This is a genomic window from Pseudomonas sp. GL_103, assembly GCF_057835175.1.
Genome location: NZ_CM174420.1, coordinates 5,876,505 through 5,931,745, shown reverse-complemented (window position 1 = coordinate 5,931,745; position 55,241 = coordinate 5,876,505). Strand labels below are relative to the sequence as shown.

The following is a 55,241-nucleotide window of genomic DNA, read 5'->3' as shown; positions in this document are numbered from 1 at the left end:
TGTGCACGGTTTTACGCCACAGCGGCCCCCACAAGGTTTGCAAGTGCGGATTGCCGATGCCGAAGGCTGGGGTGAAGGACGGCGGTGAGGCCAGTGCGGGGTGCGGTTGCACAGTCATTCTCGGTGGAAGCGTTCATGAGTCTGCCCGAAGACGCGGCGGGACAGCGCCGCGACCGCGTCATCATGGCTGTCTAACTTGCCACAATCTCGCCAGGTACGCGACACATGGCATTGGTTGCGCTTTCACTCGGAGCTGGCAGCGGTTGTTGAGCTGTCTTAGGCCCCAGGATGACAACGCGCCATTGGTCGGCGTGGTAATGCCGGCTGAGTGCGTTTTTGATTGATGCAAGGTTCAGCTTCAAGGCCGCTTGCGTGGAAAAATCGAGGTCCAGCGGCAGATTGTGTACGCTGATGGCGTACAACCGTCTCAGAATCTGCATATTGGTAGCGCTGTTCAACGGCGCGCTACCGGCCAGCTTCTGTTGGATGTCGTCGAGTTCCTGTTGGGTCGGCCCTTGGGCGAGAAAGTCGCTGAACATTGTCTTGATATGGGACAGCACGGCATCGGCCTGCTCTGGTCGAGTCTGCAATTCAATGGTCAGCAACCCTTGTGCCTGAAGAACTGAAAGGTTCGCTTCAACGTCGTAGGTCAGGCCTCGGCGTTCACGAAGTTCATTCATCAGTCGGTTGTTGAAAATCCACTTGGCCATGTGAAGCGCGACATAGTCCGGACTGCTTCGCAGGACACTTGGCTGGGCAAGGTGCAGGTAAGCCTGGGTTGATGGTCGCTCTACACGCAGTAGATTCGGGGCGGCTGGACTTGTCACTGGCTTGATCGCGGCAGTGGCCGGCCCCAGGGGCAAGGCCGCGGATATCTGCGCACCGATGCGCTGGGCCTCTTCCTCGGTGAGGTCGCCGACCAGTGTGATCTGGGCATTGCCCGCGGCATAAGCCTCGCGATGAAAGTCTTGCGCCTGGGTGCGGGTGATGGAGGCAAGCCCGGCCCGGGTTCCGTGGAAGGACTGAGCATAACCGTGGTCGGGAAACAACTGGCCGAAATTGGCTTCTTGGGCTTGAACGGTATGGGACTGATCTTCACGGTCCAGAAAGTATTGCAATTGTGATTTCACCGCAGGTAGGGACTCTTCCGGCAACAGCGGCTTGCCGAGTACCTGGGCAAACAGTTCCAGGGCTGGAGTGCGCCGTGATTCGTCACTCAGGCTACGCAGGGAAAACCAGGTCCGGTCCTGGCTGATACCCATATCCATCTTTGCCCCCAGATTATCGAACGTCGCCCGTATGGCATTGGCGTCCTTGCCAGCCACACCGTCATTCAAAAGGCTATAGGTGACCGCAGCCAGGCCGGGTTGATGCGGAGTGTGGGCGCTGCCGGCGGCAAAGCTCACCAGGGCATCGAACATCGGCAGGCCGGGGGTGCGGATGAACAGGATCTTCGTTCCACTGAGGGTTTTGTAACCCTTGATCGGCAGTGTGCGGTGGGTCGCCGGAGTCTGTGGTTCATTGAGCGATTGCAGCGCTGGCTTCTGGGGCGCCGTGGTTGCAGTGGCAGTGGCCTGTGCACTCAACAGCATGCCGGCCAGGATCAATCCATTGATGAGGCCTTTGCGCTTATCCATTGTTTTTCTCCGGCAAGATTTTCGCGGTGCTCAGACGCTCGCGCGTCAGATAGGTCTTGGCGGCCTGTTGAATATCCAGGGGCGTGACCTTGTTCAGCTCATCCGTATCCTGATCGGCCAGCCGCCAGTCCAGGCCGATGGTTTCCAGCAGACCCAAGGTGTTGGCCTGCCCTTCCAGATCGTCCTGCGCATAAACCGTGTTAGCGATCACAAGGTTTTTCGCGCGCTCCAGTTCTGCTGCTTCCGGTGCCTTGTCTTTTAATTCATCGATGACTTTCCACAGACGGGCGAGGGCTTCGTCAGCGTCATTGAGCTTGTCCGGGTTGAGTTGTGTGGTGATGGTCAGCAACGAATCGCCGCGATTGAAGGCGTCATACTTTGAGTAAGCCTCAGTGAATATCGCCTCGCTCAGTTGCAGTTGCTGTTTGATCCGCGCGCTACTGGATCCGGCCAGTAACATATTAAGCAGGCGCAAAGCATGGGCGGTCCGACGATCCAGTGCCGTGGCCAGGCTGGGCGCGTTGAAGCTCATGATCAGGCGGGGGGACGCTACCGGCGCGTGCAGGGTCAGTGACCGTTCACCGGCAGAAGCCAATTCGACGGGTGCAGGCGCCACGGGTGTCGCACGTCGCTCAAGGTGGCCGAAGTGCTGCTGTGCCAGGGCCTTGATCCGCTCAGGTGCAACATCGCCAACGACCACCAGCGTCGCATTGTCTGGCGAATACCAGGCCTGATACCACTGCTGCAATTGTGCGGCGTTCATGCGTTGCAGATCGTGCATCCAGCCAATCGTCGGGGTGCGATAGCCGCTGGCCGGGTGGGCGATGCTGTTCAGTCGTTCATGAGCCGATGCGGTGATTTCATCATCAACGTACATCCGACGCTCCTCCTGAATGACCTTGAGCTCCGGTGTGAAGTCCTGTGCATCCAGCTTGGCCGTACTCATCAGGTCCGCCAGAATTTCGAAAGCAACGCCAGTGCGGCCGGAAGGCAGGGTCTGGTAAAAGACCGTGAAGTCAGTGCCGGTGGATGCGTTATGACGGGCGCCAAGTTTATCCAGTATCGCCATGAACTCTCCGGCGCAGGCCTTGCTGCTGCCTTTGTAGACCATATGCTCGAGGGCGTGGGACAGGCCCGACTGGCCGGGCGGCTCGTAGCTTGCACCGACCTTGATCCAGATCTGGGCGGTAACAATGGGCGAGCGATGGTCCTCGCGCACGACAACCTTGAGGCCGTTGTCCAGTACGAAGTCTTGCGTCGCAGGGGGTGTCGCCGCGCTGGCCATGAGCGGCAGACAGGCGATAAAGGGCAGCATAAATGTGCTGCGGGAGATGTTCATCCGTGTTCATCCTCAGTGGTTTGCAGTTAATTGCGCAAACCACTGTGGATGATCCGTAAGGACGTCAGGCGGTAACTATGTAGTGCACTTCACAACCGGTTTGGGGCAGTCGTCTCGCCGAAATGTCAGGCGCTGCGCTGCCACAACGAGTAATACACGCGTCCGGATTTCTGCTCCCGGTGCAGGCGCCAGTTCTCCGGCAGGCCCAGGGTCGACGGCGCCGACTCGCTTTCGGTGTACACCCAGGCGTCTTCGGCCAGCCATTGGCGCTCTTCGAGCAACTTGCAGACGGCGGGCAGCAGGTTCTGGTTGAACGGCGGATCGAGGAACACCAGGTCGTAGGCCGTTGCGGTCTGGGTTTCCAGATAGCGCAAGGCGTCGGCGGTCTGGACCTGGCCGTTGGTGCAGCGCAATGTGCCCAGGTGTTCCTTCAGGCTGGACACCGCGATGCTGCTGGCATCCAGCGCCTGGCCCATGGCCGCGCCGCGGGACAGGGCCTCGAGGAACAGTGCGCCACTGCCGGTGAACGGGTCGAGCACCTTGGCGCCCGGCACGTAAGGCGCGAGCCAGTTGAACAGGGTTTCACGCACGCGGTCCGGCGTCGGGCGCAGGCCCGGGGCGTCGGGGAAGCTCAGCTTTCGGCTGCGCCATTCGCCGCCGATGATGCGCAGCTGGTTCACGCCGTTGTGGACGTTCTTGGCGGGTTTTTTAGGATGGGCCATTAATGCTCCGGAACCCCGAGCGGCTGCTCGGAAGGTTTATCAGTAGGGGCCGGTAACGGCTTTTGCGGCACGGTCGGGCCAGCGCTGACGATGACCATCTTGTCCGTGCTCAGGTGTTTGTTCATGGCGGCTTTGACCTGCTCGACGGTCAAGGCCTGGGACTGCTGCATGAAGTCTTCCAGGTGACTCAACGGCAGGTTATAGAAGCCGATGGCGCCCAGTTGGCCGACGATATCGGCGTTGCTGGCGGTGGACAGCGGGAAGCTGCCGGCCAGTTCGCGCTTGGCATCGTCGAGCTCTTTTTCGGTCGGGCCGGTTTTAAGATAGTCGGCCAGCACATCCTGCACCAGTTTCAGGGTGCCCTCGCTCATCTCGGCGCGGGTTTGCAGGTTGATCATGAACGGGCCACGCGCCTGCATCGGGGTAAAACCCGAATACACGCCGTAAGTCAGGCCACGCTTCTCGCGCACTTCGCTCATCAAGCGGGTGCCGAAGCCGCCGCCACCGAGAATCTGGTTACCCATGGACAATGCTGCATAGTCCGGGTCGTCACGGTCGATGCCCAGTTGCGCGAGCGTCAGGGTGGTCTGCTTGGACGGGAACTCGATATGGCCGACGCCAGCCTTGGGCTCGACCGGTTGCGCGATTTTCGGCAGGGCCGGGCCTTTTGGCAGGGCACTGGAAACCTGGGCTGCAATCGCTTCGGCTTCCGCGCGGGACAGGTCGCCGACCAGTGCGATCACCACATTACCGGCAGCGTAGGCTTTTTCGTGGAAAGCACGCAGTTGAGCCACGGTGATTGCCGGTACGGTTTTCGCCGTGCCGTCGCTGGCGTGTGCGTACGGGTGATCACCGTACAAGCGGTTCATCAGTTCCAGGCTCGCCAGCTTGCCGGGGTTCTGTTTCTGGTATTCAAAACCGGCGAGCATCTGGTTCTTGATGCGGGCCAGCGAATCGGCAGGGAAGGACGGCTTGCCGATGACTTCAGCGAACAGCTTCAGGGCCGGTTCGCGCTTGTCCTTGGCACTCAAACTGCGCAGCGAAGCGATTGCCATGTCCTTATAAGCGCCGTTGCCGAAATCGGCGCCCAGGCCTTCGAAGCCCTGGGCAATGGCACCGACGTCTTTGCCAGCCACACCTTCGTTGAGCATGGCGTTGGTCAACACCGCCACGCCCGGTGCATCGCCGTCCTGGCTGCTGCCAGCAGCGAAGATCAGGCGCATGTCGAACATCGGCAGCTCATGGGCTTCGACAAACAGCACCTTGGTGCCTTCGGCGGTGTTCCAGGTCTGCACGTCCAGCTTGCGGTGTTCCGGTGCCTTGCCGTTGAGTTCGGTCAGCGACTGCAGTTTCTGGCTGGCCCTGGCCTTGTCCAGGGCTTCGCTGGCATTGGTTTCACCGGAGCGCGACAAATAGAACGCGGCGGAGCCGATAACGGCGACGGCGACCAGGCCGATCAGGGCCAGGCGGGAAGGTTTACGCTCACTCATGAGTCGTCTCCAGAGGCAGTACATGGGCGACGCTGAGACGTTCGCGGGTGAAATACAGCTTGGCGGCTTTCTGGATATCTTCCGGCGTGACGCTTTCCAGATCGGCCAGTTCGGTGTCCATCAGTTTCCACGACAGGCCGACAGTTTCCAGTTGGCCGATGGCCGTGGCCTGACTGGTGATCGAGTCGCGCTCGAAGACCAGGCCGGCGATGACTTGTGCACGTACGCGTTCCAGTTCTTCAGCGGTTGGCGCCGTGGTTTTCAGCTGGTCGAGCAGCTTCCACAAACCGGCTTGCGCCTGGGCGATGGTCTTGTGTTTCTGCGAGTTTGGCGATGCAGACAGGGTGAAGAGGCTGTCGCCACGGGTGTAGGCGTCGTAACTCGACGAGCCGCCGGACACCAGTTCTTCTCCGCGCTCCAGTTGCGTCGGGATGCGTCCGCTGTAGCCGCCGTCGAGCAATGCCGAGATCAGGCGCAGGGCATTGACCAGGCGTTTGTCGTCGGTGGTGGCGATGCTCGGCACGTTGAAGGCCAGCATCAGGCTAGGCAGTTGGGTCTGCACGTGCAGGGTGATCTGGCGCTCGCCCGGTTCGGCCAGTTCCAGCGGTTTTTTCGCGGCGGGTACATCGCGCTTGGCGATCGGGCCGAAATAGCGTTGGGCCAGGGTTTTGACTTCGTCCGGGGTGACATCGCCAACCACCACCAGCGTGGCGTTGTTGGGCACGTACCAGGTTTCGTACCAGTGGCGCAGCTCTTCGACTTTCATCCGCTCAAGGTCGGCCATCCAGCCGATGGTCGGGGTGTGATAGCCACTGGCCGGGTAGGCCATGGCCTTGAAGCGCTCGTAGGCCTTGGCCATCGGCTTGTCATCGGTGCGCAGGCGACGCTCTTCCTTGATGACCTCTATTTCCTTGGCGAACTCATCGGGCGGCAGGCGCAGGCTGGCCATGCGGTCGGCTTCCAGTTCGAAGGCCACGCCCAGGCGATCCCGGGCCAGCACCTGGTAGTACGCGGTGAAGTCGTCACTGGTGAATGCGTTCTCTTCGGCGCCGAGGTCGCGCAGGATCAGTGACGCTTCGCCGGGGCCGACTTTCTCGCTGCCCTTGAACATCATGTGCTCCAGAGCGTGGGACAGGCCGGTATTGCCCGGTGTCTCGTAGCTGGAGCCGACCTTGTACCAGACCTGGGAAACCACCACGGGCGCACGATGGTCTTCGCGCACGACCACCTTCAAGCCATTGTCTAGAGTGAATTCGTGGGTGGGTTGCGGGTCGGCAGCCAGGGCCGAAAGGGGCAGGCAAACTGTGCTGAGCAGCAGGCCTGCGGCGCGGCGGGCAAGAGCATTCATTCGTTTTCAAACCTTTGGGGCTGCCCGCTTGGTCTTAGCGTCAGCGGGCGAGAGGGTGCTAGGATACTGATCCGTTTTAGCGGCGGCCACGCCTATCAGGCCTTTATGCTTGATCAGGTTGAATGGGTTTGCGACGGAAGGTGGATATTTATCAACTGAGTTCCGCGTTTTCGCCGATTTTGCTGCTTTAGTCCAATGAGAAATCGATTCCGTGAGGTGCCATTGGGCACCTCGACAAAATGTTGCGCGTGAACAAGCTGGGTGAAACACAGTCTGTTCTGCATCGAATATTTATTTGCCGGGGCGCCATTGGCGCGTCGCTACCGTGAGATAGCCGTCCTCCATGTTTGGTTCCAACGACGACAAGAAGACCCCAGCTGCGGCTGGCGAGAAAAAAAGCCTGTTCGGATGGCTGCGCAAAAAGCCGCAGGAACCCGTCGTCGAACAGCCACAAGCCATTCCTGAACCAGCGTCGACGCCGGTCCCGGTAATAGAAGAAGCGCCCGCGCCGGTTGTTCTGCCGATTGCCGAGCCGGTAGTGCAATCGCAGGCTGAAACTGTTGTTGAGCCTGTCAGCGAAATTATCGAAGCGCCGCTGACCCCGATTGCCGAACCGTGGTTGACCCTGCCGGTAGCCGAAGAGCCGGTGGCATTGGTCGAAAATGACCTGGCCCCCCACGTGACCCCGCCGATTCCGGCCCCGGCAGCGTTTACGCCTGCACCGGCTCACGCGCCTGTGGTCGAAGCGATTGTTGAACCAGTCGTCGTGGTCGAGCCTGTTCCCGTTGTCAGCCAGCCAGAGGTTCCGGTATTCGTTGCTCCGGTTGCTCCGGTTGCTCCGGTTGCTCCGGTTGCTCCGGTTGCTCAAGCACCTGCACCCGCTCCGATTCCTGAGCCGATCGCGGCGCCCGTTGAAACCCCGGTAGAACCCGTACGCACCGAAGAAACCAAAGCCGGTTTCTTCGCCCGCCTCAAGCAGGGCCTGTCCAAGACCAGCGCCAGTATCGGCGAAGGCATGGCCAGCCTGTTCCTGGGCAAAAAGGTTATTGATGACGAGTTGCTCGAAGACCTCGAAACCCGATTGCTGACCGCCGACGTTGGTGTCGAAGCCACCTCGGTGATCATTCAGCGTCTGACACAGAAGGTTGCGCGCAAGGAGCTGGCCGATGCCGATGCCCTGTACAAATCCCTGCAAGCCGAGCTGGCGGCGATACTCAAGCCTGTCGAGCAGCCGCTGAAAATCACCTCGCAGAACAAGCCGTTCGTGATTCTGGTCGTCGGCGTCAACGGTGCCGGCAAGACCACTACCATCGGCAAACTGGCGAAGAAACTGCAGCTGGAAGGCAAGAAAGTCATGCTCGCTGCCGGCGACACCTTCCGCGCCGCGGCGGTGGAGCAATTGCAGGTCTGGGGTGAGCGCAACAAGATCCCGGTGATCGCGCAGCACACTGGCGCCGACTCGGCCTCGGTGATCTTCGATGCCGTGCAGGCCGCCAAGGCCCGTGGCATCGATGTGCTGATCGCCGACACCGCCGGCCGCCTGCACACCAAAGACAACCTGATGGAAGAACTGAAAAAGGTTCGCCGAGTGATTGGCAAGCTCGACGCCGACGCCCCTCATGAAGTGCTGTTGGTACTTGACGCCGGCACCGGCCAGAACGCCATCAACCAGGCCAAACAATTCAACCAGACCGTCGAACTGACTGGCCTGGCGCTGACCAAGCTCGACGGCACCGCGAAAGGCGGGGTGATTTTCGCCCTGGCCAAGCAATTCGGCCTGCCGATCCGCTACATCGGCGTCGGCGAAGGCATCGACGATTTGCGTACCTTTGAAGCAGAACCCTTTGTCCAGGCATTGTTTGCCGAGCGGGAGCGTTCATGATTCGTTTCGAACAGGTCGGTAAGCGCTACCCGAATGGTCACGTCGGCTTGCATGAGCTGAGCTTTCGAGTCCGTCGTGGCGAGTTCTTGTTTGTCACCGGCCATTCCGGTGCCGGTAAATCCACGCTGTTGCGCCTGTTGCTGGCGATGGAGCGCCCGACCAGCGGCAAGCTGCTGCTCGCCGGGCAAGACCTGAGCACCATCAGCAACGCGCAGATTCCTTTCCTGCGCCGGCAGATCGGCGTGGTGTTCCAGAATCACCAGTTGCTGTTCGATCGCACGGTGTTCAATAACGTCGCGTTGCCTTTGCAGATCCTGGGGCTGTCCAAGGCCGAGATCGCCAAGCGCGTGGACTCGGCACTGGAGCGCGTGGCGCTGTCGGATAAAACCGATCTGTACCCGGGCGACCTGTCCACCGGTCAGCAGCAGCGCGTCGGCATCGCCCGCGCCATCGTCCACCGTCCGGCCTTGCTGCTGGCGGATGAACCGACCGGTAACCTCGACCCGCGTCTGGCCGCCGAGATCATGGGTGTATTCGAAGATATCAATCGCCTGGGTACCAGCGTGCTGATCGCCAGTCACGACCTGGCCCTGATCGCCCGCATGCGTCATCGCATGCTGACGCTGCAACGCGGTCGATTGATCGGTGACGGGGAGGCCGCGGTATGAGTGCAACACGTAGCCCCAAGGTTTCCGAGCGTGTGGCCCCGAAGGCCGCCGATCCACAGCCGCAAAAGAAAAAACACGACGATGACGACGGGCCGGACTTTGCCACGTTGTTCCGCGCCTGGATCGAAAGCCATCGCGCCAGTCTGGTGGACAGCCTGCGCCGCCTGGGCAAGCAGCCCATTGGCAGTTTTTTCACCTGCATGGTGATGGCGGTGGCCCTGAGTTTGCCCATGGGGCTGTCACTTTTGCTAAGTAACGTCGAACGTCTGGGTGGTTCCTGGCAGCGCGCGGCACAGATTTCCCTGTATCTGGACCTTGAGGCCAAACCGGCCGAAGGCGAATCGCTGCGCGATCAGATCAAGGGCATGCCAGGCGTCGCCGATGCCGAATACGTTGGCCGCGAGCAGGCGCTGGAAGAGTTCCAGCAGCAGTCCGGGCTGGGCGAGGCACTCAAGGAACTGCCGGAGAACCCGCTGCCGGGCGTGGTCCTGGTAACGCCGACCGAGGTCGACAAGCCGGCCCTTGAAGCATTAAGACAAAAACTATCCGAGCTGCCGAAGGTACAACAGGCGCAACTTGATTTAGTCTGGGTCGAGCGTCTGGCAGCCATCCTCAAGCTGGGTGACCGTTTTGTCTTCGGTCTGACCGTGCTTCTGGTTTCTGCATTACTTTTGGTGATAGGCAATACCATTCGTCTTCATATTGAAAACCGCCGCACAGAGATAGAAGTGATTAAACTGGTCGGCGGCACGGACAGCTATGTACGCAGGCCCTTTCTGTATATGGGCGCGCTTTATGGCTTCGGTGCGGGGATTCTGTCCTGGGGGGTACTGGCGTTCGGCCTTGATTGGCTGAACGATGCGGTGGTAGGGCTGGCCGGTTTGTACGGCAGTGATTTTGCGCTGGCTGGAGTGCCAGTTGCCGACGGTCTGTCTCTCTTGCTTGGCGCGGTGCTGTTGGGGTATATCGGTGCATGGATTGCAGTCGCACGCCACCTGAGGGAGCTTGCGCCTAAGTAGTATCATTTTGCTCGTATTGACCTTTCAGCGTTTTTGGGTTTTAGGGAACTTGTCTTTCGGTTTCCGGTCAATTTTCGCAGTGCTGAACTGCACGAGTTTGTAAGTCGGAGGTTTTTTCGTATGACCAATTCTTTGCAACCTGCATATGCTCTGGTCCCGGGTGCGAACCTGGAGGCCTATGTGCACACCGTCAACAGCATTCCATTGCTGTCGCCGGAGCAGGAGCGTGAACTGGCCGAGAGTCTCTATTATGAGCAGGATTTGGGGGCGGCTCGGCAGATGGTGCTCGCCCACCTGCGTTTTGTCGTACATATCGCCCGTAGCTATTCCGGCTACGGCCTGGCCCAGGCTGACCTGATCCAGGAAGGCAACGTCGGCCTGATGAAGGCCGTGAAGCGCTTCAACCCGGAAATGGGCGTGCGCCTGGTGTCCTTTGCCGTGCACTGGATCAAGGCGGAAATCCACGAGTTCATCCTGCGCAACTGGCGCATCGTGAAAGTCGCGACCACCAAGGCCCAGCGCAAGTTGTTCTTCAACCTGCGCAGCCAGAAGAAGCGTCTGGCCTGGCTGAACAACGAGGAAGTCCACCGTGTGGCGGAAAGCCTGGGTGTAGAGCCTCGGGAAGTGCGCGAGATGGAAAGTCGTCTAACCGGCCATGACATGGCCTTCGACCCGGCTGCCGAAGCGGACGACGACAGTGCTTTCCAGTCGCCGGCCAACTATCTGGAAGACCACCGGTACGACCCGGCCCGTCAACTGGAAGATGCCGACTGGAGCGACAACTCCAACCACAACCTGCACGAAGCGCTGGAAGTGCTGGACGACCGCAGCCGTGACATCCTCTACCAGCGCTGGCTGGCGGAAGAAAAATCCACGCTGCACGACCTGGCGCAGAAGTACAACGTGTCGGCCGAGCGTATTCGCCAACTCGAGAAGAGCGCGATGAACAAGCTCAAGGTGTCGATCGCTGCGTAACTGGCGAGCAGGCATTAAAAAAGCGCCCCGTTCATTGATCCTGTGGGAGCGAGCTTGCTCGCGATGAGGTCCGAACATTCAATATAAAAGTTGAATGTCAGGCCGTCATCGCGAGCAAGCCCGCTCCCACAGTGGTTTTCAGGGTCTGAAAAATTGGGATCAGTTATTGGGCCCAAGGCGCCCGGCGCGAATCGTTCAGCCCGACCAGATAGCTGTCCCCACCCAGTTGGCTCATCTGCCGCCGAATCCACCCTGCACGCCGCGAAACGTAGGAAGTTGGATGGCTGGCGCTCCAGACCCGCGGGTTGGGTAGCACGGCAGCGAGCAGGCTCGACTGCTGGCGGCTGAGGCCTTTAGCACTCACGCCAAAGTGATGCCGGGCCGCCGCTTCAGCGCCAAACACGCCGTCATCCCACTCGACGCTGTTGAGGTACACCTCAAGAATCCGCTGCTTGGGCCAGAACACTTCGATCAGTCCGGTGAACCAGGCCTCCAGGCCTTTGCGCAACCAGCTGCGGCCAGACCACAGGAACAGGTTTTTCGAAACCTGCTGGCTCAGGGTGCTGGCGCCACGGATCGAACCGCCGCGCTCGTTATGGGCAAACGCCGCCTGAATCGCGCCGATATCGAAGCCCCAGTGTTCCGGGAATTTCTGGTCTTCGCCGGCAATCACCGCGACTTTCAGGTCATCGGAGATCTCGTCCCAGGGTTTCCAGGTCCGTTGCAGGTCGATGGGTTCGCCGTCAAACCAGGATTCGATCTTGCGCTCGACCATCAGCGTCGTCCCCGGTGGCGGCACCACGCGAAAGATCAGCACCAGCAATACGCTGCCACCCATGAACCAGAGCACGGCCTTGGAGAAATGACGGAAATAGATACGCAGCATAGAGATGGCTTGGCCGAACCCGTTGAGCGGGCCATTATACAGACCCTTTGGATCGAAACTGACTGGAGTTCTGCATGCTGCGTGGCTTTCTGATGCTGGCCGCTTTTTTCGGCTTCACCGGTGTCGGCCTCGGGGCCTTTGCCGCCCATGGCCTGAAGAGCCGCCTGAGCGCCGAGTACCTGGTGATCTTCCACACCGGCGTCACCTATCAACTGGTGCACGCCCTGGCATTGCTCGGTGTCGCAGCGCTGGCCACGCAAATTCCCGGTCGACTCGCCACCTGGGCCGCTGCGTCGTTTGCCATCGGTATCCTGCTGTTCTCCGGCAGCCTGTATGTATTGACGCTGACGGGCATCAGCAAGCTCGGCATCATCACCCCGTTCGGTGGCCTGGCCTTCCTGGTGGGCTGGTTTTGCCTCGGACTTGCCGCCTGGCGCCTGAGCTGACTTAACGGTCCATTTCATGACGAATGGCTTGGGTCGGCCTGACTGATCGGGCTAGAATGCCAGCCCCTAAAAATGATGGCGGCATCCGGCATGCGCATTCAGTTGAACGGCGAATCCTTTGAACTGCCCGACGGTGAAACCGTTGCGGCCCTGCTGACCCGTCTGGACCTGACCGGACGCCGGGTGGCGGTCGAACTCAATCTGGATATCGTCCCGCGCAGTCAGCACGCAGACACCGCGTTGAACGACGGCGACAACGTCGAAGTGGTGCACGCCATCGGCGGCGGCTAGCAGCCTCGGCCGAGTGGCCACAGAATTCTGCAAGTACCTCACCCCTACAGAGGATTTCCCATGAGCATCGTTCGCAGCGACAAGCCTTTCGTCCTGGCCGGTCGTACTTACCAGTCGCGTTTGCTGGTCGGTACCGGCAAGTACCGTGACATGGAAGAAACCCGCCTGGCCATCGAAGCCTCGGGTGCCGAGATCGTCACCTTCGCCGTGCGCCGCACCAACCTTGGCCAGATCGAGGGCGAGCCGAACCTGCTCGAAGTGCTGTCGCCGGATCGCTACACCTTCCTGCCCAACACTGCCGGTTGCTACGACGCCATCGAAGCCGTGCGCACTTGCCGTCTGGCCCGTGAACTGCTCGATGGTCACAACCTGGTGAAGCTGGAAGTGCTGGCCGACCAGAAAACCCTGTTTCCCAACGTGATCGAAACCCTCAAGGCCGCCGAAACGCTGGTCAAGGAAGGCTTCGACGTGATGGTCTACACCAGTGATGATCCGATCATCGCCCGTCAGTTGGCGGAAATCGGCTGTATCGCGGTGATGCCGCTGGCCGGTCTGATCGGCTCCGGCCTGGGAATCTGCAACCCATATAACCTGCAGATCATCCTCGAAGAAGCCAAGATTCCAGTATTGGTGGATGCCGGTGTCGGTACTGCTTCCGACGCCACCATCGCCATGGAACTGGGTTGTGATGCGGTGCTGATGAACTCGGCCATCGCCCATGCCCAACAGCCGGTCATGATGGCTGAAGCCATGAAACATGCGATCGTCGCAGGTCGCCTGGCCTACCTCGCCGGCCGCATGCCGAAAAAACTCTATGCCAGCGCCTCTTCGCCGCTGGATGGTCTGATCAAGTAAGAGCCATTGATGACTGAATCGAACGACACGCCAATCCAGACGGAAGAAGGCGACGAGCGCCAACACCGCCGCATCAAGAGTTTCGTGATGCGCGCCGGGCGCATGACCGAAGGCCAGCAAAAGGGCCTGGAGCAGGGCACTCCGCTGTTCGTGCTGCCGCTGGCCGACGCGCCGGTGGATTTCGACCAGGTGTTCGGTCGCTCGGCACCGCGCTCGCTGGAAATCGGTTTCGGCATGGGCCATTCGCTGCTGGAAATGGCAGCGGCTGCGCCGGATCAGGATTTCATTGGCGTCGAGGTTCACCGTCCAGGTGTCGGTGCGCTGCTCAATGGTGTGCTGACGCAAGGCCTGACCAACCTGCGGGTCTACGATTGCGATGCGATCGAAGTGCTCAACCGCTGCGTGGCCGATAACAGCCTCGATCGCCTGATGCTGTTTTTCCCGGACCCGTGGCACAAGAGCCGTCACCACAAGCGCCGTATCGTTCAGGCGTCCTTCGCTGAGCTGGTGCGCAGCAAGTTGAAGGTCGGTGGCATTCTGCACATGGCCACTGACTGGGAACCGTACGCCGAGTACATGCTGGAAGTGATGAGCGTCGCGCCGGGTTACCGCAACCTCGCCGAAGACGGCAAGTGCGTACCGCGCCCGGCCGAGCGGCCGATCACCAAGTTCGAGCGTCGTGGCGAACGACTTGGGCATGGCGTGTGGGATTTGAAGTTCGAGAAGCAGTCCTAAACTTCACTCAATACAAACTGTGGGAGCGGGCTTGCTCGCGAAGGCGTCGTGTCAGTCGACATTAATGTTGTCTGATACACCGCTTTCGCGAGCAAGCCCGCTCCCACAGTTGTTTTAGGGTGTGGCTTAAATCAGCGGCGGTCGGCGACCACGCCAATCAACACCAGAACCACCAGCAACACCGGCGCCAGGCTGTAGTTGTTGAACTGGCTCAAGCCGCGCACGACCCAGGGCGTGGCGTAGATCAGCGCCGCGCCGCTGCCGATCAGGCACAGCAGGGACATCAGTGGCACGCGCAAGGCGCCGGCGATGCTGCCCAGACGCTGCTCGACCCAGACTTTGAAATCCGCACCAAACAGCACCAGCAGGCAGCCCACCAGGGCCAGGGCGATTTCCGAGAGGTTGCTGCGGCTCCAGCGAGACACGGTGGCAAGCAGGTCGAGTACCAAATCCATTCGATTTCCTTATGTCAGAAATTTCTGCAGCAAGTCGTTGAGGAAGAGTTGTCCGCGCATCGTGGCTACCAGACGTGACGGTTCGACCTGCAACAGGCCGCTTTGTTCGGCTTCACGGCGGCCTTCAGCAAGGCTTTCCAGCGTCATGCCGGTACGTTCCGGGTACAGTCGCGATTCGACGCCTTCAGTCAGGCGCAGCGCATTCATCAGGAATTCGAACGGCATTTCATCGTTGCCCAGCGCTTTCTCGCCGGCCTGGAAGCTCTTCGCCGGATTCAGGTAATCCTTCGGCAGGCGGGTCTTCCAGGTGCGAATGATGCGCCCGTCCGGGTGGCTGAGCTTGCCATGGGCGCCGGCGCCGATGCCGATGAAGTCGCCAAAACTCCAGTAATTGAGGTTGTGGCGCGCCGGGCGACCGGGCAGGGCATAGGCCGAGACTTCATATTGCGCGTAACCGTGTTCGGCCAGCAGCGCTTGCCCGGCTTCCTGGATGTCCCACAGCGTGTCGTCTTCCGGTAGCGTCGGCGGCTGGTTCCAGAACACGGTGTTCGGTTCCAGGGTCAGTTGATACCACGACAGGTGTGTCGGCTTCAGGGCGATGGCCGTGCGCAGGTCCGCCAAGGCGTCGTCCAGGGACTGATTCGGCAAGCCATGCATCAAGTCCAGGTTGAAGTTGTCGAACCCGGCCTGCCGCGCCATGCCGGCGGCGCGTACGGCTTCGTCGCCGTTGTGGATGCGGCCCAAAGCCTGGAGCTTTTCTTGCTGGAAGCTCTGGATGCCGATCGACAGGCGATTGATCCCCAGTTTCCGGTACGCCACGAACTTGTCTTGCTCGAACGTCCCCGGATTGGCTTCCAGCGTGATTTCGATGTCGCTGGCAAACGGGATGCGCTGTTCGACGCCTTTGAGCAAGCGACCCAGCGAATCAGCACTGAACAGGCTCGGCGTGCCTCCACCGAAGAAGATCGAGCTCAGCTCACGACCATAGACGGCGTGCAGGTCCTGATCGAGATCGGCCAGCAATGCGTCGACGTACTCTTCTTCCGGCAGCGCGGGGCTGGCGGTGTGGGAATTGAAGTCGCAATAAGGGCATTTGCGCACGCACCACGGGATATGGATATACAGCGCCAGCGGCGGCAGCACAGGCAGGGCTGCCCGAGGCGATTGAGCGTCGCCGCCGAAGATCAGCGGCGACGCGGATGATTCACGGGTCATTTCAAGCCCAGACGCTGGCGCAGCAGATCCATTGCACGGGCGCGGTGGCTGATCTGGTTCTTGTCGCCAGGACTCAGCTCGGCGCTGGAGCAATTGCGCTCCGGTACCCAGAACAGCGGGTCGTAGCCAAAACCGTGTTCGCCGCTGGCCTGGGTCAGGATTCGCCCGTGCCACAAACCTTCGCAGATGATCGGCAAGGGATCATCGGCGTGGCGCACCAGTGCCAGCACGCACACGAACTGCGCGCCACGTTCGGCTTCAGGCACGTCTTTCAACACGTCGAGCAGCTTGGCGTTGTTCGCCGCATCGCCCTTGCCGTCTGCATAACGCGCCGAGTAGATGCCTGGCGCACCGCCAAGGAAATCCACCGCCAGCCCGGAATCGTCGGCCAGCGCCGGCAGGCCGGAAATGCGCGCGGCATTTCGGGCCTTGAGGATGGCGTTTTCGACGAATGACAAACCAGTCTCTTCGGGCTCGACGCTGCTGAACTCGCCGATCGAGCGCAGATGCACCGACTCGCCGAGCATGGCCTGGAGTTCCTTGAGTTTGCCGGCGTTATGGCTGGCCAGTACGAGTTGCGTGAAGTTGATCATTGGCCAGGGAAGAGCTCTTGGTTGAAATTGATGGTGTTGATCTTGTCGCCGGTCTGCACCTTGATGTTGAAGGTGCGGATTTCCTGCTGTGGTACCGGGTATTGGGCGATGTAGTAGATCGCTCCTTGCTCGGTGACCTGTTTGAAGTTCAGTGTGTAGCTTTGGCTGGTCAGGTCTTTGACGGTGCCGCTGACCTCGGCCATCATCGGCGTGCCGGCCTTGATCACCGAAATGTTGATAACGCCCTGATCCTTGCTGCGCGTCAGCTGGGCGGCCTTGGCAACGTCCGGTAGCAGGTAGGTGGAGTTGAAGGTGTTGTAGTGCACCGTCACGTCACCGAAGGTTTCCTTGCGTTCGCTCTTGATGGCGTCGGCGGCCATGGCGGTGACGCTCAGGCAGGCAGTGAGTAGAAACAACGCTAGACGACCCATGATCGTTCTCCTTGAAATAGTGTGGATCAGACTGCGACCTTGTGGTCGGAAAGTCCCGGGCTGCTGACCCGGTAGATACCGATCTCACCTAACAGATTAGGCCATAGCTTACTGGCCCACCCGTGCCGATGCTGTTGATCCACGGCAAGCCGATCAATGACCTTCGCCTCACGTTCGCGACACAAGGCTTCAAAGTCCGCGAAGGTGCAGAAGTGAATGTTCGGCGTGTTGTACCAGGTGTACGGCAGGAACTCGGAAACCGGCATGCGGCCCTTGCTCGCCAGGTACCAGCGGCAGCGCCAGTGACCGAAATTCGGGAAGGTGATAATGCATTGACGGCCGACGCGCAGCATTTCCTCGAGGATCCTGTCCGGGTAGTGCACCGCTTGCAGCGCCTGGGTCATGACCACGATGTCGAAACTGTTGCTGGCAAAGTTGCCCAGGCCCTTGTCCAGGTCCTGTTCTATGACGTTGATGCCCTTGGCCACGCACTCGGCGATGTTGTCGGCGTCGTTTTCCAGGCCATAACCGGTGACTTGTTTGTTATCGCGCAGCCAGGTCAGCAGTTCGCCATCGCCGCACCCGAGGTCGAGCACGCGGCTGCCGGCGGGGATCCATTCCTGGATGATTTCCAGATCAGCTCTCATGGCTTTCTCACAACGTAATGCGGTTCATGTAATTGCCGAATGCCTGCAGGTAGCGCGGGATCGGAATCAGGAAGGCGTCGTGGCCTTGCGGTGCGTCGATCTCGAGGTAGCAGACGTCCTTGCGCGCGGCCATCAGCGCATCCACCAGTTCCCGCGAGCGGGCAGGGGAGAAGCGCCAGTCGGTGGTGAACGACATCACGCAAAACTTGGCTTTGGCACCTTCAAAGGTTTTCGCCAGGTTATCGTCGAAGTTCGCTGCCGGATCGAAGTAATCGAGCGCTTTGGTCATCAACAGGTACGTGTTGGCGTCGAAGCGCCCGGAGAACTCTTCGCCCTGATAGCGCAGGTAGCTTTCAACCTGGAACTCGACGCTGTGGAAGTCGTAGTTGAGCTTCTCGCTCTTGAGCCCGCGGCCGAATTTCTCGCCCATGGAGTCGTCGGACAGGTAGGTGATGTGCCCGACCATCCGCGCCAGCATCAGGCCGCGCTTGGGGATCACGTTGTGTTCCTGGAACGAACCGCCGTGGAATTCCGGATCGGTGAGAATCGCCTGGCGCGCCACTTCGTTGAACGCGATGTTCTGTGCCGACAGCTTGGGCGCCGAGGCGATGGCCAGGCAGTGACGGATGCGGTCAGGGTAAGTGATGCTCCATTGCATCGCCTGCATGCCGCCGAGGCTGCCGCCGATCACGGCTGCGAACTGAGCGATGCCGAGACGATCCGCCAAACGCGCCTGACTGTGCACCCAGTCTTCCACGGTCAACACCGGGAAGTCGGCGCCGAACGGCTTGCCGGTGTCCGGGTTGATGCTGCTCGGGCCGGTGGAGCCGTTGCAGCCGCCGAGGTTGTTCAGGCTGACCACGAAGAACTTGCTGGTGTCGATCGGCTTGCCGGGACCGATGCAGCTGTCCCACCAACCGGGTTTGCGGTCGTCGGCGCTGTGGTAGCCGGCGGCGTGGTGGTGACCGGACAGGGCGTGGCAGATCAGCACGGCGTTGCTCGCCGTGGCGTTGAGCGTGCCGTAGGTTTCGTAAATCAGGTCATAGGCCGGGAGCGAACGGCCGCAGGCCAACGCCAGGGGTTCGCTGAAGTGCGCCACTTGCGGCGTCACCAGACCAACAGAATCGGGGGGAAAGGCAGCTGGCATCGACCCTGCTCTCATTGAAATGAGGCGTAAGTCTAAAGACCGCTGGGGTTAGCGGCAAGCAAAGGCCGGGCCTGATTTCATTCGATACAACCGAGGTGCGCCATTCGCGAGCAAGCCCGCTCCCACAGGGGAACGCATTCCAATGTGGGAGCGGGCTTGCTCGCGAATGAGGCGACGCGGTGGATCAGGCTGGACGCACTAGATCAGGCAAATCCGGCAACTTCTTCGGCGAACAGATCCGCACCCGTTTCTGCCGGTTCAGCTCGCCACTGATCAGGCTGACCTGGCTCTTGGACACGCCAAAGGCCTTGGCCAGAAACGCCATCAGATACGCATTGGCCTTGCCCTCGACCGGCGCCGCGGTCAGGCGGATCTTCAGGCGATCGCCGTGCAGCCCGCAGAAATCATCGCTACGGGCTGCCGGCTGCAGGTGACACTCCAGAATCAGGTCGTCTCCGTCCCAGCGAAACCAGCTCACCGGATCAGATCAGCACGCGGAGGATTTCCGGCATCATGGTCATGGCGGCGAGGTTGTTGATCACCAGCATGTCGATCAGCTTGAGTGCCAGGAACGCAAAGATCGGCGACAGATCCAGGCCGCCCAGGTTCGGCAGGAACTTGCGGAACGGCGCCAGGGCCGGTTCGCAGATTTCGTTCACCAGTTCGGCGCCCGGGTTATGGCTGCGCGGGGCGACCCAGGACAGGATTACGCTGATGATCAGGGCGAAGAAGAAAATCTTCATGAACAGCGCGGTCACGCCGATGACCGACCAGATCAGCAGTTGCAGCGGGTTGCCGGTGGTGCCGTAGGTCAGCAGCAGGGTCAGGGCCATCAGCGCCAGTTGCACCAGGATCGCCAGCACCAGCGAGGACATGTCCAGGCCAAACACGCTCGGGATGATCCGGCGCAGTGGTTTGAGCAGTGGCTGAGTGGCCTTGACGATGAACTGGCAGATCGGGTTGTAGAAGTTCGCCCGCACCAGTTGCAGTACGAAGCGCATCAGCACGATTAGCAGATACAGGCTGCCGAGGGTTTGCAGCACGTAGACCGCTGCGGTGTTCAATCCAATCATGAAAAGCTCCTTATTGACCCAGTTGTTCGGCCATCTCGGCCGAGCGATGCGCGGCAGCGCCGAGTGCCTTTTCGACCAGGGCTTCGAAGCCATTGGCCTGGAACGACTTGATTGCAGCTTCCGTGGTGCCCGAAGGCGAGGTGACACGGCGGCGCAACTCGGCGGCATCGACGTCGCTGGAGACCGCCATGTGTGCGGCGCCCAGTGCGGTTTGCAGGGTCAGTTGTGCAGCGATGTCCGCTGGCAGGCCGAGTTTCACGCCGGCGGCGGTCATGGCCTCGATCAACAGGAAGAAATACGCCGGGCCCGAGCCGGAAACGGCGGTGACGGCATCCAGTTGTTGCTCTTCATTCAGCCATAGAGCGATTCCGACCGCGGACAGCAGCTCCTGGGCCTGCTGACGCTGTTCGGCTGACACTTCGGCTGTTGCGAACAGGCCGCTCGCGCCCTGACGCACCAGCGCCGGGGTGTTAGGCATGCAGCGCACGATTGGCTGGGCGCCGAGCCAGTTGTTCATGCTGGCGCAGGTGATGCCCGCGGCAATCGAAACCACCAGTTGATCGGGCTTGAGGCTTGGTCGCAGAGCTTCGCACACGGCTTTCATCGCCTGCGGCTTGACCGCCAGCACGACGACGTCGGCGCCATCGATGGCCTGGGCGTTGTCGGCAAAGGTTTCGATGCCGTGTTCAGCACTCACGCGGGCGCGGGTTTCTTCGCCCGGATCGCTGGCGCGGATCTGTGCGGCTTCCAGACCTTTGGCCCGCAGGCCACCGATCAGGCTGGCGGCCATGTTGCCGGCACCGATAAAGGCAATACGTGTCTTGCTCATGTCAGGTCCTTATTCAGAAGTGTGTCAGCCATGTTTACGGCTGGCCGTAGTCGCGGGCGCCAAACAGGGCCGTACCGATACGGACCCAGTTGGCGCCCTGGGCGATGGCTGACTCAAGGTCGTGGCTCATGCCCATGGAAAGTGTGTCGAGCGGCAGGTTCAGGCTGGCTTGCAGGCTTTGCACGGCAGCGAAGGCGGCATCCTGGGCGGCGCGATCTTCAGTCGGCTCCGGGATTGCCATCAACCCTCGCAGTTTCAGGCGCGGCAGGTCGCTGATGGCGTTGGCCAGGGCCGGCAGGTCGGCCGGGTTGCAGCCGGATTTGCTGGCTTCACCGCTGACATTGACCTGAATGCAGATGTTCAGGGGCGGCAAATTGGCGGGACGTTGTTCGGACAGGCGTTGTGCGATTTTCAGACGATCCACGGAATGCACCCAGTCGAAGTGCTCGGCGATAGCACGAGTCTTGTTCGATTGAATGGGGCCGATGAAGTGCCAGATCAAGGGCAGGTCGGCCAGTTCGACTTGCTTGCCCAGCGCTTCCTGCAGGTAGTTCTCGCCAAAGTCGCGCAGGCCGGCAGCGTAGGCTTCACGCAGGTCTTGAGCGGGTTTGGTCTTGCTCACGGCCAGCAAGCGGACACTGTTTTCGGCACGGTTGGCGGCGAGTGTTGCGGCGTTTATGCGCGAACTAACTTCGAGAATGTTGTCTGCTATGGTGGACATCAAGAGGCGCCAGCGGTCTGAAGGTTCGCGGCATTCTACTGGAATTGAGAGACGCTATGGATATCACCGAACTGCTGGCTTTCAGCGCCAAACAGGGCGCATCCGACCTGCACCTGTCTGCCGGCCTGCCGCCGATGATTCGCGTTGACGGTGATGTGCGGCGCATCAATCTGCCGGCCCTGGATCACCAACAGGTGCAGACGCTGATCCATGCCGTCATGAATGACGCCCAGCGGGTGGAATTCGAAAAGCATCTGGAAACCGACTTTTCCTTCGACGTGCCCGGCGTGGCGCGCTTTCGGGTCAATGTGTTCAACCAGAACCGTGGCGCGGGTGCCGTGTTTCGCACAATCCCGTCAAAAGTGCAGAGCATGGACGAACTGGGCATGGGCGACGTGTTCCACAAGATGACCGACGCTCCCCGTGGCCTGGTGCTGGTGACCGGCCCGACCGGTTCCGGCAAATCCACCACGCTCGCGGCGATGATCGATTACCTCAATACCCATCGTCATCACCACATCCTCACCATTGAGGACCCCATCGAGTTCGTTCACGAGTCGCGCAAATGCCTGATCAATCAGCGTGAAGTCCATCGCGATACCCGAAGTTTTGCCACCGCCTTGCGTTCGGCACTGCGGGAAGACCCGGATGTGATCCTGGTGGGGGAGATGCGTGACCTAGAGACCATTCGCCTGGCATTGACCGCGGCCGAAACCGGCCATCTGGTGTTCGGCACGCTGCACACCACGTCAGCGGCGAAAACCATCGACCGGGTGGTCGACGTGTTTCCGGGGGACGAGAAGTCGATGGTGCGCTCGATGCTCTCCGAGTCGCTGCTGGCGGTGGTGTCCCAGACCCTGGTGAAGAAAATCGGCGGCGGACGCATCGCGGCCCACGAGATCATGCTGGGGACATCGGCGATCAGGAACCTGATCCGCGAGGACAAGGTGGCGCAGATGTACTCGGCGATTCAGTCGGGAGGGTCGTTGGGGATGCAGACGCTGGATATGAGCTTGAAGGACCTGGTGACCAAGGGGTTGGTCAGTCGTGACCATGCGCGGGAGAAGGCGCGGTCACCGGATAATTTGTGATGATCCAGAAACGCCATCGCGGGCAAGCCCGCTCCCACATGGACTGCATCGATCCTGTGGGAGCGGGCTTGCCCGCGATGAGGCCATCATATTCAAAGCAATTCCCGAGGCTGGCCCCGGTAGTTCAAATCAACGCTGAACAACCCGCAACGCATTCTGTTCTTTCGGCAGAACCCGCTTGGCAACCACGTAGTGGTTTTCCCAGTACGGTTTCTTCAACGTGTCGATGGACACCGACTTGCCGCGGCGTGGCGCGTGGATGAAGCGGTCGTTGCCCAGGTAAATGGCAACGTGATTGACCCGACGGCTCTTGATGTTGAAGAAAATCAGGTCGCCCGGCTTCAGGTCGTTGCGATCGACTTTCTCCCCATGACCGCTGGCCATGGCGTTGGAGGTGCGTGGCAGGTCGAACGTGGCGTCGTTGAACGCGTATTTCACCAGGCCGCTGCAATCGAAGCCTTTGCTTGGGCTGCTGCCGCCCCAGCGATAGGGAGTGCCAAGGACGTTCACGGCGCGGCTCAGCACGTCGCTGCTTTCCTTGGTGCCCATCGGTGGAACCAGGCCGCTTTTGCTGTTGGCCAGGCTTGGAGCATATTTAGCGGATTTCTTGTCTTTGCTCGAAGGAGCAGAAGCATGGGATTTTGGGGTGTAACCATTAACGTTTGGAAGACGTTGCTCACGATTGGTGGCGTGGGCGGCCAGTGGCATCAAAAGGCAAATGGTTAGCCATGTCTTGAAAAATGAACGCATTAGGCAAGGCTCTTAATAGGTTAGCGCGCAACTTTATAACAGCTTTTTTGCCGCTTCCGAGGCCGTTGGTCGATTCAACCTGGGGGACAATGGTGGCAAAAAAGCGGCAAAATGGCGCAATTGTCGGACAGAAGTCCGGTGTTACAAGGCTTTGACGGGAGTGAAGGTAGCATTTGCCATACGTCGGGCGCCTGTAAAAAAGTCACAAAGAATTAAAGAATATTTATCTATCGTGTGAATCGAGGTCATTCATGAACCCCTATCAACAGGCTGTCCAGCAGCAAGACACCCACAGCAAAGTGATCGGTTACCTACTGTGGATTTTCGGTTTTACCGGCGCTCACCGCTTCTATTACGGCAGGCCGGTGACCGGGACGATCTGGTTCTTTACCTTCGGCTTGCTGGGGATCGGTTGGCTGATCGACCTTTTCCTGATCCCTGCGATGGATCGCGAGGCTGACCTGCGGTTTACCGCGGGCCCCATCGAATACAACGTGGCGTGGATCCTGCTGACGTTTCTCGGTATTTTTGGCGTGCATCGGATGTATCAGGGGAAATGGATCAGTGGGTTGCTGTACTTGCTGACGGGCGGGTTGTTCTTTCTCGGGGTGCTGTATGACTTCTGGACGTTGAATGACCAGGTTTCTGTGCGCAATGCGCAGAGTCGTTGATTAAATGTGGCGAGGGGGCTTGCCCCCGTTCGGCTGCGTAGCAGTCGTAAATCAGCAGCAGGATTCTGCCTGAACGAACCTCGTTGCCAATGATGGGGCCGCTTCGCGGCCCAACGGGGGCAAGCCCCCTCGCCACAGTCTTACGCCTGGTGGCTGATCCGCCCATCCACCAGGGTGTAACGCACCACACCCGGCAAGCTGTGGCCAATGAACGGGCAGTTTTCGCCCTTGGACAGCCAGGTTTCACCCGCCACGGTCGAGGCCGTCGGGTCGAACAGCACGATGTCCGCCGCACCACCCACCGCCAGTTTGCCTGCCGGCAGGCGCAAGGCCTCGGCAGGGCCGGCGCTCAGGCGCTTGAGCAGTGTCGGCAGGTCCAGCAAGCCGTCTTCGACCAGGGTCATTGCCAGCGGCAATAGCAGTTCAACACTGCTGATGCCCGGCTCGGTCGCGCCGAACGGTGCCAGTTTGGCGTCACGCTCATGGGGTTGGTGATGGCTGGAGATGGCCGAGATCACGCCCGATTTCACTGCTGCGCGCAGGCCGTCGCGGTCGGCGTGGGTGCGTAGCGGCGGCTGGACGTGGTACAGGCTGCTGAAGCCGATCAGGGCTTCGTCGGTCAGGATCAGCTGGTACAGGGCGACATCCGCGGTCACCTTCAGGCCCCGGGCCTGGGCCTGGGCGATCAGCTCCACGCCGCGTGCGCTGGTGAGCTGGCTGAAGTGCGCGCGCACGCCGGTCTGTTCAACCAGCAGCAGATCCCGGGCCAGGGCGACGGTCTCGGCACTTTCCGGAATGCCCGGCAAGCCCAGGAAGCTGGCGGTCGGACCTTCGTGAGCCAGACCACCTTCGGCCAAGTCGTAATCCTGGGAGTTGAAAATCACTGTCAGGTCGAAAGTCGCTGCGTAGTCCAGTGCCCGGCACAGGGTGCGGGTGTTGCGGAAGCTCTCCAGGCCGTTGCCGAAGGCCACGCAACCGGCATCGCGCAGTGCCACGAGCTCGGCGAGCTGTTCGCCGTCCAGGCCTTTGCTCAGGGCGCCAATCGGGAAGACTTTGGTGTTTCCGGCCTCGCGGGCGCGGTCGAGGATCAGTTCGGCCACCGCCGAGGTGTCCAGCACCGGTTTGGTCTTTGGCGGGCAGCACAGGCTGGTCACGCCGCCAGCCGCCGCCGCGCGGGTTTCGCTGACGATTGAGCCTTTGCGGCTGTAGCCCGGCTCGCGCAGGGCAACGTTGAGGTCGACCAGGCCGGGAGCGGCCACCAGGCCTTTGGCGTCGATCGTGTCGACGGCGACAAAACCGGCTGGCGCCGCGCCAAGGGCGACGACTTTGCAGGCTTCAATGTGGATATCGGTCACTTGATCCAGGCCACTGGCCGGATCGATCACGCGGGCGCCGAGAATGCTGAGCTTCACTGGGCGTTCTCCTGCTCGAATTGGCGCTGGGCAGTCTGCCCGCTCATGGCCATGGACAGCACGGCCATACGAATGGCGATCCCGTAGGTCACCTGGTTGAGAATCACCGAATGCGGGCCGTCGGCCACCGCCGACTCGATTTCCACGCCACGGTTGATCGGCCCCGGGTGCATCACGATGGCATCGGGCTTGGCGCCGGCCAGGCGCGCGGTGGTCAGGCCGAACAGGCGATAGAACTCGCCCTCGCTCGGCAACAGGCCGCCGGTCATGCGTTCGCGCTGCAGGCGCAACATGATCACCACGTCGACGTCCTTCAGGCCTTCGGTCATGTCGGTGTAGACCTTCACGCCGTATTGCTCGATGCCGATCGGCAGCAGGGTTTTCGGCGCGATCACGCGAATGTCCGGGCAACCGAGGGTTTTCAGGGCCAGCATGTTCGAGCGCGCGACCCGCGAGTGCAGGATGTCGCCGACGATGGCCACCGAAAGGTTTTCGAACCCGCCCTTGTGCCGACGGATGGTGAGCATGTCGAGCATGCCCTGGGTCGGGTGCGCGTGCCGGCCGTCACCGCCGTTGATGATCGCCACTTGTGGGCAAACATGTTCGGCGATGAAGTGCGCGGCGCCCGAATCGCCGTGGCGCACGACGAACATGTCGGCGGCCATGGCTTCGAGGTTGCGCAGGGTGTCGAGCAGGGTTTCGCCCTTGCTCGCCGACGACGTGGACACGTTGAGGGTGATCACGTCCGCCGAGAGCCGCTGGGCCGCCAGTTCGAAGGTAGTGCGGGTTCGGGTCGAGTTCTCGAAGAACACGTTGCACACGGTCTTGCCGCGCAGCAACGGGACTTTCTTCACGGCCCGGGCGCCGACTTCGAGGAAGGAGTCGGCGGTGTCGAGGATTTCCGTCAGCAACTCGCGGCGCAAACCGTCGAGCGAGAGGAAATGGCGCAGCTGGCCCTGATCATTGAGCTGCAGCGGGCGCTTGGTTTCTAGAGGCGTCATCGCGAGGGGGACTCTCAATAGGGCGAATTAAAGGGCGAGGTCTTGCAGTTCGAGCGCAAGCTCCGGGCCGGACAGCTTCACCCGTTCGTGGGCCGCCAGCGACAGGGTCGCGCCAACCACGTTCGGGCGGATCGGCAGTTCGCCGGCGTCCAGGTCCAGCAGGCACACCAGCGTCACGCTGGCCGGGCGGCCGTAGTCGAACAGTTCGTTCATGGCGGCGCGGATGGTTCGGCCGCTCATCAGCACGTCGTCGATCAGCACCAGGTGCTGGCCTTCGATCTCGAACGGCAGCGCCGAAGGGCGAACCTGTGGGTGCAGGCCGTTCTGGCTGAAATCGTCGCGGTAGAAGGACACGTCCAGGGTGCCGAGGGGCTCATTGCTGCCCAGCTCCTTGAGCAGGGCCTGGGCCACCCAGACGCCGCCGGTACGGATGCCGATGAAGCGCGGGTCGCTGATGCCTCGTTTGACCAGATAGGCGTCAAGTCGGGTCGCCATCTGGCTGATCAGTTCGGCGGGATTGGGCAGGCTCATGGTTGCTCCTTCTTGGGCCCGAGCCAGCCTGTGCGGGAAGTGGCTCGGGTTGTAGCTAAGAGAGACGCACAGCGGCTCTCAGGATTCAAACAATGCGGTGTTTTCGTCGAGCCAGCCTTGCAGCAGCAGGGCGGCGGCGATGGCATCGACCGGGTTGTCGCGGTAACTGCCCTTCTGGCCGCCACGAGCCAGGCGTTCGCCCTTGGCCTCGAAGGTGGTCAGGCGTTCATCGTGGGTATAAAAGGGCAGGTTGAAGCGGCCGTTCAGGCGCCGGGCGAATTTTTCCGCGCGGGCGCACATGTCACTGGGTGTACCGTCCATGTTCAACGGCAGGCCGACCACCACGGCATCGGGTTTCCACTCTTTGATGAGGGCTTCGACCTGGTTCCAGTCAGGAATGCCGTTCTGCGCCTTCAGGGTGCACAGCTCGCGGGCCTGGCCGGTAATCACCTGGCCGACCGCAACGCCGATCTGTTTGGTGCCGTAGTCAAAACCCAGAATCAGCTTCAGGGCCATCAGGCGTGCCCCGCCTGGCTGGTCAGCAGGCTGAGGTTGACGCCAAGGTGCTTGGCGGCCGCTTCCAGACGCAGTTCGCTGCTGGTGTTGAACAGGATGTCCGCGTCAAACGGGCAGTTCAGCCAGGCGTTCTGCGCCAGTTCGGCCTCCAGTTGCCCGGCTTCCCAACCGGCATAGCCGAGGGCGATCAGGCTTTTTGCCGGGCCGACGCCGTCAGCGATGGCGAACAGCACGTCCTGGGAGGTTGACAGGGCCAACTCGTCTTCCAGATCAACGGTCGCCTGGAAGCTCAGACCCTTGGGGTGAAGGACGAAGCCGCGATCGGTCTGCACCGGGCCACCGATGAAGATCGGCACATGCTGGCAGAGCGCCGGCGGTTCGATTTCCGGGCGCAATTGCTCAAGGATATCGGCCAGGTTCAGATCCTGCGGACGGTTGACCACCAGCCCCATGGCGCCATTGGCCGTGTGCTCGACGATGTAGGTCAAGGTGTGCGCAAAGTTCGGGTCGGCCATGTGCGGCATGGCGATCAGGAATTGATGCTTGAGGTAGCTGGGGCTGACGTTTTTCATGACCGCTAGTGTGGCGTTCGAGGGGCGAACTGACAAGCTTGAGCGAGCCAAAAGATCGCAGCCTTCGGCAGCTCCTACGGGGGAGTGTGTAGATCTGTAGGAGCTGCCGAAGGCTGCGATCTTTTAATTACTGGACAACCGATCGCCGCGGGCGAACTTCCAGGTGCGGATGATCTCCAGCCGGTCGATATCCGACAAATCCCCGGTAAACGGTGCAAACGGCGCCGCCAGTCGGACGATCCGTTGCGCCGCCTGGTCCAGCAGCGGTTGCCCGGAAGACTCCAGCACCAGCACTTCATACAGCGAGCCATCGCGGTTGATCGACACCATCAAGCGCAAGTTGCCGTAGATCTGTTTGCGCCGCGCTTCGTCGGGGTAGTTGAGGTTGCCGATGCGCTCGACTTTCTTGCGCCATTCGTCCTTGTACCAGGCGCCCTTGTCGCGCATGGTCGAGGCCGCGCTCAAGCGGTGAATGCGCGGGCGCTTGGCGTACAGCTGTTGTTCGGCGGCCAGTTCCGCTTCCAGGCTGGCGATGTCGCTGGACAGCTGTTCGCTGTCGAACGTCGGCGCCTGGACCTGGGGCTTGACCTCGGTCTTGGGTTCCTCGGTCTTGGCGGGGGCCTTTTTCGGCTTCGGCGCCACGGTGGTCACGGCAGCCTTGGGTGGGGCTTCCTGAATTTCAGGCTTGGCGGCCGGCGGTGGCGTGACCTTTTGCACCTTGTTGTCCTGGAACGGCGCGACCTCGGTGGTCTTGGGAATCGCCTTTTTATCCAGTGTGCCGCTGCCTTGCTGATGTTCCTGGGCCAGGAAATCGGCTTTCTCGGGCTTCTTTTCGCTCTTGAAGGTGGCGAGGGTGATTTCCAGGGTTTTGCTGATCTGCTTGGGCTCGATCACTGCAAATCCGACACCCAGCAGCAAGGCCAGGTGGATCAGCGCTGCCAGAAACAGGGTAAAACCGAGGCGATCGACCGGGCGCACGCCACGGTGGGCGAGTTCGGCAGGCAGATCGGACGGGAGGGTCATGACAAGGAAACCAACATCGCGTTTTCACAGGCCGCGCATGATAACGCAATGTTGGTTTGGCTAATCAACGTGCCTTGAGCTTCTGATCGATGGCATCCATCAGCATGCCGCCGATGTCAGTGCCAAACGCATTATCGATCTCGCGAATGCAGGTCGGGCTGGTGACGTTGATTTCGGTCAGGTGCTCGCCGATCACGTCCAGGCCAACGAACAACAGGCCTTTTTCACGCAGGGTCGGGCCGACTTGCGCGGCGATCCAGCGGTCCTTGTCGGTCAGCGGGCGGGCTTCGCCACGGCCACCGGCAGCGAGGTTGCCACGGGTTTCGCCCGCCGCGGGAATTCGCGCCAGGCAGTAATCCACGGGCTCGCCGTCGATCATCAGGATGCGCTTGTCGCCATCGACGATGGCCGGCAGGTAACCCTGGATCATGATTTGCTGTTGACCATGCAGGGTCAGGGTTTCGAGGATCACCGACAGGTTCGGATGCCCTGCGGTGTGGCGGAAGATCGAAGAACCGCCCATGCCGTCCAGCGGCTTGAGGATCACATCGCCATGATGGTCGGCGAATTCGCGCAGCACGTCAGGGCGACGGCTGACGATGGTCGGCGGCGTGCATTGCGGGAACAGCGTGGCAAACAGCTTCTCGTTGCAGTCGCGCAGGCTTTGCGGCTTGTTGACCACCAGTACGCCGGCGCGCTCGGCCTGTTCCAGCAAATAGGTGGAGTAGACGAACTCCATGTCGAACGGCGGATCCTTGCGCATCAGGATCACATCCAGATCGCTCAGCAGCGCGTCGCTTTCGGCGCCCAGTTCGAACCATTTTTCCGGGTTGGCGAAAACCTGCAGCGGACGCATCCGGGCACGGGCCTGGCCTTCGCCCTGATACAGGTCGCGCTGTTCCATGTAGAACAGTTCCCAGCCACGCTTCTGCGCGGCCAGCAGCATGGCCAGCGAGCTATCCTTTTTATAGGAAATGCTGGCGATAGGGTCCATGACAATCCCGACGCGAACGCTCATTGGGTTTTCCTCGAAAATTGGCTACCGGATCGGTATGAAAAAAGTGGCGTCAGAGTGGCGCTGAGTGTGTTCCCGGTCAAGGAAAAACCACCTTGCGGGTCGGCCGATAGATTGGTTTTGGAGACTGTGCTAAAAAGGCTGCCATGTCGTGCTGGCCCTTGAGCATCAAGGGTTTCGAGCCGCGTTAACCGGCAAACGGACAATTTGTTTCGCAAAGGCGACGGTAGAGCATTTTATGGAACGGCACCCCAGCGCCTTGAAGGTCATGGTGATCGACGATTCGAAGACGATCCGTCGCACCGCCGAAACGCTGCTCAAGAACGTGGGCTGTGAGGTCATCACGGCCATCGACGGTTTTGATGCCCTGGCCAAGATTGTCGACAACCATCCCGGCATCATCTTTGTCGACATCATGATGCCGCGCCTGGATGGCTATCAGACCTGCGCCCTGATCAAGAACAACAGTGCGTTCAAGTCCACGCCGGTGATTATGCTGTCGTCCAAGGACGGGCTGTTCGACAAGGCCAAGGGGCGCATCGTCGGCTCCGACCAGTTTTTGACCAAGCCGTTCAGCAAGGAAGAATTGCTTGATGCGATCCAGGCCCATGTTCCTGGCTTCGCCGCCGTTTTGCCGCAGTAGGACACGCACAGTGATGCTCGGCCATCGGGCCCGGCGTCGACAAGAATGGGGAAGACCATGGCACGTATTCTGATCGTCGATGATTCGCCGACCGAAATGTACAAACTGACCGGCATGCTGGAAAAGCACGGTCATGAAGTGTTGAAAGCCGAAAACGGCGCCGACGGCGTGGCCCTGGCCCGCCAGGAAAAGCCCGATGCGGTGCTGATGGACATCGTCATGCCAGGCCTCAACGGCTTCCAGGCCACCCGCCAGCTGACCAAGGACCCGGAAACCGGGCACATCCCGGTGATCATCATCACCACCAAGGATCAGGACACCGACAAGGTCTGGGGCACGCGCCAGGGCGCCAAGGACTACCTGACCAAGCCGGTCGATGAAGACACCCTGATCAAGACCCTGAACAACGTGCTGGCCGGTTGATCGTCAGGTCATGAACGGGTCGCTGACGGCTTTCGAGCTGCTGCTGCAAATCGACCAGCGCTGTCGTCTGCTGGCGGCGGACTTGCCGTCCCAGCCGGCCCGGCGGGACAGCTGGAGCGGCATCGGCTTTCGCCTGGGCGAACACTGGTATGTCGCGCCCATGAGCGAAGTCAGCGAAGTCCTGCACGAGCCGCGCTCCACTCAGTTGCCGGGGGTCAAACCCTGGGTCAGGGGTGTCGCCAACCTGCGCGGGCGTTTGCTGCCGGTCATGGACTTGTGCGGCTTCTTCGGGCATGAACTTTCGGCGGCGCGCCGACAGCGGCGGGTGTTGGTGGTGGAACATGAAGAGGTGTTTGCCGGGTTGCTGGTCGATGAAGTCTTCGGCCTCCAGCACTTTGCCCAGGACAGCCTGGAGCCGGTGCCGGCAGACGAGTTGAAGGGGCCGGTGGCGGCGTTCGTCAAAGGCCGGTTTCAGCGCGAGCAGTGCTGGCAGGTGTTCAGCCCGTTTGCGTTGACGCAGTCCCAGGGGTTCATGAACGTCGCGGTGTAACCGGAACAACAGAGATCCAATGTGGGAGCGGGCAGGCCCGGAAATGGGTTAACAGGCGAGGACCGATGATAAAAGCAAAAGCAGGCAAGCCAATGGAAGGGTCGCGCAGCCGGTCGCAGATTATCGTGCTGTTCATCGCGCTGATCGTCTTCATCATGCTGCTGTTCGCCAACTTCGCGTACTTCAACACCCAGGCTATCTACGACAAGCAGTACATCGGCCACGCTGGCGAACTGCGCGTGCTGTCCCAGCGGATCGCCAAGAACGCCACCGAAGCCGCCGCCGGCAAGGCTGCCGCGTTCAAGTTGCTCAGCGATGCGCGCAACGATTTTGCCCGGCGCTGGGGTTATCTGAAGAAGGGTGACCCGGTCACCGGCCTGCCGCCAGCCCCCGCCACCGTGCGTCCAGAGATGCGTGCGGTGCAACAGGACTGGGAACGCCTGCTGAAAAACACCGATGCGATTCTCTCCAGCGAGCAAACCGTACTGTCGCTGCATCAGGTCGCCGCGACCCTGGCCGAAACCGTGCCGCAGTTGCAGGTCGAGTACGAGAAAGTCGTCGAGATACTCCTGCAGCGGGGCGCCCCGGCGGCCCAGGTGGCCTTGGCCCAGCGCCAATCGCTGCTGGCCGAGCGGATCCTCGGCGCGGTCAACACGGTGTTGGCCGGCGACGAAAATTCACAGCAGGCCGCCGATGCGTTCGGACGTGACGCGACGCAGTTCGGCAAGGTGCTCAACGGCATGCTCCAGGGCGACCCGGCGCTCAAGGTCAGCCAGGTCGAAGACCGGGACGCCCGTACGCGACTCGCGGAAATCTCCGAGCTGTTCGAGTTCGTCTCGGGCTCGGTGGACGAGATCCTCGAAACCTCGCCGGAGCTGTTCAAGGTCCGCGAATCGGCCTCGAACATTTTCAGCCTGTCGCAAACCCTGCTCGACGAAGCCTCACACCTGGCCAGCGGTTTCGAAAACATGGTCGGCGGGCGCACCACCGATACCATAGGCGGTTATGTGCTGGGCTTGTTGGCGCTGACTTCGATCATCCTGATCGGCATGGTGATGGTGCGCGAAACCAATCGTCAGTTGCGCGAAACCGCCGAGAAAAACGAGCGTAACCAGAACGCGATCATGCGCCTGCTCGACGAGATCGAAGACCTGGCCGACGGCGACCTCACGGTGACGGCCTCGGTGACCGAAGACTTTACCGGCACCATCGCCGACTCGATCAATTACTCCGTCGACCAGTTGCGCGATCTGGTCGCGACCATCAACCTCACTGCCGGCCAGGTGGCCGCCGCCGTGCAGGAAACCCAGGCCACCGCCATGCACCTGGCCCAGGCGTCGGAACATCAGGCCCAGCAGATTTCCGAAGCGTCGATGGCGATCAACGACATGGCCGAGTCCATCGACCAGGTGTCGGCCAACGCGGCGGAATCTTCGGCGGTTGCCGAACGCTCGGTGGAGATCGCCAACAAGGGCAACGAGGTGGTGCACAACACCATCCACGGCATGGACAACATTCGCGAACAGATTCAGGACACCGCCAAGCGCATCAAGCGCCTTGGCGAGTCTTCACAGGAAATCGGCGACATTGTCAGCCTGATCGATGACATTGCCGACCAGACCAACATCCTGGCCCTCAACGCGGCCATCCAGGCATCCATGGCCGGTGACGCCGGCCGCGGTTTCGCCGTGGTCGCCGATGAAGTGCAGCGCCTGGCCGAGCGCTCGTCCGCCGCCACCCGGCAGATCGAAACCCTGGTGCGGGCGATCCAGACCGACACCAACGAAGCGGTCATCTCCATGGAGCAGACGACGACCGAAGTGGTGCGCGGCGCTCGTCTGGCGCAGGATGCCGGTGTGGCCCTGGAAGAAATCGAAGGCGTCTCCAAGACGCTCGCGGCGTTGATCCAGAGCATTTCCAATGCGGCGCAACAGCAGACGTCGTCGGCCGGTCAGATTTCCCTGACGATGAACGTGATCCAGCAGATCACCTCGCAGACGTCGTCGGGTTCCACCGCCACGGCCGACAGCATCGGTAACCTGGCGAAAATGGCCAGTCAGTTGCGTCGTTCGGTGTCCGGCTTCACCTTGCCGGATGCCAAGGCGCAGGTTGTGGACAAAGCTTGAACCGCCCATGGGTATCTGAATTGTGATTGGAGTGGTTATGGGTGATCGGCACGACTATGTGGCCCTCGAGTGGGTCAAGGGCGAGATTGCCGAAACGCTGAAACAGGCTCATCACGCGATTGAGAACCTGCTCGATGACCCGCAGGCGACCCAAGCGCTGGATGCAAGCCTTTCGTGCATCCATCAGGTCCATGGCAGTTTGCAGATGGTCGAGTTCTACGGCGCGGCGTTGCTCGCCGAAGAAATGGAACAACTGGCCATGGCCTTGCAGGGCAACCGTGTCAGCCATCGCGACGAGGCGTTGCACCTGTTGATGCAGGCCCTCGGGCAGCTGCCGATCTACCTCGACCGGGTGCAAGGCGCGCGTCGTGACTTGCCGCTGGTGGTGTTGCCCTTGATCAACGATCTGCGTAGCGCCCGGGGCGAAAGCCTGCTGTCGGAAACCAGCCTGTTCAGCCCGCAATTGCCCGAGTTGCCAGTGTTGGACGCACAAACGCTGGCGCAACTGGAACCGGCCGAATTGCCAAGTGTGCTGCGCAAGCTGCGGCAGATGTTGCAAATGGCGCTGGTCGGGTTCTTGCGTGAACAGGACAACGACACCAACCTCGATTACCTGGCCAAGGTCTTCACCCACCTCGAAGCACTGTGCGCCAATGCCCCCCTGAGCCCGTTATGGCAGGTGGCATCGGCGCTGGTCGAAGGCATGCAGGGCGGTGCGATCGCCAACAGCCCGGCCTTGCGCAGCCTGTTCAAGGAGGCCGACAAGGAACTCAAGCGGCTGCTCGAACAAGGCATGCCCGGTATCAATCAACCGGCCCCGCCGGAGCTGCTCAAGAGTTTGCTGTTCTACATTGCCAAGGCCGAACATCCCACCGGGCAGATGCTGACCATGAAAGAACGCTACTCACTGGACGACGCGCTACCCGACAGCGCGATGGTCGATGAAGAACGCGCGCGGCTGGCCGGGCCCGACCGTGACGCCATGCGCTCGGTGCTGGCGGCTCTGTGCGAAGAGCTGGTGCGGGTCAAGGAACGCCTTGACCTGTTCGTGCGCAGTGACCGCCAACACACCTCCGACCTCGACAGCCTGCTGGCGCCGCTGCGGCAAATCGCCGACACCCTGGCGGTGCTGGGTTTCGGTCAGCCGCGCAAGGTGATCATCGATCAACTGGCGGTGGTGCTCAGCCTCGCTCAGGGCCAGCGCGAACCCAACGATGCGATCCTCATGGACGTTGCCGGGGCCTTGCTGTACGTCGAAGCGACGCTGGCCGGCATGGTCGGTACCGTCGAGCCGGAGAGCCAGGACGACAACCGCCTGCCGACCACCGACCTGACGCAGATCCACCAGATCGTGATCAAGGAGGCCCGCATCTGTTTGCAGCAGGCCAGGGACATGATCGTCGACTACATCGACGCCGATTGGGACCGCCAGCATTTGCAGGCGCTGCCGGCCTTGCTGACCCAGGTGCGCGGGGCGCTGGCGATGATTCCCTTGAGCCGGGCGGCGAGCCTGGTCGAAACCTGCAATCACTTTATTCGCGAGCACCTGTTGCTCGAGCCGGGTCAACCGGGCTGGCAGGAACTGGACAGCCTGGCCGACGTGATCACCAGCATCGAGTACTACCTCGAACGCCTCAGCGATGACCCGCAAGCGCAGGGTGAAAACCTGCTTGATGTCGCGGAAAAAAGCCTGGCGAGCCTCGGGTTTTTCCCCAGTGAGCAGCATGTGCCCGTGCTGGATGATGTGCTCAACCCGAGCGATGCACAGGTCATGCAGATGATGCAGGAACTGGAAGATCCACAGGTCGTCCAGACCTTGGCCGATGTGCTCGCCAGCCCGGTTTCGAGCCTGAACCCGCCCGCGCTGAACACCCCGGGCAGCCTGCTGCCGCCACCCTCGGGCGAAGAGCCGGTGGACGAGGAACTGCGCGAAGTGTTCCTCGAAGAAACCGACGAAGTCCTGGAAATCCTGCGCGAGTACTTGCCGCGCTGGTCGGTCAACCCTGACAACCGTTCGGCCCTGGGTGAGCTGCGCCGCGCCTTCCATACCCTCAAGGGCAGTGGCCGCATGGTGCGTGCTCTGGTGCTGGGCGAGCTGGCCTGGGCCGTGGAAAACCTGCTCAACCGCGTACTGGAAAACAGCGTGGAGCCGGGCGCCACGGTGCAGCAACTGATCGGCGATGTGCTGCATCTGCTGCCGGAACTGGTGGCCGAATACGCCGCCAATGCCCAGCGTCAGCGCAACGATGTCGATCAGTTGGCCGCCCGCGCCCATGCCCTGGCCAAGGGCGATGAGCCGGTGTCCGATGAGGATACGCAAGATGTCGCGGCCCTCGATCCGCTGTTGCTGGAGATCTTTCGCAAAGAGGCCGAAACCCACTTGGGCAGCCTCAATCGCTTCCTTGATCAGGCCGCCGAACATGTGCCGTTGCAGGCCAACGACGAATTGCAGCGCGCCTTGCACACCCTCAAGGGCAGTGCCTACATGGCCGGCGTGTTGCCGATTGCCGAGCTGGCCGCACCACTGGATCAACTGGCCCGGGAATACAAGGCGCACCTGCTCGCGCTGGATCTGGATGAAGTCGAATTGCTGCTGGAAGCTGAAGGGCTGTTTCGTCTTGGCTTGCGCCAGCTCAAGACAGATCCGCTGGCGGAAATTCCCGGTGCCCGGGGTTTGACCGAACGCGCCAGGGCGCTGCTGGCCGAGCGCCTGGAAAACCTCCTGAGCACACCGAACACCGGGCTTCGGATCAAGCGCGACCCGCAACTGATCAACAACTTCCTCGCCCAGGGCATGGACATCCTGCTGGACGCTGAAAGCCTGCTGCAGCGTTGGCAGCAACACCCCGGCGAACGTCAGGAGCTCAGCGCGCTGCTGGACGAATTGACCACCCTCGGCGAAGGCGCCCATTTGGCCGACCTGCACCCGGTGGATGAATTGTGCGAAGCGTTGCTCGACCTGTACGGTGCCGTGGAAGAAAGCAGCCTGGCGGTCAGCGAGCGGTTTTTCCATGAGGCACAGGCTGCCCACGAAGCGCTGATCAACATGCTCGACGAACTGGCCGCCGGCCAGGAAGTCAGCCCGCAGCCGCAGCGGATCAGGGCCTTGCGCGAGCTGCTCGACGAGAGCCTTGATCCCTCGGCCATGGGCCTGATCCGCAGCGATGGCAGCCGGAGCCTGAGCATCCGTGAATTGGGTACGGCCACCGCCGAGCTTGAGCAGAGTGCGACGGCGCCGGGGCTGGACGATGAGATCGTCGCGATCTTCCTTGAAGAAGCGGTGGATATCCTCGAAAGCGCAGGCCAGGCCTTGCAGCGCTGGTTGCGCGACTCGGACAACGCCGCGCCGCTGTCGTCCCTGCAACGGGATTTGCACACTCTCGAAGGTGGCGCGCGCATGGCCGAGGTCGGGCCGGTCGGCGATCTGGCCCATGAACTGGAAAGCCTTTACCAGGGCCTGGTGGATCGTCGTTATGCCTTCAGCGATTCACTGGCGGTGCTGCTCAAACAGTGCCATGAGCGACTGGCGTTGTACCTCGAACAGTTGCAGCTCAACCAGCCGCTGGACGATTCCCGTGAGCTGATCAAAGCCATTCGTGCCTACCGTCAAGGTCATGCGGGTATCGCCGAGTCCGTCCGGCAGGCGACCGGCAACGACGCGGCTGCGCACGATCCGGAATTGCTGGAGATCTTCCTCGAGGAAGGTTTCGACATCATCGAAAGCTCCGGGGCGGCGCTGGCACGCTGGCAGGCCCAGCCTTCGAGTCGTCAGGAAGTGGAAACCCTGCTGCGCGACCTGCACACCCTCAAGGGTGGCGCGCGCATGGTGGAAATCGCCGCGATTGGCGATCTGGCCCATGAACTGGAGTTCCTCTACGAAGGCCTGTCCACCGGCGTGCTGCAACCGACGGAGCCGTTGTTCGCGCTGTTGCAGCGCAGCCATGACCGCCTGGCGCAGATGCTCGATGCGGCCCGCGCCGGTGAGCCGATGCCACCGGCCGACCGTTTGATCGATGCGATCAAGAACTTCAGCCACCCGGCCGTGCCTGAAGCGCCCGCGCCGGTTGCGACACCGGCCACGCCCAAGGCCGAACCGCTGACGCCGCCGTCCGATGCCGGCGCGGACATGGTCAAGGTCTCGGCGGAACTGCTCGACGATCTGGTCAACCTGGCCGGTGAGACCTCGATCTTCCGTGGCCGGATCGAACAGCAGGTCAACGATGCGCACATCGCCTTGAATGAGATGGAGACCACCATCGAGCGGATGCGCGACCAGTTGCGCCGCCTCGATACCGAGACTCAGGGGCGGATCCTCAGCCGCCAGCAAGTCGATGCCGAACGCCTGGGCTACGAGGAATTCGACCCGCTGGAAATGGACCGCCACTCACAGTTGCAGCAATTGTCACGGGCGCTGTTCGAATCGGCCTCTGACTTGCTCGACCTCAAGGAAACCCTCGAGCGACGCAATCACGACACGGAAAACCTGCTGCAACAGCAGGGCCGCATCAACACCGAACTGCAGGAAGGCCTGATGCGCACGCGCATGGTGCCGTTCGAACGCATGCTCCCGCGTTTGCAGCGCATCGTCCGGCAGGTGTCCAGCGAACTGGGCAAGGACGTGGACTTCATCGTCGACAACGCCGAAGGCGAGATGGACCGCAACGTTCTCGAACGCATGGCCGCGCCGCTGGAACACATGCTGCGCAACGCCGTCGACCATGGCCTGGAGTCCGTCGAAGTGCGGCTGGCGGCGGGGAAACCGGCCAAGGGCAAGATCACCCTCGATCTGTTGCGCGAAGGCGGCGACATCATTTTCGACATCCGCGACGACGGCGCCGGTGTGCCGCTGGACGCGGTGCGGCGCAAGGCGATCAAGCGCGGCCTGCTCGCCCCGGACAGCGTCATCAGTGATCACGACGTGTTGCAGTTCATCCTGCAACCGGGGTTTTCCACCGCCGAAAAAATCACCCAGATCTCCGGGCGCGGCGTCGGCATGGACGTGGTGCACGAAGAGGTGCGGCAACTGGGCGGCACCATGAGTATCGACTCGGTGCCGGGGCAGGGCGTGCATTTCCGCATTCGCCTGCCGTTTACCGTATCGGTCAACCGGGCGCTGATGGTGCAGTGCGGTGAGGACCAATACGCGATCCCGCTGAATACCATCGACGGCATCGTTCGCGTCCTGCCCAATGAACTCGAAGGCTATTTCCGTTTCGATTCGCCAACCTACGAATACGCCGGACAACGTTACGAGCTGTGCTACCTGGGTGAGTTGCTGAAAACCAGCCCGCGTCCGAAGCTGTTGGGCCAGAGCCTGCCATTGCCGGTGTTGCTGGTGCAGTGCAACGAACGGCACATCGCGGTGCTGGTGGATGCCATGGCCGGCACTCGCGAAATCGTGGTCAAGAGCCTGGGGCCGCAGTTTGCGGCGGTGCAAGGGGTGTCCGGGGCGACGATTCTCGGGGACGGCCGGGTGGTGCTGATTCTGGATTTGCTGGCGCCGATCCGCGCCATGCAGGCCCGTGTACCCCAGCGTCCGCCGGGGCAAGAGATCGAGGCCGAACCGCAGCGCCCGCTGCTGGTGATGGTGGTCGACGACTCGGTCACCGTGCGCAAGGTCACCAGCCGCTTGCTCGAACGCCATGGCATGAACGTGCTGACCGCCAAGGACGGAGTCGATGCCATGCTGCTGCTGGAAGAGCACATGCCCGACCTGATGCTGCTGGACATCGAGATGCCGCGCATGGATGGCTTCGAAGTCGCGACCCAGGTGCGCAACGACGAACGCCTGCAACACCTGCCGATCATCATGATCACCTCCCGCACCGGGCAGAAACACCGCGACCGCGCCATGGCCATCGGCGTCAACGACTACCTGGGCAAGCCGTACCAGGAATCGGTGCTGCTCGAAAGCATCGCCTTGTGGAGCAAGACCCATGCTTGAACACCGCACCAGCAACCTCACCGGCCTGCTGCTGCCGTTGGCCGACCGCAACCTGCTCCTGCCCAACGTCGCCGTTGCCGAGCTGATCGATTACCAGCAGCCGGGGACCTTCGATCTCGACACACCGCCGTGGTACCTGGGCCTGGTGGCGTGGCGCGACCGGCAGATTCCGCTGCTGAGTTTCGAGTCGGCATGCGCGCAGAAAATCGTCATCGGCGAACGCGCGCGGATCGTCATTCTCAACGCCCTCGGCGGGCGCCCCGAGCTGAAATTCATCGCACTGCTGGTGCAGGGGATTCCGCGCTCCTGCAAGCTCGATAGCCAGTTGAGTTATGTGGATGTGCCGTTGTGTTCGCTGGAACAGGCGGCGGTGCAGGTGGGCGAGCAGGTGGCGAAGGTGCCGGATTTGTTGGCGCTGGAGGCGTTGTTGGTGGATGCCGGGCTCGCCTGAAGGGCCCCATCGCGAGCAAGCTCGCTCCCACAGTGGATCTGCTGTGCACACAAAACCCTTGTGGGAGCGAGCTTGCTCGCGATGGCGTCTTGCGCGTCGACGAAAATCTCAACTCTAACCATTAACCTGAGCGTAACGATCCGCCACTCTGCTTGATTGATACACCCACCCAACACTCCTAAGGTGACCCCACGACAGCGAACCCGTGGAGTGGTCATGACAACAACAATATCCCCCGACTCGCGATGGACGCGGCGGCGCAGCGAAAAGCAGCGGCGCCTCGAGCTGGTGCGAGGTCTTGCCGACGGTGTGGTGTTGCCCACCGACAACATCGTCGCGGCGCTCGAAGCGCTGATCCTGCCCGGCGACCGTGTGGTGCTCGAAGGCAACAACCAGAAGCAGGCGGATTTCCTCTCGCGTTCCCTGGCCAAGGCCGACCCCGCGAAGCTGCATGACCTGCACATGATCATGCCCAGCGTCGGGCGCTCCGAGCACCTGGACCTGTTCGAACGCGGCATCGCCCGCAAGCTCGACTTCTCTTTCGCCGGTACCCAAAGCCTGCGCATCAGCCAGTTGCTCGAAGACGGCCTGCTGGAAGTCGGTGCGATCCACACCTACATCGAACTCTATGCACGCCTTGTAGTGGACCTGATTCCCAACGTCGTGCTCTCGGCCGGTTTCATGGCCGACCGCGCCGGCAACATCTACACCGGGCCGAGCACCGAAGACACCCCGGCACTGATCGAACCGGCGGCCTTCAGCGACGGCATCGTCATCGTCCAGGTCAACCAGTTGGTGGACGACGTCAGCGACCTGCCGCGGGTAGACATTCCCGCCTCCTGGGTCGACTTCGTGGTGGTGGCCGACAAGCCGTTCTACATCGAGCCGCTGTTTACCCGTGACCCTCGGCACATCAAGCCCGTGCACGTGCTGATGGCGATGATGGCGATCCGCGGCATCTACGAAAAACACAACGTGCAATCCCTCAACCACGGTATCGGTTTCAATACCGCTGCCATCGAACTGATTCTGCCGACCTACGGCGAGTCCCTCGGCCTCAAAGGCAAGATCTGCCGCAACTGGACGCTCAACCCGCACCCGACCCTGATTCCAGCCATCGAAAGCGGCTGGGTCGAAAGCGTGCATTGCTTCGGCACCGAGCTGGGGATGGAGAACTACATTGCGGCGCGGCCGGATGTGTTTTTCACCGGGCGCGACGGCTCCCTGCGTTCCAATCGGATGTTCAGCCAACTGGCCGGGCAATACGCCGTGGACCTGTTCATCGGCGCGACTTTGCAAGTCGATGGCGACGGGCATTCTTCCACCGTGACTCGCGGACGCCTGGCCGGTTTCGGCGGGGCACCGAACATGGGCCACGACCCGCGCGGTCGCCGTCACGGCACGCCGGCCTGGCTCGATATGCGTAATACCGATGTGGCCGAGCCGATGCTCGAGCGTGGCAAAAAGCTCGTGGTGCAGATGGTCGAAACCTTCCAGGAGGGTGGCAAACCGACTTTCGTTGAAACCCTCGATGCGGTCGATGTGGCGAAAAAAAGCGGCATGCCACTGGCGCCGATCATGGTCTACGGCGACGACGTGACCCACTTGTTGACCGAAGAAGGCATCGCCTACCTGTACAAGGCGCGCTCGCTGGAAGAACGCCAGGCGATGATCGCCGCCGTCGCCGGGGTGACTGCCATCGGCCTGCGCCACAACCCCAAAGACACTGCACGCATGCGCCGTGAAGGCCTGATCGCCCTGCCCGAAGACCTCGGCATCCGCCGCACCGACGCCACTCGCGAGTTGCTCGCGGCGAAAAGCGTGGCCGATCTGGTGGAGTGGTCCGGTGGCCTCTACAACCCGCCCGCCAAGTTCAGGAGCTGGTAATGCACGCACTTAACCTGCAACCAAAAAACCTGAGCCTGGCCGAACGGCTGGCGGACCTGGCGGTGGACGCGCTGATCGACGAGGCTGATCTGTCGCCAAAACCGGCACTGGTCGACCGTCGCGGCAATGGCGCCCACACCGATTTGCACTTGGGGCTGATGCACGCATCGGCGCTGTCCTTGTGGTCGGCCTTTAAAGAAATGGCGGAAGCCGCCATCGAGTTCGGCGAGATCGGCTTGCCCCTGCGCGAAGCCGTGGGCCGCATCGGTCGCGAAGGTGAGCAAGCCATGCTCGACACCACCGGCGGCGTGAACACCCATCGCGGGGCGATCTGGGCCTTGGGCTTGCTGATCACTGCCGCGGCGCTGGAACCTCAATCCTGCAGCGCCAATAGCGTGGCGTTACGGGCTGCGCGGTTGGCCCTGCTCGACGACCGTTTTGCACCACGTCCGCTCAGTCACGGTGCGCAAGTCGCCCAACGCTACGGCGCTCGCGGTGCCCGTGAAGAAGCGCAACTGGGTTTTCCGGCGGTGACCCAACGTGCTCTGCCACAACTGCTGCGCAGCCGCGCCGCCGGTCATGGCGAACAGAACGCCCGGCTCGATGCGCTGCTGGCGATCATGACGAATCTGGCCGACACCTGCGTGCTTTACCGTGCCGGTGAAGAAGGCCTGAACACCATGCAACGGGGCGCCCGGGCGGTGCTCGATGCGGGCGGCAGTGCCAGCCTCGGCGGACGTCGCCGCCTGCATGAGCTGGACCAACAACTCATCGCGTTGAATGCCTCGCCCGGCGGCGCTGCGGACCTGCTCGCAGCCTGCCTGTTCATCGACCGTATCGCGTCTGGCGACGGCCTCATCCAGGGAGCTTTTTGATGGAAACCTTATCCTTTGAATTCCCCGCCGGGCAGCCGCCACGCGGTCGCACCCTGGTGGGTTGTGTCGGCTCGGGTGATCTGGAAGTGCTGATCGAACCGGGTCAGGCCGGCAAGCTGACGATCAATGTGCAGACCTCGGTCAATGGCAGCGAACAACGCTGGCAGCATCTGTTCGCACGGATGTTCGACGGTCAGACGCCGCCGGCCATGGATATCGATATCCACGATTTCGGCGCGACACCCGGCGTGGTGCGCTTGCGTCTGGAACAAGGCTTCGAGGAGATCGGCCATGACTGACAGCGCATCCCTGCTCAACAAGCACAGCTTCGTCGAACTCGGTGCCCGGCAACGGGCCAAGGCGTTGCTCGACGCCGGCACCTTCCGCGAACTGCTCGACCCCTTTCAACGGATCATGTCGCCGTGGCTGTCACGCCAGGGCGTGGTGCCGCAAGCCGACGACGGCGTGGTGATCGCCAAGGGCAATCTCGATGGTTTGCCGGTGGTGATCGCGGCCATCGAAGGGGCGTTCCAGGGCGGCAGCCTCGGTGAAGTCGGCGGGGCAAAAATTGCCGGCGCACTGGAGCTGGCCGCCGAAGACAACCGCAACGGCATCCCGACCTGCGCCGTGCTGCTGCTGGAAACCGGCGGCGTGCGCTTGCAGGAAGCCAACCTCGGCCTGGCGGCCATTGCCGACATCCACGCGGCGATTGTCGATTTGCAGCAGTACCAACCCGTGGTCGGTGTGGTGGCGGGCAGCGTCGGTTGCTTTGGCGGCATGTCGATTGCCGCCGGGTTGTGCAGCTATCTGTTGGTGACCCAGGAGGCGCGACTGGGCCTGAACGGTCCGCAGGTGATCGAGCAGGAAGCCGGACTCGAGGAATACGACTCCCGCGACCGGCCCTTCATCTGGAGCCTGACCGGTGGCGAGCAGCGCTTCGCCAGTGGCCTGGTGGATCGCTATGTTGCCGACGACGTGGCGCAGATTCGCCAGCAGGTCGGCGAGTTGCTCAAGCAGGGTTTGCCTGAACAACCGCGCAGCCGTCAGGCGGAGTTGTTCCTGCAACGCCTGGCGCGTCTGGACGCCGAGCCGCAAATCGAACCGTCAGTGGTTCGCGATCTGTACCAAGGAGAACGCCCATGAGTTCGTATTCCCTGCGAGGCTTGAATTGGTTCAACGCCTTGAGTGCCGGGGCGAAAGCGGTCGAGGGTTTGCCGGCTTCGCTGAAGGTCGCGGACGGTTCGCTGGGTGATCAGCCTGTGCGTTTCATCGCGGTGGTGGCCGACCCGGAAAACCGCTTCGTCCGTGCCCGCAACGGCGAGGTGGGTTTGCTCGAAGGCTGGGGCCTGGCCAAGGCCGTGGATGAAGTCATCGCCGCCGATCAGGACAAGACACGCAAACGCGCCCTGATCGCCATCGTCGACGTGCCGAGCCAGGCTTACGGTCGACGGGAGGAAGCCCTCGGTATTCATCAGGCGCTGGCCGCTGCGGCGGACAGTTATGCCCGTGCCCGTCTGGCCGGTCATGCGGTGATCGGCTTGCTGGTGGGCAAGGCGATGTCCGGGGCGTTTCTGGCCCACGGCTATCAGGCCAACCGCTTGATCGCCCTGCGCGATCCGGGGGTGATGGTGCACGCCATGGGCAAGGTTTCGGCGGCGCGGGTGACCTTGCGCAGCGTCGAAGAGCTCGAAGCCCTGGCTGCCAGTGTGCCGCCGATGGCCTATGACATCGACAGCTATGCCAGCCTCGGGCTGCTGTGGGAAACCTTGTCGGTGGAACAGATCGAGCAGCCGACCGCGGCGGATCTGACGCGGGTGACCGAGTGCCTGCATCAGGCGATTGGCGATGTGGCCGTCGCTGGCCGTGATCTGAGCGGTCGCCTGGGGGCGGCCAATCGGGCGGCGTCGAGCAAGGTTCGCCAATTGCTGAGAGCGCAGTGGTGAGCACGCTACTGGCTCACGACCTGCTGTGGGGCATGACCCCGCAGCAGTTGCCGGCGGATGCGCCTGCCTGGGTGGTCGAGTCGATCAGTGCCGGCCAGCCGGTGGTGGTCCGTCGCGCCTTGAGCGCGGCGGGGCAGGTGGCGGTGGGCGTGCGCGGGCCGTTGCGCGAACAGCGATTTGCGGCGCTGATGGACGTCGCTGCCATCACGCGGCGGGTGCGGCCGGAAGAGCTGTGCCATGTTCAAGGCCCGCGCGATTTCCCGGCACTGCGGGCCTTGGCGCAATTGCGCTCGCACCTCGATGACAGTGGTTGGGTCTGGGGTGTCAGCGGCAGCGCCGGGTTCGAGTTGGCCAGTGGATTTGCCGCCTTGCACGAGGGCAGTGACCTCGACCTGATCCTGCGTACGCCACGTCCGTTGAGTCGTGTCGACGCCCAGGCGTTGGTGGCTGTTCTTGATGCCGCCGTGTGCCGCGTGGACCTGCAATTGCAGACACCGTCGGGCGCCGTTGCCTTGCGCGAATGGGCCGGTGCTTCGTCGCGGGTCCTATTAAAAAGTGCCACTCAGGCCTGCCTGGTCACTGATCCGTGGAATCCGCAGGAGCAAGCCGCGTGAGCCGCATGCTGGTGTTCCCCGGCCAGGGCGCGCAACAACCCGGGATGCTGGCGCGTTTGCCTCGGGAAATGCTGAACGAGGCGAGCGACCTGCTCGGTGAAGATGTGACGCAGCTGGATTCTGCCGAGGCGTTGCAGTCGACAAGGGCGGTGCAGCTTTGCCTGCTGATCGCCGGTGTCGCCGCTTCACGCCAGTTGGGCTTGACCCCAGACTACGTGGCCGGCTTGTCGATCGGTGCTTACCCGGCAGCGGTGGTGGCCGGCGCCCTGGGTTTCAGCGATGCGTTGCATCTGGTCAGTTTGCGCGGTGAGCTGATGCAGCAGGCTTATCCACAGGGCTACGGCATGACCGCGATCATCGGTCTGGACCTGGCCACGGTGGAAAGATTGCTGGCCCAGGTGCACAGCGCAGAAATGCCGGTTTATCTGGCCAACATCAACGCCGATAACCAGGTGGTGATTGCCGGTAGCGACGCGGCGATGAAAGCGGTGGCCGAGATGGCGAAAGGTTGCGGAGCTGGCTTGGCCAAGCGTCTGGCAGTGAGCGTGCCGTCCCATTGCCCATTACTTGAGGCACCCGCACAACGGTTGGCCGAAGCCTTCGCCAAGGTGTCGCTGCAAACTCCGAAGATCGGTTACCTGAGCGGCAGTCGCGCGCGTCCGCTGATCAAGCCTGAAGCCTTGCGTGACGACCTGGCCTTCAACATGTGCCGCATCGTCGATTGGCGCGGCACGGTACAAAGCGCCTACGAGCGCGGCGTACGTCTACAGATCGAACTGCCGCCTGGTGCGGTGCTGACCGGGCTGGCGCGCCGGGTGTTCGAGCAGGGTACCGTGATTGCCTTCGACGGTGCCCGCCTCGATACCTTGCAGGCGCTGATGCGTGAGGAGGGAAGCCGTCACTCCTAGATCATCCGACTTAAGGCTTCGAACAACAAAAACAACATTCGAAACGCACATTGAGGATTACAACAATGATTATTTACGGTGTGGCGCTGTTGGCGATCTGTACGCTGGCAGGGGTGATCATGGGTGACATGCTCGGTGTGTTGCTGGGGGTGAAGTCAAACGTCGGCGGTGTCGGGATCGCGATGATCCTGCTGATATGCGCACGGTTGTGGATGCACAGGCGTGGTGGCATGACCAAGGATTGCGAGCTGGGCGTCGCCTTCTGGGGCGCGATGTACATTCCGGTGGTGGTGGCGATGGCGGCGCAACAAAACGTGGTCACGGCGCTGCATGGTGGTCCGGTGGCGGTGTTGGCGGCGATCGGTTCGGTGGTGATCTGCGGCTGCACCATTGCCCTGATCAGCCGGACCCACAAAGGCGAACCCTTGCCCGATGAACCGGTGGATGTAACGTCGGTTGGCGCACCGGCAGGAGGTCGCTGATATGTGGGATCTCATCAAGAACGGTCTGGAACACAACGGTCTGGTCACCGCATTCGCCTTTGTCGGCGTGATCATGTGGGTGTCAGTGGTGATCTCCAAGCGCCTGACCTTCGGGCGCATCCACGGCTCGGCGATTGCCATCGTCATCGGCCTGGTACTGGCCTGGGTCGGCGGCACGATGACCGGCGGGCAAAAAGGCCTGGCGGACTTGACGCTGTTTTCCGGCATCGGGTTGATGGGCGGCGCCATGCTGCGGGACTTCGCCATCGTCGCCACAGCATTTGAAGTGCAGGCCACGGAAGCGAGAAAGGCGGGTTTGATTGGCGTGATCGCGCTGCTGTTGGGCACGGTGCTGCCGTTCATTGTCGGCGCGTGCATGGCCTGGGCTTTCGGTTACCGCGATGCGGTGAGCATGACCACCATTGGCGCCGGTGCGGTGACTTACATCGTCGGGCCGGTGACCGGCGCGGCCATTGGCGCGACCTCGGATGTGATGGCGCTGTCGATTGCCACGGGATTGATCAAGGCGATTCTGGTGATGGTCGGCACGCCGATGGCGGCGCGCTGGATGGGCCTGGATAACCCGCGCTCGGCGATGGTGTTCGGCGGGCTGGCCGGGACGGTCAGTGGCGTGACCGCAGGCTTGGCGGCAACGGATCGGCGCCTGGTGCCTTATGGTGCGTTGACCGCGACCTTCCATACCGGGCTGGGCTGCTTGTTGGGGCCTTCGTTGTTGTATTTCATTGTTCGCGGGATTGTCGGCTAGGTTCAGGGGCTGAGTTGTCGGGTCTGACGCTTTCGCGAGCAAGTCGGATCGCCGCACCGCCGCTCCCACATTTGGAATGCGGTCGAATGTGGGAGCGGGCTTGCTCGCGAAGGGTGCGACTCGGTTTCAAGCCTGCCGATTGGCATACATCCGACACTCCGCCAGCAACGCCAGCAGATTCGGATCACGCTCCTTGGCCTTCAGGAACACCAGGCCAATGTGCTGCTGCAACCGGTACTTTTCCTGCAACGGGATCAGCTTTACCCGGTTCTCGTACACCGCCGCAATCCGCCCCGGCAGCAACGCATAACCGACGCCCGAACTGACCATGCTCAGCAGGGTGAAGATGTCGTTGACCTGCATCGCCACCTTCGGCTCGAACCCTGCCTGCTCGAATACCCGCTTGCCGTCCTGATGGGTGGCGAAGCCCTGGGTCAGGGTGATGAAGGTTTCGTCGCGGACCTCGGCCAGGTCGACTTCGGTTCGCTGGGCAAACTTGGAGTCGGCGGGCGTGGCGAGGAAGATATCGTCGGAAAACAGCGGGATCTGCTCGCAATCCGGATCGTTGACACTCTCGTCCAGCGACACCAGGGCCGCATCGACTTCCATGTTCTTGAGCTTGTAGAGCAGGTCGATGTTGGAGCCCAGAATCAGGTCGATGTTGAGCTCGCTGCGGCGGATCTTCAAACCCATGATCAGCTGCGGCACGGTCTTCACCGTCAGTGAATACAGTGAGCCGAGTTTGAAGCGTTCGGCGGAGAATCCGGCGGCTTCGCGGGTCAGGCGCACGCTTTCGACGACATCCTGAATCAGCTTCTGCGCCCGCTCTTCCAGCACATAAGCGCTTTCCAGCGGCGTCAGGCTGCGGCCTTCGTGCTTGAACAAGGGGCAGCGCAGGGCGCTTTCCAGGGAATGGATCGCCCGATGCACGCTAACGTTGCTGGTCTGCAACTCGGCAGCGGCCCGCGCCAGGTTGCCGGTGCGCATGAAGGCCAGGAACACCTCGAGTTTTTTCAGGGTCAACTCTTCATCGATCAGCATGGGGCGGACTCTTTTTGGAATGACTCGATTGTGCCCAATTACGCCGGGCCCGTCGTACAGAAACATTGCGCTTTTACGCTTCAAGCCTGAGCCTTGCGCTCTGCGGCAATGAAATTCGAGGTGAGCAACGCATGTATCACGGGGAAAGACTGAACGCCTGGACGCATCTGGTCGGGGCCGTGGCGGCGTTTATCGGTGGGGTGTGGCTGATTGTGCTGGCCAGTCTCGACGGCAGCCCGTGGAAGATTGTCAGCATGGCGATCTACGCCTTTACCTTGCTGGTGCTCTACAGCGCATCGACCGTGTACCACAGCGTGCGCGGGCGCAAGAAAGCGATCATGCAGAAGGTCGATCACTTTTCGATCTATCTGTTGATCGCCGGCAGCTACACGCCGTTCTGCCTGGTGACCCTGCGCGGGCCATGGGGCTGGACGTTGTTCGGGATTGTCTGGGGACTGGCGCTGATCGGCATACTGCAAGAGATCAAGCCGCATTCGGAAGCGCGGATTCTGTCGATCGTGATTTATGCGGTGATGGGCTGGATCGTGCTGGTGGCGGTCAAGCCGCTGCTCGCGGCGCTGGGCCCCGCCGGGTTTGCGTGGCTGGCATCAGGCGGGGTGCTGTACACCGTGGGGATTATCTTTTTTGCCCTCGATCATCGCCTGCGCCATGCCCACGGGATCTGGCATCTGTTCGTGATCGCCGGGAGCCTGCTTCACTTTGTGGCGATCTTCTTTTATGTCCTTTAGACCGAGTCGCTGCCATTCGCGAGCAAGCCCGCTCCCACAGTTGATCGGCGCCGAACAAAACTATTGTCTTCACTGGAAATCTACTGTGGGAGCGGGCTTGCTCGCGAAGGCGGACTAGAAGTCACCCCAAAGCTGCTGGGCCACGGCCAATGCCACTACCGGCGCAGTCTCAGTGCGCAATACCCGTGGACCGAGGCGGGCGGCATGGAAGCCGCTGGCCTTGGCCTGATCGACTTCGGCATCGGACAAACCACCCTCCGGACCGATCAGGAATGCCAGGCTTGAAGGTTTGGCATGGCTCACCAGCGGCTCAGCCACCGGATGCAGCACCAGCTTCAACTCGGCCTGCGTCTGCTTCAACCAGTCGGCCAACAACAGCGGCGGATGAATCACCGGCACTCGCGAGCGACCGCACTGTTCGCATGCGCTGATCGCCACCTGGCGCCAGTGCAGCAGGCGTTTGTCGGCGCGCTCGTCCTTGAGCCGGACTTCGCAGCGCTCGGTGAAGATCGGGGTGATTTCAGTGACGCCCAGTTCCGTGGCTTTCTGGATCGCCCAGTCCATGCGTTCGCCCCGGGACAGGCCCTGGCCGAGATGGATTTGCAGCGACGATTCCACCTGCCCGGCAAAGCTTTCATCGATCTGCACCACGACGCGCTTTTTGCCGACGTCGACCAGCCTGGCGCGAAACTCCTGGCCCGAACCGTCGAACAACTGCAACGCATCGCCCTCGGCCATGCGCAGCACGCGGCTGATGTAATGGGCCTGGGCTTCGGGCAACTCGTGTTCGCCGATGCTCAGGGGGGCGTCGATAAAGAAGCGGGACAGTCTCATGCTGGGTCTCTAAAAATTGGATCGGAATCGCATTTGTGGCGAGGGAGCAAGCTCCCTCGCCACAGGGAACTGCAACAAGCATCAACCCGGATCACGAAACCCCGGATGGAAGTCCTTCGGCACTGCCACGCTGATGCTGTCACGGGTCGCAATGTCGATCCCTTCGCTGGCCACTTCGGCAAGGAAGTCGATCTGCTCCGGGGTAATCACATACGGCGGCAGGAAATACACCACGCTGCCCAATGGGCGCAGTAAAGCACCGCGCTCAAGGGCGTGCTGGAACACCTTCAGGCCACGACGTTCCTGCCATGGGTAAGCTTCCTTGGTGGCCTTGTCCTTGACCATCTCGATGGCCAGCACCATGCCGGTCTGGCGCACTTCGGACACGTTCGGGTGGTCGACCAGATGCGCCGTCGACGAAGCCATGCGCTGCGCCAGGGCCTTGTTGTTCTCGATGACGTTGTCTTCTTCGAAAATATCCAGGGTCGCCAGGGCCGCCGCGCACGCCAGCGGGTTGCCGGTGTAGCTGTGGGAGTGCAGGAAAGCGCGCAGGGTCGGGTAGTCGTCGTAGAACGCGCTGTAGACTTCGTCTGTGGTCAGGCACGCCGCCAGCGGCAGATAACCGCCGGTCAGGGCCTTGGACAGACACAGGAAATCAGGGCGGATGCCGGCCTGTTCGCAGGCGAACATCGTCCCGGTGCGGCCGAAGCCGACGGCGATTTCGTCGTGAATCAGGTGCACGCCGTAGCGGTCGCAAGCTTCTCGCAGCAGCTTGAGGTACACCGGGTGGTACATGCGCATGCCGCCGGCGCCCTGGATCAGCGGCTCGACGATCACCGCCGCGACCGTGTCGTGGTTTTCGGCCAGGGTCTGCTCTATGGCCGCGAACATGTTGCGCGAGTGCTCTTCCCAGCTCATGCCTTCGGGGCGCAGGTAGCAGTCCGGGCTCGGCACCTTGATGGTGTCCATCAACAGCGCTTTGTAGGTCTCGGTGAACAGCGGCACGTCGCCCACCGACATCGCCGCCATGGTTTCGCCGTGGTAGCTGTTGGTCAGGGTGACGAAGCGCTTTTTGTTCGGCTGACCGCGATTGAGCCAGTAATGAAAGCTCATTTTCAGCGCGACTTCGATGCAGGACGAGCCGTTATCGGCGTAGAAGCACCGGGTCAGGCCTTCCGGTGTCATCTTCACCAGGCGTTCGGACAACTCGATCACCGGTTGATGACTGAAGCCGGCAAGGATCACATGTTCGAGCTGGTCGACCTGGTCTTTAATGCGCTGGTTGATCCGCGGGTTGGCGTGGCCGAACACGTTGACCCACCAGGAGCTGACCGCATCGAGGTAGCGCTTGCCTTCGAAGTCTTCCAGCCACACGCCTTCCCCGCGCTTGATCGGGATCAGCGGCAGTTTTTCGTGATCTTTCATCTGGGTGCAGGGATGCCACAACACGGCGAGATCGCGTTGCATCCACTGATTATTCAGGCCCATTTTCACTCTCCTGGAGGCGGTCCGAGACAAGCGCGGACAAACAATGGCGCAAGCCTATGCAATGCGTGCCACGGGGACAACCCATTGTGTCGAATGAGCTACTTTGTACAGGCCGATAGACGTTGCTGGCGGGCGTCTGAAGGCTGACGTATCCTTCGCGGTTCTTGAGCCGTCTGGCTCGCAAAAACTGCTGTTTTCCTCGTGTGATTCCGGAGTTCGCTGAATGTCTGTCGGTTGGCTGCGCGCCTGTGCGCTGGTGATGTTGGGGCTGTTCAGCGTGTCTGCGCTGGCCAAGGATAAAACCGCGATCGTGATCGGCGGTGGCCTGTCGGGCCTGACTGCCGCGTATGAGCTGCAGAACAAGGGCTGGCAGGTCACCTTGCTGGAAGCCAAGTCGAGCCTGGGCGGTCGTTCCGGCATGGCCACCAGCGAGTGGATCGGCAACGACAAGGTCCAGCCGGTGCTGAACAAGTACATATCGAATTTAAAGCTGAGCACCACGCCGGCCCCTGAGTTTGTGCGGACCCCGAGCTACCTGATCGATGGCGAGTATTTCTCCGCCGCCGACCTGGCGACCAAGCAGCCGGCCACCGCCGAGGCGCTCAAGCGTTTCGACAAGACCGTGGACGACCTGGCGCGCTCGATCGACGACCCGCAGAACCCGGCCGCCAACAACACGTTGCACGCGCTGGATCAGATCAACGTGTCGAACTGGCTCGACAAGCAGAACCTGCCGGCCACCGCTCGCCAGTTGATCAACCAGCAGATCCGCACCCGCTACGACGAACCTTCGCGCTTGTCGCTGCTGTACTTCGCGCAGCAGAGCCGCGTCTACCGTGGCGTCTCCGATCGTGACCTGCGTGCTTCGCGCCTGGTCGGCGGCAGCACGGTGCTGGCCCAGGCCTTCGTCAAGCAGCTGAAAACCATCAAGACCAGCTCCCCGGTCTCGGCGATCATTCAGGACAAGGACGGCGTGACCGTCAAAGTCGACAGTGTCGGTTATAAAGCTGACTACGTTGTATTGGCCGTGCCGTTGCGCGCCCTGAACAAGGTCCAGATGATCCCGGCGCTGGACGCCCAGCACCTGGCGGCGATCAAGGGTACCAACTACGGTTGGCGCGACCAGATCATGCTCAAGTTCAAGACGCCGGTGTGGGAAAGCAAGGCGCGCATGTCTGGCGAGATCTACAGCAACACCGGCCTGGGGATGTTGTGGGTCGAGCCTGCCCTGAAGGGCGGTGCCAACGTGGTGATCAACCTGTCCGGCGACAACGCCCGCGTCATGCAGGCGTTCGGCGACAAGCAGATGGCCGATCAGGTGCTGATTCGCCTGCACGCTTTTTATCCACAGGCCCGTGGCTCGTTCACCGGTTATGAAATCCGTCGCTACAGCACCGACCCGTCGATGGGGGGCGCGTACCTGGCCTTCGGTCCGGGCCAGATCAGCAAGTTCTGGCGCCTGTGGGAACGCCCGATTCAGCGCGTAGCCTTCGCTGGCGAACACACCGACACCCTGTACCCTGGCACCCTGGAAGGCGCGCTGCGTACCGGTCAACGTGCAGCCGGCCAGGTTGAAGACCTGGCGGCGGGCAAGTCGTTCGAACCGGCGAAAGTGGGTCCGGTTGCCGTAGCGGCGGGTGCTGGTGCGGTGATGGCGAAGAAAGGCAATTTTTTCAGCAACCTGTTCGGCGGCTCGGATGACGAGAAGAAGCCAGAGCCGGTCAAGGCACCTGAGCCGGTAGCACCTGCTCCTGTGCCAGCACAAGCCCCGGCCGTTGCACCGGCTCTGGTCGAAGCACCGAAGCCGGCAACCCCGGCAAAAACCGAACCGGCCAAGAAGTCTCCGGCGAAACCGGCTGCCAAGACCGAGGCGAAAAAAGCCCCGGCCAAGGCTCCGGTGAAGAAAGCCGAGACGGCGAAGAAGCCAGTGGCTAAACCTGCGGCGACTCCGACAGCGGATGCCAAGGCGTAGTAACGTTCAGGCGTAAAAAAAACGCGGCTCAAGGGCCGCGTTTTTTTTGCCTGGAGAAAAATCGGGACCAGAATCGAATAAACCTTTTGATACAGGTGTTCTCCGATTTGTATTCACTTTTTCTCACAATTTCGACTTTAATCTTTCCTTAATTCGCTGGCTTCAGACTGTTGATCGTATTTTTCGATATTTCAAAGCAAATTTTTCCGCTTTAATTCGATAGATAACTCGATAGTCTTGGGCCAGCACTTACAGGGATCTAGGCAATGCAGCTACGTAACTCTACCTCCCGCTACGGCTGGGTCAGTATCGTCATTCACTGGGTTGTGGCACTGGCGGTCTTCGGTCTGTTCGCGCTTGGGCTGTGGATGGTCGGGCTCGACTACTACAGCACCTGGCGCAAAGACGCGCCGGACCTGCACAAGAGCATCGGCCTGGTGTTGCTGGGTGTGATGTTGCTGCGGGTGCTGTGGCGCTTCATCAGCCCACCGCCACCGACCCTGTCCAGCTACAGCCGCATGACGCGCCTCGGCGCCAGGTTCGGCCATGGCTTTCTGTACCTCAGTCTGTTTGCCGTGTTGATTGCCGGTTACCTGATTTCCACCGCAGAAGGTGTCGGTATCCCGGTGTTTGGCTTGTTTGAAGTCCCTGCGCTGGTATCCGGACTGCCGGACCAGGCAGATACCGCTGGCGTGATTCACCTCTATCTGGCGTGGGTGCTGGTAATTTTTTCAGGCCTCCATGCGTTGGCAGCATTGAAGCACCACTTTATCGATCGTGATGTGACCCTCAAGCGAATGCTGGGTCGCAACTCCTGAAGTTCAACCTCGACTCCAAAGGAAAACAAAGCATGTTGAAAAAGACTCTGGCCGCTCTGGCAATCGGCTCCGCCCTGTTGTCCGCCGGTAACGTAATGGCCGCTGACTACGTGGTTGACAAAGAAGGCCAGCACGCCTTTGTTGACTTCAAGGTCAGCCACCTGGGCTACAGCTTCATCACCGGTACTTTCAAGGACATCGACGGCAAGTTCAGCTTCGACGCTGCCAAGCCTGAAGACAGCAAGATCGAGTTCAACGTGAACACCGCCAGCGTGTTCACCAACAACGCCGAGCGCGACAAGCACATCGCCAGCAAAGACTTCCTGAACGCCAGCAAAGCCAAGTTTGTTTCCACCAGCGTCAAACCCACCGGCAAAAACGCCGCTGGCAAGGACACTGCTGACGTAGCTGGCGACCTGACGATCCTCGGTGTAACCAAGCCAATCGTGGTCAAGGCCACTTTCCTGGGCGAAGGCAAGGATCCATGGGGCGGCTACCGTGCAGGCTTTGAGGGTACTTTCAGCCTCAAGCGTTCCGATTTCGGCAAGCAGAAAGACCTGGGCCCATCGTCCGATGCGGTTGAGATGTACGTGACCTTTGAAGGCGTCAAGGCGAAGTAACTTTCGCGCCTGACCCAAAAACGCCCCTGATCTTGCGATCAGGGGCGTTTTTTATTGCCGTGCGCTATCTGCCAGATTACGCAAACCTGTGGGAGCGAGCTTGCTCGCGATAGCGGTCAAA

The 55,241-nt window shown here is 61.5% G+C and carries 57 protein-coding genes (1 of these 57 only partly in view); 29 read left to right on the top strand and 28 right to left on the bottom strand.

Translation table 11 applies throughout. The annotated features are described in order from the left end of the window. The 6 genes from AC3IP0_RS26805 to AC3IP0_RS26780 all read right to left on the bottom strand — a co-directional run. A protein-coding gene (locus tag AC3IP0_RS26805; RefSeq protein WP_489326277.1) for a hydrolase crosses the window boundary here: on the bottom strand, positions 1-118 show its beginning. The gene continues 902 nt to the left of window position 1, outside the view; 118 of the gene's 1,020 nt are visible here — the first part of the coding sequence; it begins with the start codon at positions 116-118; its stop codon lies beyond the left edge, outside the window. Positions 119-191: 73 nt separating this feature from the next. Beyond that, positions 192-1,637: a M16 family metallopeptidase gene (locus AC3IP0_RS26800; protein WP_489326276.1), complete on the bottom strand. Its 1,446-nt coding sequence runs from the start codon at positions 1,635-1,637 to the stop codon at positions 192-194. Continuing rightward, positions 1,630-2,976, bottom strand: a complete 1,347-nt coding sequence (locus AC3IP0_RS26795) for a M16 family metallopeptidase (protein WP_489326274.1) — start codon at positions 2,974-2,976, stop codon at positions 1,630-1,632. Before AC3IP0_RS26795 ends, AC3IP0_RS26800 begins: the two co-directional genes overlap by 8 nt. A gap of 125 nt (positions 2,977-3,101) precedes the next feature. Then, positions 3,102-3,698 (bottom strand): 16S rRNA (guanine(966)-N(2))-methyltransferase RsmD, encoded by a 597-nt coding sequence (gene rsmD / locus AC3IP0_RS26790; protein ID WP_046039216.1) that lies wholly within the window; start codon positions 3,696-3,698, stop codon positions 3,102-3,104. Further along, a complete protein-coding gene (locus tag AC3IP0_RS26785; protein WP_489317559.1) occupies positions 3,698-5,188 on the bottom strand; it encodes a M16 family metallopeptidase in 1,491 nt (496 codons plus the stop codon). The genes rsmD and AC3IP0_RS26785 overlap by 1 nt, the downstream gene beginning before the upstream one ends. Then, positions 5,181-6,536, bottom strand: a complete 1,356-nt coding sequence (locus tag AC3IP0_RS26780; RefSeq protein ID WP_489317558.1) for a M16 family metallopeptidase — start codon at positions 6,534-6,536, stop codon at positions 5,181-5,183. Before AC3IP0_RS26780 ends, AC3IP0_RS26785 begins: the two co-directional genes overlap by 8 nt. A gap of 343 nt (positions 6,537-6,879) precedes the next feature. On the opposite strand from AC3IP0_RS26780, the gene ftsY reads away from it, so the two are divergent. The 4 genes from ftsY (at position 6,880) to rpoH (ending at position 11,080) form a co-directional block, all read left to right on the top strand. Continuing rightward, the gene (gene ftsY, locus AC3IP0_RS26775) at positions 6,880-8,418 is read left to right on the top strand and encodes a signal recognition particle-docking protein FtsY (RefSeq protein WP_489326272.1); all 1,539 of its coding nucleotides are present in this window, start codon (positions 6,880-6,882) and stop codon (positions 8,416-8,418) included. After that, the gene (gene ftsE / locus AC3IP0_RS26770; protein WP_007975383.1) at positions 8,415-9,086 is read left to right on the top strand and encodes a cell division ATP-binding protein FtsE; all 672 of its coding nucleotides are present in this window, start codon (positions 8,415-8,417) and stop codon (positions 9,084-9,086) included. Before ftsY ends, ftsE begins: the two co-directional genes overlap by 4 nt. Continuing rightward, positions 9,083-10,105: a permease-like cell division protein FtsX gene (ftsX, locus tag AC3IP0_RS26765; protein WP_489317556.1), complete on the top strand. Its 1,023-nt coding sequence runs from the start codon at positions 9,083-9,085 to the stop codon at positions 10,103-10,105. The genes ftsE and ftsX overlap by 4 nt, the downstream gene beginning before the upstream one ends. A 120-nt stretch (positions 10,106-10,225) precedes the next feature. Further along, a complete protein-coding gene (gene rpoH / locus AC3IP0_RS26760) occupies positions 10,226-11,080 on the top strand; it encodes an RNA polymerase sigma factor RpoH (protein ID WP_489317555.1) in 855 nt (284 codons plus the stop codon). A 163-nt stretch (positions 11,081-11,243) separates the two neighbouring features. Here rpoH and mtgA read toward each other — a convergent pair whose 3' ends face one another. After that, the gene (mtgA, locus tag AC3IP0_RS26755) at positions 11,244-11,966 is read right to left on the bottom strand and encodes a monofunctional biosynthetic peptidoglycan transglycosylase (RefSeq protein ID WP_489326271.1); all 723 of its coding nucleotides are present in this window, start codon (positions 11,964-11,966) and stop codon (positions 11,244-11,246) included. 74 nt (positions 11,967-12,040) lie between these two features. On the opposite strand from mtgA, the gene AC3IP0_RS26750 reads away from it, so the two are divergent. The 4 genes from AC3IP0_RS26750 (at position 12,041) to trmB (ending at position 14,293) form a co-directional block, all read left to right on the top strand. Beyond that, complete coding sequence (locus AC3IP0_RS26750; RefSeq protein ID WP_489326270.1) at positions 12,041-12,412, top strand: DUF423 domain-containing protein; 372 nt, start codon at positions 12,041-12,043, stop codon at positions 12,410-12,412. A 90-nt stretch (positions 12,413-12,502) separates the two neighbouring features. Beyond that, a complete protein-coding gene (gene thiS / locus AC3IP0_RS26745) occupies positions 12,503-12,703 on the top strand; it encodes a sulfur carrier protein ThiS (RefSeq protein WP_050562648.1) in 201 nt (66 codons plus the stop codon). A 60-nt stretch (positions 12,704-12,763) separates the two neighbouring features. Next, complete coding sequence (locus tag AC3IP0_RS26740) at positions 12,764-13,558, top strand: thiazole synthase (RefSeq protein ID WP_007975390.1); 795 nt, start codon at positions 12,764-12,766, stop codon at positions 13,556-13,558. Positions 13,559-13,567: 9 nt separating this feature from the next. After that, positions 13,568-14,293 (top strand): tRNA (guanosine(46)-N7)-methyltransferase TrmB, encoded by a 726-nt coding sequence (trmB, locus tag AC3IP0_RS26735; protein WP_103395777.1) that lies wholly within the window; start codon positions 13,568-13,570, stop codon positions 14,291-14,293. A gap of 131 nt (positions 14,294-14,424) precedes the next feature. On the opposite strand, the gene AC3IP0_RS26730 is transcribed toward trmB, so the two are convergent. From AC3IP0_RS26730 to AC3IP0_RS26685, 10 genes are all read right to left on the bottom strand, one after another. Beyond that, the gene (locus AC3IP0_RS26730; RefSeq protein ID WP_489326269.1) at positions 14,425-14,748 is read right to left on the bottom strand and encodes a DUF3392 family protein; all 324 of its coding nucleotides are present in this window, start codon (positions 14,746-14,748) and stop codon (positions 14,425-14,427) included. A gap of 9 nt (positions 14,749-14,757) precedes the next feature. Continuing rightward, positions 14,758-15,963 carry a radical SAM family heme chaperone HemW gene (hemW, locus tag AC3IP0_RS26725; protein ID WP_489326267.1) on the bottom strand — a complete coding sequence of 402 codons (1,206 nt, stop codon included), beginning with the start codon at positions 15,961-15,963 and terminating at the stop codon, positions 14,758-14,760. After that, positions 15,960-16,556 (bottom strand): RdgB/HAM1 family non-canonical purine NTP pyrophosphatase, encoded by a 597-nt coding sequence (gene rdgB / locus AC3IP0_RS26720; protein ID WP_489326266.1) that lies wholly within the window; start codon positions 16,554-16,556, stop codon positions 15,960-15,962. The genes hemW and rdgB overlap by 4 nt, the downstream gene beginning before the upstream one ends. Next, the gene (locus tag AC3IP0_RS26715) at positions 16,553-16,987 is read right to left on the bottom strand and encodes a DUF4426 domain-containing protein (protein WP_489317550.1); all 435 of its coding nucleotides are present in this window, start codon (positions 16,985-16,987) and stop codon (positions 16,553-16,555) included. The genes rdgB and AC3IP0_RS26715 overlap by 4 nt, the downstream gene beginning before the upstream one ends. 26 nt (positions 16,988-17,013) lie before the next feature. After that, positions 17,014-17,634, bottom strand: a complete 621-nt coding sequence (gene metW / locus AC3IP0_RS26710) for a methionine biosynthesis protein MetW (protein WP_223456686.1) — start codon at positions 17,632-17,634, stop codon at positions 17,014-17,016. Between the two features lie 7 nt (positions 17,635-17,641). Then, the gene (gene metX / locus AC3IP0_RS26705) at positions 17,642-18,781 is read right to left on the bottom strand and encodes a homoserine O-succinyltransferase MetX (protein ID WP_008046479.1); all 1,140 of its coding nucleotides are present in this window, start codon (positions 18,779-18,781) and stop codon (positions 17,642-17,644) included. A 184-nt stretch (positions 18,782-18,965) separates the two neighbouring features. After that, positions 18,966-19,259, bottom strand: coding sequence for a DUF167 domain-containing protein (locus AC3IP0_RS26700; RefSeq protein WP_489326264.1), 294 nt, complete (start codon positions 19,257-19,259; stop codon positions 18,966-18,968). A gap of 4 nt (positions 19,260-19,263) precedes the next feature. Continuing rightward, a complete protein-coding gene (locus tag AC3IP0_RS26695) occupies positions 19,264-19,854 on the bottom strand; it encodes a YggT family protein (RefSeq protein WP_150755098.1) in 591 nt (196 codons plus the stop codon). A gap of 10 nt (positions 19,855-19,864) precedes the next feature. Continuing rightward, a complete protein-coding gene (gene proC / locus AC3IP0_RS26690; protein WP_489326262.1) occupies positions 19,865-20,683 on the bottom strand; it encodes a pyrroline-5-carboxylate reductase in 819 nt (272 codons plus the stop codon). Positions 20,684-20,717: 34 nt separating this feature from the next. Next, a complete protein-coding gene (locus AC3IP0_RS26685; protein WP_489326260.1) occupies positions 20,718-21,404 on the bottom strand; it encodes a YggS family pyridoxal phosphate-dependent enzyme in 687 nt (228 codons plus the stop codon). 56 nt (positions 21,405-21,460) lie between these two features. Between AC3IP0_RS26685 and AC3IP0_RS26680 the strand changes: the two genes are divergently transcribed. Then, a complete protein-coding gene (locus AC3IP0_RS26680) occupies positions 21,461-22,495 on the top strand; it encodes a type IV pilus twitching motility protein PilT (RefSeq protein ID WP_489326258.1) in 1,035 nt (344 codons plus the stop codon). 129 nt (positions 22,496-22,624) lie between these two features. On the opposite strand, the gene AC3IP0_RS26675 is transcribed toward AC3IP0_RS26680, so the two are convergent. Next, positions 22,625-23,245 carry a C40 family peptidase gene (locus AC3IP0_RS26675; RefSeq protein ID WP_223445341.1) on the bottom strand — a complete coding sequence of 207 codons (621 nt, stop codon included), beginning with the start codon at positions 23,243-23,245 and terminating at the stop codon, positions 22,625-22,627. A gap of 251 nt (positions 23,246-23,496) precedes the next feature. On the opposite strand from AC3IP0_RS26675, the gene AC3IP0_RS26670 reads away from it, so the two are divergent. Then, complete coding sequence (locus AC3IP0_RS26670) at positions 23,497-23,916, top strand: NINE protein (protein ID WP_489326257.1); 420 nt, start codon at positions 23,497-23,499, stop codon at positions 23,914-23,916. A gap of 140 nt (positions 23,917-24,056) precedes the next feature. On the opposite strand, the gene AC3IP0_RS26665 is transcribed toward AC3IP0_RS26670, so the two are convergent. The 7 genes from AC3IP0_RS26665 to gshB form a co-directional block, all read right to left on the bottom strand. After that, on the bottom strand, positions 24,057-25,328 hold the full coding sequence (locus tag AC3IP0_RS26665) for a dihydroorotase (protein ID WP_489326255.1): 1,272 nt from the start codon (positions 25,326-25,328) through the stop codon (positions 24,057-24,059). Beyond that, entirely contained in the window at positions 25,325-26,329 is a 1,005-nt protein-coding gene (locus tag AC3IP0_RS26660) for an aspartate carbamoyltransferase catalytic subunit (RefSeq protein ID WP_007939362.1), read from the bottom strand. The genes AC3IP0_RS26665 and AC3IP0_RS26660 overlap by 4 nt, the downstream gene beginning before the upstream one ends. Before the next feature lie 27 nt (positions 26,330-26,356). Then, on the bottom strand, positions 26,357-26,860 hold the full coding sequence (gene pyrR / locus AC3IP0_RS26655; RefSeq protein ID WP_046039256.1) for a bifunctional pyr operon transcriptional regulator/uracil phosphoribosyltransferase PyrR: 504 nt from the start codon (positions 26,858-26,860) through the stop codon (positions 26,357-26,359). A gap of 78 nt (positions 26,861-26,938) precedes the next feature. Then, entirely contained in the window at positions 26,939-27,376 is a 438-nt protein-coding gene (gene ruvX, locus AC3IP0_RS26650) for a Holliday junction resolvase RuvX (RefSeq protein ID WP_056726497.1), read from the bottom strand. Next, the gene (locus AC3IP0_RS26645) at positions 27,376-27,948 is read right to left on the bottom strand and encodes a YqgE/AlgH family protein (RefSeq protein WP_046039260.1); all 573 of its coding nucleotides are present in this window, start codon (positions 27,946-27,948) and stop codon (positions 27,376-27,378) included. Before AC3IP0_RS26645 ends, ruvX begins: the two co-directional genes overlap by 1 nt. A 123-nt stretch (positions 27,949-28,071) precedes the next feature. Continuing rightward, positions 28,072-28,971 carry an energy transducer TonB gene (locus AC3IP0_RS26640; RefSeq protein WP_489326253.1) on the bottom strand — a complete coding sequence of 300 codons (900 nt, stop codon included), beginning with the start codon at positions 28,969-28,971 and terminating at the stop codon, positions 28,072-28,074. Positions 28,972-29,035: 64 nt separating this feature from the next. Then, the gene (gshB, locus tag AC3IP0_RS26635; RefSeq protein ID WP_056726500.1) at positions 29,036-29,989 is read right to left on the bottom strand and encodes a glutathione synthase; all 954 of its coding nucleotides are present in this window, start codon (positions 29,987-29,989) and stop codon (positions 29,036-29,038) included. 235 nt (positions 29,990-30,224) lie between these two features. On the opposite strand from gshB, the gene pilG reads away from it, so the two are divergent. The 15 genes from pilG to madM all read left to right on the top strand — a co-directional run bounded on the left by pilG (position 30,225) and on the right by madM (position 47,598). After that, complete coding sequence (pilG, locus tag AC3IP0_RS26630) at positions 30,225-30,629, top strand: twitching motility response regulator PilG (RefSeq protein ID WP_489326252.1); 405 nt, start codon at positions 30,225-30,227, stop codon at positions 30,627-30,629. Between the two features lie 57 nt (positions 30,630-30,686). After that, positions 30,687-31,052, top strand: a complete 366-nt coding sequence (pilH, locus tag AC3IP0_RS26625; RefSeq protein WP_101209186.1) for a twitching motility response regulator PilH — start codon at positions 30,687-30,689, stop codon at positions 31,050-31,052. A 10-nt stretch (positions 31,053-31,062) separates the two neighbouring features. After that, positions 31,063-31,602, top strand: coding sequence for a chemotaxis protein CheW (locus AC3IP0_RS26620; protein WP_489326251.1), 540 nt, complete (start codon positions 31,063-31,065; stop codon positions 31,600-31,602). A gap of 65 nt (positions 31,603-31,667) precedes the next feature. Next, on the top strand, positions 31,668-33,728 hold the full coding sequence (locus AC3IP0_RS26615; RefSeq protein ID WP_489326249.1) for a methyl-accepting chemotaxis protein: 2,061 nt from the start codon (positions 31,668-31,670) through the stop codon (positions 33,726-33,728). Between the two features lie 37 nt (positions 33,729-33,765). Further along, on the top strand, positions 33,766-39,672 hold the full coding sequence (locus tag AC3IP0_RS26610; RefSeq protein ID WP_489317539.1) for an Hpt domain-containing protein: 5,907 nt from the start codon (positions 33,766-33,768) through the stop codon (positions 39,670-39,672). After that, positions 39,665-40,123 (top strand): chemotaxis protein CheW, encoded by a 459-nt coding sequence (locus AC3IP0_RS26605; protein ID WP_489317538.1) that lies wholly within the window; start codon positions 39,665-39,667, stop codon positions 40,121-40,123. Before AC3IP0_RS26610 ends, AC3IP0_RS26605 begins: the two co-directional genes overlap by 8 nt. Positions 40,124-40,339: 216 nt before the next feature. Next, complete coding sequence (gene mdcA / locus AC3IP0_RS26600; RefSeq protein ID WP_008001151.1) at positions 40,340-42,010, top strand: malonate decarboxylase subunit alpha; 1,671 nt, start codon at positions 40,340-40,342, stop codon at positions 42,008-42,010. Beyond that, entirely contained in the window at positions 42,010-42,885 is an 876-nt protein-coding gene (locus tag AC3IP0_RS26595; protein ID WP_489317537.1) for a triphosphoribosyl-dephospho-CoA synthase, read from the top strand. Before mdcA ends, AC3IP0_RS26595 begins: the two co-directional genes overlap by 1 nt. Continuing rightward, complete coding sequence (locus tag AC3IP0_RS26590) at positions 42,885-43,184, top strand: malonate decarboxylase subunit delta (RefSeq protein ID WP_007975424.1); 300 nt, start codon at positions 42,885-42,887, stop codon at positions 43,182-43,184. Before AC3IP0_RS26595 ends, AC3IP0_RS26590 begins: the two co-directional genes overlap by 1 nt. Then, positions 43,177-44,028 carry a biotin-independent malonate decarboxylase subunit beta gene (locus AC3IP0_RS26585; protein ID WP_489317536.1) on the top strand — a complete coding sequence of 284 codons (852 nt, stop codon included), beginning with the start codon at positions 43,177-43,179 and terminating at the stop codon, positions 44,026-44,028. The genes AC3IP0_RS26590 and AC3IP0_RS26585 overlap by 8 nt, the downstream gene beginning before the upstream one ends. Then, positions 44,025-44,828 carry a biotin-independent malonate decarboxylase subunit gamma gene (gene mdcE / locus AC3IP0_RS26580; RefSeq protein ID WP_489326247.1) on the top strand — a complete coding sequence of 268 codons (804 nt, stop codon included), beginning with the start codon at positions 44,025-44,027 and terminating at the stop codon, positions 44,826-44,828. The genes AC3IP0_RS26585 and mdcE overlap by 4 nt, the downstream gene beginning before the upstream one ends. Beyond that, positions 44,822-45,442, top strand: a complete 621-nt coding sequence (locus tag AC3IP0_RS26575) for a malonate decarboxylase holo-ACP synthase (RefSeq protein ID WP_489317534.1) — start codon at positions 44,822-44,824, stop codon at positions 45,440-45,442. The genes mdcE and AC3IP0_RS26575 overlap by 7 nt, the downstream gene beginning before the upstream one ends. After that, positions 45,439-46,350, top strand: a complete 912-nt coding sequence (gene mdcH / locus AC3IP0_RS26570) for a malonate decarboxylase subunit epsilon (RefSeq protein ID WP_489317533.1) — start codon at positions 45,439-45,441, stop codon at positions 46,348-46,350. Before AC3IP0_RS26575 ends, mdcH begins: the two co-directional genes overlap by 4 nt. 65 nt (positions 46,351-46,415) lie before the next feature. Next, positions 46,416-46,832, top strand: a complete 417-nt coding sequence (gene madL / locus AC3IP0_RS26565) for a malonate transporter subunit MadL (protein ID WP_489317532.1) — start codon at positions 46,416-46,418, stop codon at positions 46,830-46,832. 1 nt (position 46,833) lies between these two features. Further along, a complete protein-coding gene (gene madM, locus AC3IP0_RS26560; protein ID WP_150672072.1) occupies positions 46,834-47,598 on the top strand; it encodes a malonate transporter subunit MadM in 765 nt (254 codons plus the stop codon). A gap of 126 nt (positions 47,599-47,724) precedes the next feature. Here the strand turns inward: madM and AC3IP0_RS26555 are convergent, their stop codons facing one another. After that, positions 47,725-48,639, bottom strand: a complete 915-nt coding sequence (locus AC3IP0_RS26555; protein ID WP_489317531.1) for a LysR family transcriptional regulator — start codon at positions 48,637-48,639, stop codon at positions 47,725-47,727. A gap of 131 nt (positions 48,640-48,770) precedes the next feature. On the opposite strand from AC3IP0_RS26555, the gene trhA reads away from it, so the two are divergent. Beyond that, entirely contained in the window at positions 48,771-49,388 is a 618-nt protein-coding gene (gene trhA, locus AC3IP0_RS26550; RefSeq protein WP_489326245.1) for a PAQR family membrane homeostasis protein TrhA, read from the top strand. 114 nt (positions 49,389-49,502) lie between these two features. Here trhA and AC3IP0_RS26545 read toward each other — a convergent pair whose 3' ends face one another. Further along, positions 49,503-50,222 (bottom strand): 16S rRNA (uracil(1498)-N(3))-methyltransferase, encoded by a 720-nt coding sequence (locus AC3IP0_RS26545; protein ID WP_489317529.1) that lies wholly within the window; start codon positions 50,220-50,222, stop codon positions 49,503-49,505. A gap of 81 nt (positions 50,223-50,303) precedes the next feature. Beyond that, positions 50,304-51,710: an adenosylmethionine--8-amino-7-oxononanoate transaminase gene (locus AC3IP0_RS26540; RefSeq protein ID WP_489326243.1), complete on the bottom strand. Its 1,407-nt coding sequence runs from the start codon at positions 51,708-51,710 to the stop codon at positions 50,304-50,306. A 223-nt stretch (positions 51,711-51,933) separates the two neighbouring features. Between AC3IP0_RS26540 and AC3IP0_RS26535 the strand changes: the two genes are divergently transcribed. From AC3IP0_RS26535 to AC3IP0_RS26525, 3 genes are all read left to right on the top strand, one after another. After that, on the top strand, positions 51,934-53,682 hold the full coding sequence (locus tag AC3IP0_RS26535; protein ID WP_489326242.1) for an FAD-dependent oxidoreductase: 1,749 nt from the start codon (positions 51,934-51,936) through the stop codon (positions 53,680-53,682). Between the two features lie 266 nt (positions 53,683-53,948). Beyond that, positions 53,949-54,500 carry a cytochrome b gene (locus AC3IP0_RS26530; RefSeq protein ID WP_489317525.1) on the top strand — a complete coding sequence of 184 codons (552 nt, stop codon included), beginning with the start codon at positions 53,949-53,951 and terminating at the stop codon, positions 54,498-54,500. A gap of 32 nt (positions 54,501-54,532) precedes the next feature. Beyond that, positions 54,533-55,120 (top strand): YceI family protein, encoded by a 588-nt coding sequence (locus AC3IP0_RS26525; protein ID WP_150755123.1) that lies wholly within the window; start codon positions 54,533-54,535, stop codon positions 55,118-55,120. The last annotated feature ends 121 nt before the right edge of the window (positions 55,121-55,241 follow it).

Excerpts from the sequence above, each read along its gene's own strand:
- AC3IP0_RS26800 (WP_489326276.1), bottom strand. The coding sequence starts at position 1,637 with ATGGATAAGCGCAAAGGCCTCATCAATGGATTGATCCTGGCCGGCATG.
- AC3IP0_RS26795 (WP_489326274.1), bottom strand. The coding sequence starts at position 2,976 with ATGAACATCTCCCGCAGCACATTTATGCTGCCCTTTATCGCCTGTCTG.
- rsmD (WP_046039216.1), bottom strand. The coding sequence starts at position 3,698 with ATGGCCCATCCTAAAAAACCCGCCAAGAACGTCCACAACGGCGTGAAC.
- AC3IP0_RS26785 (WP_489317559.1), bottom strand. The coding sequence starts at position 5,188 with ATGAGTGAGCGTAAACCTTCCCGCCTGGCCCTGATCGGCCTGGTCGCC.
- AC3IP0_RS26780 (WP_489317558.1), bottom strand. The coding sequence starts at position 6,536 with ATGAATGCTCTTGCCCGCCGCGCCGCAGGCCTGCTGCTCAGCACAGTT.
- ftsY (WP_489326272.1), top strand. The coding sequence starts at position 6,880 with ATGTTTGGTTCCAACGACGACAAGAAGACCCCAGCTGCGGCTGGCGAG.
- ftsE (WP_007975383.1), top strand. The coding sequence starts at position 8,415 with ATGATTCGTTTCGAACAGGTCGGTAAGCGCTACCCGAATGGTCACGTC.
- ftsX (WP_489317556.1), top strand. The coding sequence starts at position 9,083 with ATGAGTGCAACACGTAGCCCCAAGGTTTCCGAGCGTGTGGCCCCGAAG.
- rpoH (WP_489317555.1), top strand. The coding sequence starts at position 10,226 with ATGACCAATTCTTTGCAACCTGCATATGCTCTGGTCCCGGGTGCGAAC.
- mtgA (WP_489326271.1), bottom strand. The coding sequence starts at position 11,966 with ATGCTGCGTATCTATTTCCGTCATTTCTCCAAGGCCGTGCTCTGGTTC.
- AC3IP0_RS26750 (WP_489326270.1), top strand. The coding sequence starts at position 12,041 with ATGCTGCGTGGCTTTCTGATGCTGGCCGCTTTTTTCGGCTTCACCGGT.
- thiS (WP_050562648.1), top strand. The coding sequence starts at position 12,503 with ATGCGCATTCAGTTGAACGGCGAATCCTTTGAACTGCCCGACGGTGAA.
- AC3IP0_RS26740 (WP_007975390.1), top strand. The coding sequence starts at position 12,764 with ATGAGCATCGTTCGCAGCGACAAGCCTTTCGTCCTGGCCGGTCGTACT.
- trmB (WP_103395777.1), top strand. The coding sequence starts at position 13,568 with ATGACTGAATCGAACGACACGCCAATCCAGACGGAAGAAGGCGACGAG.
- AC3IP0_RS26730 (WP_489326269.1), bottom strand. The coding sequence starts at position 14,748 with ATGGATTTGGTACTCGACCTGCTTGCCACCGTGTCTCGCTGGAGCCGC.
- hemW (WP_489326267.1), bottom strand. The coding sequence starts at position 15,963 with ATGACCCGTGAATCATCCGCGTCGCCGCTGATCTTCGGCGGCGACGCT.
- rdgB (WP_489326266.1), bottom strand. The coding sequence starts at position 16,556 with ATGATCAACTTCACGCAACTCGTACTGGCCAGCCATAACGCCGGCAAA.
- AC3IP0_RS26715 (WP_489317550.1), bottom strand. The coding sequence starts at position 16,987 with ATGGGTCGTCTAGCGTTGTTTCTACTCACTGCCTGCCTGAGCGTCACC.
- metW (WP_223456686.1), bottom strand. The coding sequence starts at position 17,634 with ATGAGAGCTGATCTGGAAATCATCCAGGAATGGATCCCCGCCGGCAGC.
- metX (WP_008046479.1), bottom strand. The coding sequence starts at position 18,781 with ATGCCAGCTGCCTTTCCCCCCGATTCTGTTGGTCTGGTGACGCCGCAA.
- AC3IP0_RS26695 (WP_150755098.1), bottom strand. The coding sequence starts at position 19,854 with ATGATTGGATTGAACACCGCAGCGGTCTACGTGCTGCAAACCCTCGGC.
- proC (WP_489326262.1), bottom strand. The coding sequence starts at position 20,683 with ATGAGCAAGACACGTATTGCCTTTATCGGTGCCGGCAACATGGCCGCC.
- AC3IP0_RS26685 (WP_489326260.1), bottom strand. The coding sequence starts at position 21,404 with ATGTCCACCATAGCAGACAACATTCTCGAAGTTAGTTCGCGCATAAAC.
- AC3IP0_RS26680 (WP_489326258.1), top strand. The coding sequence starts at position 21,461 with ATGGATATCACCGAACTGCTGGCTTTCAGCGCCAAACAGGGCGCATCC.
- AC3IP0_RS26675 (WP_223445341.1), bottom strand. The coding sequence starts at position 23,245 with ATGCGTTCATTTTTCAAGACATGGCTAACCATTTGCCTTTTGATGCCA.
- AC3IP0_RS26670 (WP_489326257.1), top strand. The coding sequence starts at position 23,497 with ATGAACCCCTATCAACAGGCTGTCCAGCAGCAAGACACCCACAGCAAA.
- AC3IP0_RS26660 (WP_007939362.1), bottom strand. The coding sequence starts at position 26,329 with ATGACGCCTCTAGAAACCAAGCGCCCGCTGCAGCTCAATGATCAGGGC.
- pyrR (WP_046039256.1), bottom strand. The coding sequence starts at position 26,860 with ATGAGCCTGCCCAATCCCGCCGAACTGATCAGCCAGATGGCGACCCGA.
- ruvX (WP_056726497.1), bottom strand. The coding sequence starts at position 27,376 with ATGGCCCTGAAGCTGATTCTGGGTTTTGACTACGGCACCAAACAGATC.
- AC3IP0_RS26645 (WP_046039260.1), bottom strand. The coding sequence starts at position 27,948 with ATGAAAAACGTCAGCCCCAGCTACCTCAAGCATCAATTCCTGATCGCC.
- AC3IP0_RS26640 (WP_489326253.1), bottom strand. The coding sequence starts at position 28,971 with ATGACCCTCCCGTCCGATCTGCCTGCCGAACTCGCCCACCGTGGCGTG.
- gshB (WP_056726500.1), bottom strand. The coding sequence starts at position 29,989 with ATGAGCGTTCGCGTCGGGATTGTCATGGACCCTATCGCCAGCATTTCC.
- pilG (WP_489326252.1), top strand. The coding sequence starts at position 30,225 with ATGGAACGGCACCCCAGCGCCTTGAAGGTCATGGTGATCGACGATTCG.
- pilH (WP_101209186.1), top strand. The coding sequence starts at position 30,687 with ATGGCACGTATTCTGATCGTCGATGATTCGCCGACCGAAATGTACAAA.
- AC3IP0_RS26620 (WP_489326251.1), top strand. The coding sequence starts at position 31,063 with ATGAACGGGTCGCTGACGGCTTTCGAGCTGCTGCTGCAAATCGACCAG.
- AC3IP0_RS26615 (WP_489326249.1), top strand. The coding sequence starts at position 31,668 with ATGATAAAAGCAAAAGCAGGCAAGCCAATGGAAGGGTCGCGCAGCCGG.
- AC3IP0_RS26610 (WP_489317539.1), top strand. The coding sequence starts at position 33,766 with ATGGGTGATCGGCACGACTATGTGGCCCTCGAGTGGGTCAAGGGCGAG.
- AC3IP0_RS26605 (WP_489317538.1), top strand. The coding sequence starts at position 39,665 with ATGCTTGAACACCGCACCAGCAACCTCACCGGCCTGCTGCTGCCGTTG.
- mdcA (WP_008001151.1), top strand. The coding sequence starts at position 40,340 with ATGACAACAACAATATCCCCCGACTCGCGATGGACGCGGCGGCGCAGC.
- AC3IP0_RS26595 (WP_489317537.1), top strand. The coding sequence starts at position 42,010 with ATGCACGCACTTAACCTGCAACCAAAAAACCTGAGCCTGGCCGAACGG.
- AC3IP0_RS26590 (WP_007975424.1), top strand. The coding sequence starts at position 42,885 with ATGGAAACCTTATCCTTTGAATTCCCCGCCGGGCAGCCGCCACGCGGT.
- AC3IP0_RS26585 (WP_489317536.1), top strand. The coding sequence starts at position 43,177 with ATGACTGACAGCGCATCCCTGCTCAACAAGCACAGCTTCGTCGAACTC.
- mdcE (WP_489326247.1), top strand. The coding sequence starts at position 44,025 with ATGAGTTCGTATTCCCTGCGAGGCTTGAATTGGTTCAACGCCTTGAGT.
- madL (WP_489317532.1), top strand. The coding sequence starts at position 46,416 with ATGATTATTTACGGTGTGGCGCTGTTGGCGATCTGTACGCTGGCAGGG.
- madM (WP_150672072.1), top strand. The coding sequence starts at position 46,834 with ATGTGGGATCTCATCAAGAACGGTCTGGAACACAACGGTCTGGTCACC.
- AC3IP0_RS26555 (WP_489317531.1), bottom strand. The coding sequence starts at position 48,639 with ATGCTGATCGATGAAGAGTTGACCCTGAAAAAACTCGAGGTGTTCCTG.
- trhA (WP_489326245.1), top strand. The coding sequence starts at position 48,771 with ATGTATCACGGGGAAAGACTGAACGCCTGGACGCATCTGGTCGGGGCC.
- AC3IP0_RS26545 (WP_489317529.1), bottom strand. The coding sequence starts at position 50,222 with ATGAGACTGTCCCGCTTCTTTATCGACGCCCCCCTGAGCATCGGCGAA.
- AC3IP0_RS26540 (WP_489326243.1), bottom strand. The coding sequence starts at position 51,710 with ATGGGCCTGAATAATCAGTGGATGCAACGCGATCTCGCCGTGTTGTGG.
- AC3IP0_RS26535 (WP_489326242.1), top strand. The coding sequence starts at position 51,934 with ATGTCTGTCGGTTGGCTGCGCGCCTGTGCGCTGGTGATGTTGGGGCTG.
- AC3IP0_RS26530 (WP_489317525.1), top strand. The coding sequence starts at position 53,949 with ATGCAGCTACGTAACTCTACCTCCCGCTACGGCTGGGTCAGTATCGTC.
- AC3IP0_RS26525 (WP_150755123.1), top strand. The coding sequence starts at position 54,533 with ATGTTGAAAAAGACTCTGGCCGCTCTGGCAATCGGCTCCGCCCTGTTG.